Here is a 56,352-nt window from a genome sequence, read left to right as displayed (position 1 = left end):
TGTTCTCGGTCTCCTTGGCGGGGTCGAAGTACAGGGCCCCGAAGGCCGGCGCATTGCGGTTGGGCCAGTGGATCTGGTAGAGGTCGATGACCTCGGTCTGCAGGCGCTTCAGGCTGGCCTCGCAGGCGGCCACGATGTGCTCGGGCTTCAGATCCTTGGCACCGCCACGGATCCAGGCCATGTTGCGGCTGGGGCCGGCCACCTTGCTGGCCAGCACCACCTGCTGACGCGCACCGGGGCGGCGGGCAAACCACTCACCGATGATGGTCTCGGTCGCGCCGCTGGTCTCGGCGCGGGCCGGCACCGCGTACATCTCGGCGGTGTCGATGAAGTTCACACCGGCGGCCAGGGCCCGGTCCAGGATGGCATGGGCGGCGTCCTGGCCCACCTGCTCACCAAAGGTCATGGTGCCCAGGCAGACCGGACACACGGACAAATCGCTGCGACCCAGCGGCACCCGGGCCGCGGACAAGGAGGGGATGGAAGTCATGGCCCGGCAGTGTGCCCCAAGCGGCCCGACCTTGCCTTCACCGAGGAGGCCCGCGCCATCGGCAGCTGCGCCCCCAGGCTGACCGTCAGTCGGTGCGGCTCCAGGCGCAGCACCAGCACCCAGGTCAGATGGCGCACGCCCCACCAACACAGCAAGGCCCCCGCCCCCAGCAGACAGGCCCCGGCCAACCGCCAGGCAGAGTGCCCGAAGTTGAATGTTTGACACATAGTATTTGCTGTTTTACAGTAAGTTTTATGCATCCCACCGCCATTCCACCATCCCCCACCCAGGCCCGTCTGGCGGCCCGGCTGGGACGCTTGAGCCGCCTCGTCCGAGGCCTGCTGCTGGTGGGGCTGCCACTGCTGCTGCTCTCGCCGCTGTGGCTGTGGTGGCATCCGGGGGCGGTCCCGCTTGATGGCACCGATGCGCTCGGCCTGGGCAATCCCGCCCTGCCCGCCCCGGCGAGGCTGCGCCTGCTGGGTCTGGTCTACCTGGGGCTGCTGTTCGCGCTGGGCATGGCTTGGCAGCTCTGGCGCCTGTTCGGTGAGTACGGCCAGGGGCGGCTCTTTTCGGACACCGCCGTGCAGGCCCTGCGCCGCCTGGGCGGCTGGCTGCTGGCGGACTGGGCGGCCGGCCCCCTGCTCCACGCCGCCGCCAGCGTGGCCCGCACCTGGGACAACCCGCCCGGCCACCGCTTGCTCACGCTGAGCTTTGGCTCCAACGACTACCAGCAACTGCTGTTCGCGCTGCTGGTGCTGGCCCTGGCCCGCGTGATGCAGGAAGCGGCCCGGGTGGCGGCCGAGAACGAGGGCTTCGTCTGATGCCCATCGTCGTGAACCTGGACGTGATGCTGGCCAGGCGCAAGATGCGCTCGCGCGAGCTGGCCGAGCGCGTTGGCATCACCGAACAGAACATCTCGCTGCTGAAATCTGGCAAGGTGCGCGGTGTGCGCTTCGACACGCTGGCAGCAATCTGCCAGGCCCTGGACTGCCAACCCGGCGACCTGCTGGAATACCAGCCCGACGCCGAGCATGGCCCGGCCTGACTGGCGCCGGCACAGCCCCGGCTGGCTGCTGGTGGTCGCGCTGCACCTGGGCCTGTGGGGGCTGTGGCAGCAGGCCTTGCGCCCCGGGGCGGCCAAGCTGCAGCCCACCCGGCCCGAACCCGCGCCAGTGTGGCTGCTGTGGCCGGCCGCACCGGCCCCCATGGCCGCCGTCCCCGCAATCGCCCCCGGCAAGCCGCCGCAGCCCCGGGCCACCGCCCCCAGGCGCCCCGTGGCAACGCAGGGCATCCAGGCCCCTCGACCAGCGCCCGCCACCGCCGGCACCCTCCATGCAGAGGCGGCCGCCCGGTCAGAGCCCGTGGCATCCAGCCCCCCCAGCCCGATGACCGCGGCCTCCGCAGCGGTCCCGCGGGGCTCGCTGCTGGACAGCGAGGCCACGCGCCAGGCCCTCCGGGACATCGCCCGCCAGCCGCTGCTCTCGGAGCGCGCAGCCTCCGCCACCGGCCAGACGCCGCACACCGCGGCTCAGCGGGTGGAGCAGGCCGTGTCGAAGTCCGCCAAGAGTGATTGCCTGCGCGACCCGGCCGTCTCGAAGATCGGGCCGCTGCCGCTGGGAGGGCTGCTGGCCCTGCCCGGCCTGGCCGTACGCGCCCTGAGCGGGGATTGCCCACGCTGAGCGGGGTGGGCGGCGGGCACCGCCCCTGCCCAAACCGGGCGCGCTCCCGTACAGTGCGGCCTTGGCCTCCGCCGCCCTGCCGCCATGCCCCCTTCCCACGGCCCTTCTGGACGACCTCGACAGCCCCCGCCCGCACGCCGCCGTCATGGATGTGCGGCTGGTCAAGGGGCTGCTGGGCCTGGGCCTGGCGGCACTCGCCAGCGTCGCGCTGGTCGAGACCCTGACCCGGACGATCGCGCCCTGGGACCAGCGACTCTATCCGCTGGTGGCCGCCGTGCTGCTGCTGTGCCTGGCCCTGCTGCACCACCGGCCACAGTGGGCCCCGCGCATCTACCTGGCGCTGGCGCTCGTCCTCAATGCCTATCTGGTCACGGCCATCCTCCTGGCGCTGTTCAACCCGCTCATGCCCCGCTCGCCCCTGGCGCTGGTCTCCTCCACGTTCTGGATGCCACTGGGCTACGTGCTGGCCTTCCTGTTCCTGGAACGGCGGGCGGCCCTCGGGCTGGTCGGCATCACCTTCACCGCGATCTTCCTGCCCAGTGGCATTGCGCTGAGCCAGGGCGCCCTCGCGCCCTGGGGCGCCGAGGTCCGGGCCGTGCTGATCAACATGGCGCTGGCCCACTTCACCTTCATCGTGGCGCTGCTGGCCATCGGCCGCCTGCGCTACCGCTACCAGATGGCGCGCGAACGCATGGTGGCCATGCAGGTGCTGGCCAGCACCGACCCGCTGACCGGCCTGCCGAACCGGCGGGCCATGCTGGAACAGCTGGACAACCTGCTGGCCCTGGCCCAGCGCGGCCGACAGGTGCTGTCGGTGCTGCTGCTGGACATCGACCATTTCAAGCAGGTCAACGACAACCATGGCCATGAGGTCGGCGACCAGGTGCTCAGCCAGCTGGGCCAGGTGCTGTCCAGCCAGGTCCGGGCCTGTGACCTGGTGGGCCGCTGGGGCGGGGAGGAGTTCCTGCTGCTGGCGCCGGCCACCCTCCTGGAGGAGGCCCGCGAACTGGCCGAGCGCATCCGCCAGGCCGTGGCCACCACCGCCTTCCCGCATGGGAGGGTGCTCACCGTCAGCCTGGGCGTGACCCAGTACCGGCCGGATGACCACCGCGAAGCCCTGTTGCGCCGGGCCGACCAGGCCCTCTACCGGGCCAAGGCTGCGGGCCGCAACCAGAGCTGCTGCGCCGCGGCCGACTGAGCCGCGGCAGCGGTCACGGTTCGTCGGCGAAGGCCGCCAGCACATCTCCACTGACGCGGCAGATGCGCCAGTCGGGCAGCACCGTGGCGCCCATGCGCTGGTAGAAGCCGATTGCGTTGGCGTTCCAGTCCAGCACCGTCCACTCGAAGCGTCCGCAGCCGCGCTCCACTGCCAGCCGGCCCAGCCGGCGCAGCAAGGCCTTGCCCAGACCCAGCCGACGCCAGGCGGGCTGCACATAGAGGTCTTCCAGGTACAGGCCGGGCTGGCAGAGGAACGTAGAGAAATTGGTGAAGAAGAGTGCGAAAGCCACCACCTGGCCCTGCACCTCGGCCACCAGGCATTCGGCCGCCGGACGCGCCCCGAACAACTGCGGCAGCAGTTTCTCAGGCGTGATCTGCAGCAGATGGGTCAGATGCTCGAATTCGGCCAGTTCGGTGATCAGGCCGACGATGGCCGGCACGTCGCGCGGTTCGGCCACGCGCAGCTTGTAACTTTCGGACATGGACCCATTCTGTCCGATTTGGGGGGATGCCAGCCGGCGGCGCCCGCCCTACAGTGCATGCATGACGCCCGCCGACCCTCGCGCCGCCGCCGCGCCCCCGCCTCCCGCGCCCCTCTACCAACCCCAGCGCCCGCCCCGCAGCCAGTGGGTGCCGGTGCGCGGGTTCGAATACCACGTCCGCAGCTGGGGCGACCCCAGCCTGGTCACCCCCCAGCGGCCGCCGCTGGTGCTGGCCCATGGCTTCATGGACATCGGGGCCTCGTTCCAGTTCCTGGTGGACGCCCTGGCCGCGCAGGAGGGCGAGCGCCGCTACATCCTGGCGATGGATTGGCGCGGCTTCGGCCTCACCCGCGGGCCGGCCACGGACAATTTCTGGTTCCCCGACTACCTGGGTGATCTGGACGCCCTGCTGAGCCTGGCGCCCCTGGGCCTGGACCCGAAGTCCCCGGTGGACCTGCTGGGCCACAGCATGGGGGGCAACGTGGCCATGACCTATGCGGGCGTGCAACCGGCGCGGGTGCGGCGCCTGGTCAACATCGAGGGCTACGGTCTGCCGCGTGGCCAGGCCGAGGAAGCCCCCAGCCGGCTGGCGCGCTGGCTCAACCACCTGCGCCACCCCCACGGCCTGCGGCCTTACGCCGATGCCAAGGGGGTGCAGACCCGGCTGCAGGAGAACAACCCACGCCTGTCCGACGCCCGCGCGGGCTGGCTGGCCCGCCAATGGGCCGCCCCGGGCGAGGACGGCCTCTGGCACATCCTGGCCCACCCGGCGCACAAGAACATCAACCCGCTGATCTATCGGGTCGAGGAGGTGCTGGCCTGCTGGGCCCGCATCACCGCGCCGGTGCTGTGGGTGGAGGGGGCCGATTCCGAGACCAGCCACTGGTGGGGCGACCGCTTCCCGCGCGCCGAGTTCGAGGCCCGGCTGGCCGCCGTGGGCAGCCTGGAGCGCCACACGCTGGCCCAGGCCGGGCACATGCTGCACCACGACCAGCCCGACGTGCTGGCGCGCCACCTGCGGGCCTTCCTGGACCTGCCCTGAGCCAGTGCCCGCGGTGGCTCAGTCCGCCCGCGGGTAGCGCAGCCGCTGCACGAACTCGCGCACCTCGGCCGGCGGGGCGGGCGTGAGCCAGCTCACGAGGATGATCACCGCAAAGCCCACCGGCACCCCGAAGGCTCCGGCCGAGATCGGCTCGATGCCCCACCAGAGCCGCACCGGGGTGGTGATGCCCAACCCCCCCCGCAGCCAGGGATGGGTGGTGGCCATGTACCAGAACGTCACCCCCAGTCCGGCCAGCATGCCGGCCACCGCCCCCCAGCGGTTGGCTCGCTGCCAGAACACCCCCAGCACCAGCGCCGGGAAGAAGGCCGAGGCCGCCAGTGAAAACGCCGCCGACACCAGGAACAGGATGTTGGCCGGCTTCTGCGAGGCGACCCAGGCGGCGCCCAGCGCCACCAGCAGCAGCAGCAGCTTGGAGAGCATCACCCGGCGCGAGCTGATGGCCCGCGGTGACACCATGCGGAAATAGAAGTCGTGCGAGAGCGCGTTGGAGATGGTCAGCAGCAGGCCATCGGCGGTGGAGAGCGCGGCCGCCAGCCCGCCGGCGGCCACCAGGCCGGTGATGACGTAGGGCAGTCCGGCAATCTCCGGCATGGCCAGCACCAGGATGTCGCTGCCGATCCGCAGCTCCCCCAGCTGCAGCACGCCGTCATGGTTCACATCGCTGACCGACAGCAGGCTGGGGTCCACCCGGTTCCAGGTGGCGATCCATTCCGGCAGCGCCTCGAAGCGCTGGCCCACCAGGTGGTTGAAGATCTCGTACTTGACCAGCACCGCCAGGGCCGGCGCCGTCATGTAGAGCAGCACGATGAACAGCAGCGACCAGCCCACCGAGGCCCGCGCCTCGCGCACGGACGGGGTGGTGTAGTAGCGCATCAGGATGTGTGGCAGCCCGGCCGTGCCGACCATCAGGCAGAACACCAGGGCCAGGAAATTGCGGCGCGAGGTGTCGTAGCGGCCCCGTTCCTCGGCCGTGCCGTCGGGACGACCGTCGAACTGCTGGTCATGGTCGGGCATGCCCGCCAGCGGCCGGGCCCGGGCCAGCAGATCATCGCGCGCCTGGCGCCAGGCCGCGACCGCCACCTCGGCCGAGGCAGGCAGCCGGGCCAGGGTGCGCTCGGCGGCCTGGATCTCGTACAGCGGCGCGTTCTCGCGCTTGAGGGCCTCCACCTGTTGCCAGGCCGCGTCGCGGTCGGCCTGCAGGGCGGCCTCCGGGTGGGCCATTTTCTCGTCCAGCCCACGGGCCTGGTCGCGCAGCAGCCGGATCACCTCCTGCTCGCGCGGATCGGCCTTCAGGCGGATCTCGGCCTGGCCCACGGCCTGCAGCTGCTGCCCGTAGACCCACTGTGGCAGCGGCACCCCCGTCTGGTTGGCGCTCAGCCACATCACCGGCACCAGGTAGGCCACGATCAGCACGATGTACTGGGCCACCTGGGTCCAGGTGATGGCCCGCATGCCGCCCAGGAACGAACAGACCAGCACGCCGCCCAGGCCGAGGAAGATGCCGATCTCGAACGAGGCGATGCTGGTCAGCCGGGTGGTGATCAGGCCCACGCCGTACAACTGGGCCACCACGTAGACGAACGAACAGAGGATGGTGGCCACCAGCCCGATCAGCCGCGGCAGCTGGCCCTCGTAGCGCGCCCCCAGGAAGTCCGGGATGGTGAACTGGCCGAACTTGCGCAGGTACGGCGCCAGCAGCAGCGCCACCAGCACAAAGCCGCCGGTCCAGCCCATCACGAAGGCCAGACCGCCATAGCCGCTCAGGTACAGCGTGCCCGCCAGGCCGATGAACGACGCCGCGCTCAGCCAGTCGGCCCCCGTGGCCATGCCGTTGTAGAAGGCGGGCACGCGCCGGCCGGCCACGTAGTACTCGGCCGGGTCCGTCGTGCGGGCCAGCACACCGATGATCGCGTAGATCACCAACGGCGCCGCCAGGAAGATGAAGCCGATGTACTGGCGCGGCAGGCCCCAGCGCTCCAGCACCCCCATGCCGAACAGGAAACCCAGGAAACAGAGGGTGTAGCCCAGGTACAGCCAGTGCAGGCGGTGGCGCCAGGCGAGGGCCACCAGCGGGCGGGTCGGCAGGCGGTGGCGCATCGATCGCACGTCCGGCTCAGACCCCGTCGCCCAGGTCCAGGCGCCGGTCCAGCCGGTGCATGACCCAGGCGTACAGCACCACCAGCACCAGGTCGAGCAGCATCGCCCCCTGGGCCGCCCACCAGAAGCTGAAGGGCGAACCGCCCAGGGACAGGTCCAGGCTGCGGGCCCAGTACGGCATCCCGAAGCTCGACAGGATCCAGCAGGCCAGCAACCCGGCCGTCCAGCGACGCACGCCCCGCCAGTGCGCACGCTGGCGGGCCACCAAATCCGATGGCGACGGGTGCGCCGCCCCCGACGGGACTGCCTGAACCTCCCTGCCTGTCACTTGCTGCTGCCTGTCACATCCTGCCCGCTGAAGGCGCCCGGCGGGGCGCATGGCGCCGATTGTGGCGGCAAGCCGCACCGCCGCACAGCCGGGCCGGCCCGGATTCCCCCCAAGCACCGCCCCCCGGCAGCGCGGCACCCCGGCCCGTCTTGAGCGAAAATCACCCGTTTGAACACCAGGCAACAAGGACACACACCATGGACGTCGAACGCATCAATGCCATTGGCACCTCGCTGGCCGATCTGACCCAGCGCACGCTCGACCTACGGGGGTATCTTTGACTACGACCGCAAAGCACTGCGGCTGAACGAGGTCAACGCCACCCTCGAGAACCCGGACATCTGGAACGACCCCAAGCGGGCGCAGGAGCTGGGCAAGGAAAAGAAGCAGCTCGACGAAGTCGTCGGCACCATCGACCACCTGACCACGAACCTCTCGGACAACACCGAGCTGTTCGAAATGTCCAAGGAGGAAGGTGACGAGGCCGGGCTGGAGGCCATCGAGGCCGACGCGGGCAAGCTGCGCGAGATCGTCGAGCGGCTGGAATTCCGCCGCATGTTCAGCAACCCCGCGGACCCGAGCAACTGCTTCATCGACATCCAGGCAGGTGCCGGCGGCACCGAGGCCTGTGACTGGGCCGGCATGCTGCTGCGCCAGTACCTGAAGTACTGCGAACGCAAGGGCTTCAAGGCCACGCTGGAAGACGAAACCCCCGGCGACGTGGCCGGCATCAAGAGCGCCACCATCAAGGTGGAGGGCGAATACGCCTTCGGCCACCTGCGCACCGAGACCGGCGTGCACCGCCTGGTGCGCAAGAGCCCGTTCGACTCGGCCGGCGGCCGCCACACCTCGTTTGCCTCGCTGTTCGTCTACCCCGAGGTCGATGACTCGATCGAGATCGACATCAACCCCGCCGACGTGCGCACCGACACCTTCCGTGCCAGCGGCGCGGGCGGTCAGCACATCAACAAGACCGACTCGGCCGTGCGCCTGACGCACATCCCGACCGGCATCGTGGTGCAGTGCCAGGACGGCCGTTCGCAGCACAGCAACCGCGACGTGGCCTGGAAGCGCCTGCGCTCGCGCCTGTACGACCACGAGATGCGCAAGCGCATGGAAGAACAGCAGAAGCTGGAAGACACCAAGACCGACGTCGGCTGGGGCCACCAGATCCGCTCCTACGTGCTGGACCAGAGCCGCATCAAGGACCTGCGCACCAACGTCGAGACCTCCAACACCCAGAAGGTGCTGGACGGCGACCTCGATGCCTTCATCGCCGCCAGCCTGAAGCAAGGCCTCTGAGCCCCCCTCCATCTACCCAAGGACATCCACCATCATGCGTGAAGGCACCACCCCCCTGGTGCGCCGGGAAGACTACCTCGCCCCGGCCTACTGGATCCGCACCGCGGACCTGACCTTCGACCTGGACGCGGCCAAGACCATCGTCTCCAGCAAGCTCGCCATCGAGCGCAACAGCGCCCTGCCCGTGCAGCCGCTGCGCCTGCACGGCGAGGACCTGAACCTGCTGCGCGTGCTGGTGGATGGCCAGAGCGTCTCGTTCCGCCATGAAGACGGCCAGTTGGTCATCGACGCCCCGGCGGCCGATGCCTTCACGCTGGAGATCCGCAACACCATCGCCCCGGAGAAGAACACCCAGCTGAGCGGCCTCTACGCCTCCGGCTCGGGCCTGTTCACCCAGTGCGAGGCCGAGGGCTTCCGCCGCATCACCTACTTCCTGGACCGGCCGGACGTGATGGCGGTCTACACCGTCACGCTGCGCGGCGACAAGAAGAAGCACCCGGTGCTGCTCTCGAACGGCAACCTGGTGGAGCAAGGCACGCTGGACGGTGGCAAGCACTTCGCCAAGTGGCACGACCCCTTCCCCAAGCCCAGCTACCTGTTCGCCATCGTCGCGGCCGACCTGGTGGCGCGCGAGCAATGGGTGCGCAGCCGCTCGGGCAAGGAGCATCTTCTGCAGGTCTACGTCACCCGCGGTGACCTGGACAAGACCGAGCATGCGATGAACTCGCTGATCGCGTCGATCATCTGGGACGAGGCCCGCTTCAAGCTGGCCCTGGACCTGGAACGCTTCATGATCGTCGCGGTGCCCGACTTCAACATGGGCGCGATGGAGAACAAGGGCCTGAACCTGTTCAACACCAAGTACGTGCTGGCCAGCCCCGCCACCGCCACCGACACCGACTTCGACGGCATCGAGAGCGTGGTCGGCCACGAGTACTTCCACAACTGGACCGGCGACCGCGTCACCTGCCGCGACTGGTTCCAGCTGAGCCTGAAGGAAGGCCTGACCGTCTTCCGCGACCAGGAATTCAGCATGGACATGGCCGGCAGCGCCTCGGCCCGCGCGGTGCGCCGCATCGGCGACGTGCGCACGCTGCGCGAGCGCCAGTTCCCCGAGGATGCGGGCCCGATGGCCCACCCGGTGCGCCCGGACGCCTACCAGGCCATCGACAACTTCTACACTGCCACCGTCTACGAAAAGGGCGCCGAGGTGGTGCGGATGATGCACACGCTGGTGGGCCGCAAAGGCTTTGCCGCCGGCATGTCGCTGTACTTCGAGCGCCATGACGGCCACGCCGTGACCTGCGACGACTTCGCCCAGGCCATCGCCGACGCCAACCCCGCCAGCGCCCTGGCCCAGCACCTGGATGTCTTCAAGCGCTGGTATGCCCAGGCCGGCACGCCGCGCCTGAGCGCCCGCGGTGAGTGGAACGCCGAAGCGGCCACCTACACCCTGACGCTGCGCCAGCAGCTGCCCGACACCCCGGGCCAGAGCGGCAAGCAGCCGCAGCTGATCCCGGTGGCGCTGGGCCTGCTGACCCGCGCGGGTCAGGCCCTGCCGCTGCAACTGGCCGGCGAAGATGCGCCCCAGGGCACCGAGCGCGTGCTGGTGCTGACCGAGGCCGAGCAGCGCTTCACCTTCACCGGCATTCAGGCCGAGGTCGTGCCCTCGCTGCTGCGCAACTTCTCGGCCCCGGTGCTGCTGGACGACGGCCTCACCGACGCCGATCTGCTGGTGCTGCTGGCCCACGACCCGGACGCCTTCAACCGCTGGGAAGCCGGCCAGCGCCTGGCGCTCAGCCGCATCATCGCCGGCCTGGGCCACCAGGACGCGGTGGTGCTGGACGCCGCCTTCATCGACGCCATGCGCGCCGTGCTGCGCGACCCCGCGTTGGACCCGGCCTTCAAGGAACTGGCGCTGTCCCTGCCCTCGGAGATCTACGTGGCCGAGCAGGTCACCGACGTGGACCCGCAGCGCCTGCATGCGGTCCGCGAAGCGATGATCGACCAGCTGGCCTCCGCGCTGAGCGCCGACTGGGCCTGGGCCTGGGAAGCCCACCAGGTGGCCGAAGGCTACCGCCCCGACGCCGAGCAGAGCGGCCGCCGCGCCCTGGCCAACCACGCGCTGGCCATGCTGGTGCGCGAGGCCGTGGCCACGCAAGACATGACCTGGCCGGGCAAGGCCTACCAGCGCTTCAAGGATGCCGGCAACATGACCGACCGCCTGGGCGCGCTGGAAGCCCTGGTGGGCGCCCACGCCGAGCTGGCCCAGCCGGCGCTGGCGCGCTTCCACGCGCTGTTCAAGCACGAACCGCTGGTGCTGGACAAGTGGTTCATGCTGCAGGCCCGCGCGCCGGAGAAGAACGGCCAGACCTTCGCCCAGGTGAAGGCCCTGCTCAAGCACCCGGACTTCACGCTGGCCAACCCGAACCGCGCCCGCGCGCTGCTGTTCGCGCTGTCCAACTCGAACCCGGCCGCCTTCCACCGCACCGATGCCGCCGGCTACGTGCTGTGGGCCGACAAGGTCATCGAGCTGGACACGGCCAACCCGCAGCTGGCCTCGCGCTTCGCCCGGTCGCTGGACCGCTGGCGCAATCTGGCCGAGCCCTACCGCAGCGCGGCGCGCGAAGCCATCGCCCGCGTGGCCGCCAAAACCGATCTTTCCAGCGACACGCGCGAAATCATCGAGCGTGCGCTGGCGGACTGAACCGATCCCAGGAGGAATCTGATGAACAAGCGTGTCAGTCTCACGCAGTACCTGGTCGAGCAGCAGCGGCTGCACGGCCACATCCCGGGCCAGCTGCGCCTGCTGATCGAGGTGGTGGCCCGCGCCTGCAAGCGCATCGCCATCGCGGTCAACAAGGGCGCGCTGGGCGAGGTGATGGGCACCGCCGGCACCGAGAACGTGCAGGGCGAGGTGCAGAAGAAGCTCGACATCATCTCCAACGAAGTGCTGATCGAAGCCAACGAATGGGGCGGCCACCTGGCGGCCATGGCGTCCGAGGAAATGGACACCATCCACACCGTGCCCAACCGCTACCCGGCCGGTGAATACCTGCTGCTGTTCGATCCGCTGGACGGCTCGTCCAACATCGAGGTCAACGTCTCGATCGGCACCATCTTCTCGGTGCTGAAGAAGCCCAACGACGACCCCGACGCCATCGAGCCCGTCAGCGAAGCCGACTTCCTGCAGCCGGGCCACCAGCAGGTGGCCGCGGGCTACTGCCTGTACGGCCCGCAGTCGATGCTGGTGCTGACGGTGGGCGACGGCGTGGCGATGTTCACGCTGGACCGCGAAACCGGCTCCTGGGTGCTGACCGCCGAGAACGTGCAGATCCCGGCCGACACCAAGGAATTCGCGATCAACATGTCCAACATGCGCCACTGGGATGCCCCGGTCAAGCGCTACATCGACGAATGTCTGGCCGGCAAGGAAGGCCCGCGCGGCAAGGACTTCAACATGCGCTGGGTCGCCTCGATGGTGACCGACGTGCACCGCATCCTGACCCGTGGCGGCATCTTCATGTACCCCTGGGACAAGCGCGAACCAGAGAAGCCGGGCAAGCTGCGCCTGCTCTATGAAGCCAATCCGATGAGCTTCCTGGTCGAACAGGCCGGTGGCGCCGCCACCAATGGCTACCAGCGCATCCTGGACGTGCAGCCCGAGAAGCTGCACCAGCGCGTCAGCGTGGTCCTGGGCTCGAAGAACGAGGTCGAGCAGGTCACCCGCTACCACCTGGAAGCCAAGCAGGGCTGAGCCCCTGCCCCCGGCCGGCCGCCGCTCAGGCGCCGGCCAGTTGCTCGCGCACCAGCTCGCAGAGGCAGTGACCGAGGAACAGCTCGGCCTCCTCGCGCCGTGCGCGGGCCGCCTCCGGCAGGCACAGCGCCAGGTGGCATTCCTCGGCCAGTTCCTCGGACGCCGGCCCCAGCACGGCCACCACCATCATCGCGGTGTCGGCGGCCGCCCGCACCGTGTCAAGCAGCGCCGCCGGCGGCGCGCCGGCCGACAGCAGCACCAGCGCATCCCCCGGCCGCCCCAGGGCCTGCACCTGCCGCGCCAGGCGGCTGGTGTCCTCCCCGGACAAGGCCAGCGCCGCCAACGGGCGGCCATCGCCTTGCGCCAGCCCGCTCATCAAGGCCGCCAGCCGGTGCGCCGTGGCTTCCGAGCCGCCCTGCCCACACCACAGCAGCTTGCCCCCCGCCCCCAGGCAGTTGGCCAGACGGGCCGCCGCCTGCTCCAGCGGGGCCTGCAGCCCCAGCAGGGCGTCAAAGACCTGCCGCTGGGCCTGCCAGGCCCGCAGAAAGCCGCTCACCGGTGCGGCGGGCGCCGGTGCGGCAGAGGCAACGGGGACGACAAACTGCAGCGGTTCGGTCAGCAGAGCCATGGCCAGATCCTGGTCGAAGGGCAGCGCCCACCGGAACATCCAGCGGACTTATTTCACGTTCTGTGATGGTGGCATGCCCCTGCCCTGCCCAAGCGGCGGAACAAGCGGCGCTGAACCGCCCAGTTCCGGTCCTCAGGGCTTGACGCTGCGGTGGCGCCCGGCCTCTCCGTCAGTGCCGTCACCAGCCCCGCGCACCAGCGGCGCAAAGCGCGGTGCCGGGGCCGCGTCCAGCCGCCCGGCGGCATCCCGTCGATACACGCCACGGGCCCGCAGGTGCGGATGCGCGGCGGCCTCGTCCAGCGACAGCACCGGGGCAAAGCAGACGTCCGTGCCCTCCAGCAGCGCCACCCAGTGCGCACGGGGCTGGCGGGCGAACAGGCGGTGAAACGAGCCTTCAGCGCTGGCCAGGCCGTGGTGTCGTGCTGGGCGGCGACGTCCACATCGTCCAGCCCCAGCGTGCGCAGCAGCAGCGCATAGAACTGCGGCTCCAGGGCCCCCAGCGTGATCCAGCCACCATCGGCACAGCGGTAGCTGTCGTAGAACGGCGAGTCGTGGAACGGGCTGGGCCCCGGCCCGTCCAGCTGCCCGTTGCCACGGATCCAGTGCACCAGACCGCCCAGCATGGCCACGATGTCGACGATCGCAGCGTCCACCACCCGGCCCTGCCCCGTGGCCCGCGCCGCCAGCACCGCGCTGACGATGCCAAAGGCCAGCCCCAACGCCCCCGGGGCGTCCCCCAGCAAGGTGGGCGGCAGCTGCGGCCGCTGACCCGGGGCCAGACCCAGCCCCAGCAGGCCCGTCAGCGCAACGTAGTTCAGATCATGGCCCGCCACCGGCGCCAGCGGCCCCGCCTGCCCCCAGCCGGTCATGCGCCCATAGACCAGCCGCGGGTTGCGCGCGGCACAGTCGGCCGGCCCCAGGCCCAGCCGCTCCATCACCCCGGGCCGGTTGCCTTCGATCAGGGCCTCGGCCTGGGCGATCTCCTCCAGCGCCTGGGCATGCCCCTGCGGCGTCTTCAGGTCCACTGCCAGCACCTGCTTGCCACGCCGCAGCGGCGAATCGCCGCTGCCCCCCAACTGCGCGGCCACGCCACCCCCGCCAGGCCGGGCCAGCACCCGCACCTCGGCGCCCAGGTCGGCCAGCATCCGCCCGGCCAGAGGCCCGGGGCCCAGGCCCTCGAACTCGACCACCCGCAGGCCTTGCAGCGGGCGCGACCACGACACGCCCTCGGGCATCGGCGTCTGGGTAGGGAATGCGCCAGGGCGGGCGGCATCGGTCATGAAGTGTCTCCAGGTCTGTGTGTGTTGTGCGCCATTCTCGAAGCGTCCTGCGCAGCCGCAGGTGACTTCACAGACCCGAGATTTCCCGCTATCATCGCGGGCTCGCAAGCGCTGCAGTGTCGTCACCGCAAGCTGCGACGCCGGTGTAGCTCAGTTGGTAGAGCAGCGCATTCGTAATGCGAAGGTCGAGGGTTCGACTCCTTTCACCGGCACCAATCTTTTCCAGGGCCCGCCATGTGCGGGCCCTGTGCTTTTGGGGCCCGAGGGATCGCCTCAGGCCCAGCTCGCAGACAGCGTCTCGGCCTGCTTCAGCACGGTTTCCGTGGCCTCTTCCTGCCGGTCCGGCGGGTATTTGTAGCGCTTGAGCAGCACCCGCACCTTCACCCGCAGGGCGGCGCGCACGCTGTCGCGCACGGCCCAGTCCACGGTCACCGACGCGCGCAACTGCTGGGTCAGTTCCACGGCGATCTTCTTGAGGGTGTCGTCCCCCAGTTCCCGCACCGCCGCTTCGTTGGCCGCCAGCGCGTCGTAGAAGGCCACTTCGTCCGAGTTCAGGCCCAGGCGTTCGCCGCGCAGCGCGGCCTCCTGGAACTTCTTGGCCATCGCAATCAGCTCTTCGATGACCTGGGCCGTCTCGATGGCACGGGCACGGTAGCGCTGCAGGCTCAGCTGCAGCAGCTCCGAGAACTTGGCCTGCTGCACCACATTGGTCTTGAAGCGCGACTGGATGTCGTCCTTGAGCAGGCGCTCCAGCAGCTCCACCGCCAGGTTGCGCTCCTTCATGTGGCGCACGTCTTCCAGGAACTCGTCGGACAGGATGCCGATGTCCGGGCGGTTCAGCCCCGCGGCCTTGAAGATGTCGATGACCTCGGCGCTGACCACGGCCTTGCTCATGATCTGGCGCAGCGCGTGTTCCTTCTGCTCGTCGCTGAGCCTTTTGCCGGAACTGCCGAACTTGCTCAGCGCCGCCTTCACAGCCTGGAGAAAGGCCAGCTCGTCCCGGTGCTTCAGAGCCTCGTCCAGGGTGCAGCACAGGGCAAAGGCCTTGCTGGCCGACAGCACCGTGTCGGCAAAGCGCTTCTTGCCGTCGTCCAAGCCCAGGATGTGGTCCATGACGGGCGCCAGCAACTGAAACCCACGGGTTCTGAACTCGGCGTAGTCGAAGCCGTGCAGCATGTCGTGCAGCACGTCCATCTTCTCCTGCAGCACGGCCAGAGCGTCCTCGGCGGCGATGGTGGGTTTGCCCCGGCCCTTGGCCTGGGTGTAGTCCTTCAGCGCGGCCTTCAGTTCGTTGGCGATGCCAATGTAGTCCACCACCAAGCCGCCGGGCTTGTCCTTGAACACCCGGTTCACCCGCGCGATGGCCTGCATCAGGTTGTGGCCCTTCATCGGCTTGTCCACGTACAGGGTGTGCATGCACGGGGCATCAAAGCCGGTCAGCCACATGTCGCGCACGATGACCAACTTAAACGGGTCGGCCGGGTCCTTGTAGCGGCGCTCCAGGCGCTTCTTGGTGTCCTTGCTGTAGATGTGGGGCTTGAGCAGCGCCTTGTCCGAGGCCGAGCCGGTCATGATGATCTTGACCACGCCCTTCTCCGGGTCCGGGTCGTGCCAGCCGGGACGCAGCGCGACGATGGCGTCGTACAGGTGAACGCAGATCTCCCGGCTCATGGCCACCACCATGGCCTTGCCGTCCAGGCTGGCCAGACGGTTCTCGAAGTGCTCCACCAGGTCGGCCGCCACTTTCTGGATGCGCGGCGGTGCGCCCACCAGCTTTTCCAGCGCGGCCCAACGGCGCAGTTGGGCCGCCTTGGCAGTGTCGTCCTCTTCGTCCTCGGTCAGTTCCTCCACCTCGTCGTCCAGCAACGGGGCCTCGACCTCCTGCAGCTCCAGGCGGGCCAGGCGGCTCTCGTAGTAGATGGGCACGGTGGCGCCATCCTTCACCGCCTGCTCGACGTCGTAGATGTGGACGTAGTCGCCGAACACCGCGCGGGTGTCCCGGTCTTCCAGCGACACCGGCGTGCCGGTGAAGGCCACGAAGGTGGCGTTGGGCAGGCCATCGCGCAGATGCTGCGCGTAGCCGTAGCGCACGTTGCGCACGCCCTTGTACTCCGCCGCCGGTTCGGCGGCTTGCAGCAGCAAGGGTTCGTTGGCCGCTGCCTCCTGCCGGGCGGCCTGCATCTGCTTGTGCAGCTTGGGCATGCTGGCCTGGAAGCCGTACTGGCTGCGGTGGGCCTCGTCGCAGATGACGACGATGTTGTGCCGATCGGAAAGCACCGGAAAGCTGTCCTCGTCCTCGCCCGGCGTGAACTTCTGGATGGTGGTGAAGATGATGCCGCCCGAGGGACGGTGGGCCAGCAATTCGCGCAGCTTGGGCCGGGTGTCGGCCTGCACCGGGGTTTCGCGCAGCAGCTCGGTGGCCCCCGCGAACACGCCGAACAGCTGGTTGTCCAGGTCGTTGCGGTCGGTCACCACCACCAGGGTCGGGTTGCCCATCTGCGGATGCTGCATCAGCTTGGCTGCGAGGCAGGTCATCTCGATGCTCTTGCCGGCGCCCTGCGTGTGCCACACCACCCCGCCCTTGCCGCGCCGTGCGGCCTCGGCCTTCGGGCTGGACGCGACGAGCACACTCTCCACCACCGCGCGCACCGCATGGAACTGGTGGTAACCGGCCACCTTCTTGACCAGCCGGCCTTCGTCCTCGAAGAGGATGAAGTGCCGCAGGTAGTCCAGCAGCAGTTCGCGCGGGAACAGGCCGTGCACCAGCGTCTCCAGCTCGCGCATGCCGCCCAGCGGGTCCACCGTCACCCCGTCGATGGTGCGCCAGGCCATGAAGCGCTCCCGGTCGGCCGTCAGCGAGCCCACCCGCGCCTCGATGCCATCGCTGATCACCAGCAGCTCGTTGGCGATGAACAAATCGGGCACATCCTCCTTGTAGGCTTGCAGCTGGTTGAAGGCCGCCCACAGGTCGGCGTTCTCGTCGCCGGGGTTCTTCAGCTCCAGCACCACCACCGGCAAGCCGTTCAGGAACAGCACCACATCCGGCCGGCGCGTCTGCTTGGGGCCCTGGATGCTGAACTGGTTGACCGCCAGCCAGTCGTTGCCTGCCGGCTTGCTCCAGTCCACCAGCTTCACCCGGTCGCCGCGGGTCTCGCCGTCTTTCTGGTACTGCACCGGCACCCCTTCCACCAGCCAGCGGTGCATGGCCCGGTTGGCCTGCACCTGGCCCGGCAGGTTGGAGCTTTGCACCATGCGCGCGGCCTCGTCCTGCGCGCCGGCCGGAATGTGCGGGTTCAGCCGCCGAATGGCATCACGCAGCCGGTGCTTGAGCAGCACCTCGCGGTAGCTGTCGCGCTCGGTGCCTGGGGTCTTGGCGTCCGGGGGCGAGATGTCCGGGCCGTGGGCCACCTCCCAGCCCAGGGCCGCCAGCCATTCCAGCATGGCGTTCTCAACGTCGGCTTCGGTCATGCGCCCGGCTCCTGGGGCCCGGCCACCAGGATGCGGTGCAGGGCCTCGTTGATGTAGTAGTTGCCGCGTCCGATCTTCAGCTTGCGGACGAAGCCGGCTGCCGCCAATGTGTCCAGGTACTTGGTGGCCGTCACCCGGGAGACGCCCAGATCGCGCTGCAGGAACTCGATCTTGGTGTACGGGTGCATGAACAGGTTGTTGATCAGGTCCTGGCTGTAGAAGCGATGGTCGGCGCGGATGCGGTGCTTGTAATCCAGCAGCACCTCGCGGATGGCGGCGATGGTGCGCATCGTCTGCCGTGCGGTGGCCTCCACCCCCTCCAGCATGTAAAGCACCCAGTCCTCCCAGTGGTCCTGGTCGCGCACCCTCTGCAGCAGCTCGTAGTAGCGCGCCTTGGTGCGCACGATGTGCTGGCTCAGGTACAGCACCGGAATGTCCAGCAGGCCCTCCTTCACCAGGTAAAGCACGTTGACGATGCGGCCCGTGCGGCCATTGCCGTCGTAGAAGGGGTGGATGCTCTCGAACTGATGGTGGATCAAGGCCATCTTGATCAGCGGGTCCGCCGCAAACAGGCCGGGATCGTTGATGAACCGCTCCAGATCGCCCATCAGCCGCTCGATCTCGGCGGGCTCCTGCGGTGGTGTGTAGACGGTGCGACCGCCCCCATCCTTCAAGGCGGTGCCGGGCAACTTGCGCAGCCCGGCCTGGTTGCGCTCCAGCTCGCGCTGGATGCTGATGATGTGGTTCACCGTCAGCAGCCCCTGGGCCTGCACCAGATCGAAACCCACGCGCAGCGCCTGCCGGTAGCGCAGCACCTCCTTGGCGGCCAGCGTGATGGCGGCCTCCGAGTTGGACTCCTCACGGAACAGGTCATCGTGCGTGGTGACGATGTTCTCAATCTCGGAGCTGTCCTTAGCCTCCTGCAGGCCCAGCGTGTTGATCAGGATGCCCTGGTTCGGAATGGTGGCCGCCATGCCCTTGAGCTCGGCCAGTTGCCGGCTGGCACTGGCCAGCCGCTTCAGGATGGCCGGCGTGTCAAAGCGCTCGGGGCGGAGTTGGTCCAGCGGTGCAAGGCTTGGCATGGCGATCATTGTTCGATGAAGTGAATAGAAACTGCAAATTTCTATGCACGTTCGGGTGAACATGCCAAGAAAACGGCCGCTTCCTGCACATGAACGGCCGACCGGGGCTTGTCGTCAGGCCAGCGCCCTGATGCGCGGCCGGAAGACCGCCGACATGCCCTGCGCCGCCGCCTCCAGCCAGGCGAAATAGGCCGGCCACTGGGCCTCGTCTTCCAGCGGCGAATCCGGCCTGTACTGGATGATGCGGCAGGCATGGCCGTCGGGCAGCTCCAGCCAGTCCAGGGTCGCGTTCAGCTCGGCCTGGATGGCGGCCTTCTGCTCCTCCAGCTGCTTGAACATGGCCTTGGAGTTGTCGTGGTCGATGTAGACCTCCATGCCCACCCGCTTCTCGCGCGAGTTCACAGTGGCGGCCAGGTGCACGCCGGCGCGGCCCAGCGCAAGATTGGTCCAGTGCTGGGGCAGCGGCTTTTGCGTGCGCAGCGTCGAGCCCTTGGCCTGCAGCCAGGCCTGCCAACCGGTCCAGAAGGCCAGCTGCCGCTGCTTGGTGGGCGTCATGGTGGCGGCGGCCTTGGCGTTCTGCTGGCCGGTCTTGGCCCAGTCATTGGGCTTGACCACCACGTTGAAGCTGGGCGCCATGGGCGAATCGCCGATGCGCCAGAGTTCGATCTCCACCGCGAAGAAGTCCAGCTCGTCGGTGGTGTGCTGGTTCAGGAACTCCAGCGCCGCCACATGCTCGGTGCGGAAGGACTCGGCCAGCCAGATGACCCTGCGCGCGCCCACGCCCGCGGCGTAGGTGAGGATCTGGCCCAGGTGGGCGTGGTTGGTCTTCTCCAGCTGGTTCTCGATGATGACCTTGCCGCCGTTGTCGGAGCACAGGATGTCCACCTTGAAGTCGCCCACCGGGTGCTCGGTGCCCACCAGCTCCAGCTCGTCCAGGCCCAAGGTTTCGGCCAGCAGGGTCAGGTTGTCGGCCTGCGCCAGCCAGGGCGTGAACTCACCGGCCTCATGGGCCCAGGCCTTGCGCAGCGAAATGCGCTCCAGTTTGCCGAGGGGGGCTTTGCTCATGCCAGGGCGTCCTCCAGTGGGGCTTGCTCGGGCAGGCGGAGCTTGCCGGAGATGAGGCGAGGGAGAAGGGTGTCTCGAAGACCGGCGAGCAATTGCGCTGACTCGATGTTTGCGTGGATGCGCTCAAACATTGGCTTCACTGCTGCATCGAATGCCGAAGCAACCGTATGCGGCGGAAGAGTCACGTCGAATCCCCCCACGTCGTGCCAACTTGTTCGCGGCATCCGCGCGCCGTTGGAAAGCTGGGTCGTGTACGAAATGAGCGCATCACTAGATGCATGCATGGCCAAAAAGCCCAGCCATCCGGGTGATCTTGGCCGCAGCACAAGAATGTCCGTAGAACACACTCCTCTGACGGGAGCGAGTCCAACCTTGTGAAAGTACGGCCTGAGCTTGCCGAACAGCACATCGTTTCGCTCGAACCAAAACTTCCCGCTTCCGAGGCCTTCAGCGGTACCCGCATCGCCGAGTGCGATGCTCTTGCGCGGCATGTGTTCTAGGCCGATGTAAGGCGTCTCAGGTGGCATCTGGCCTGGCTTGGCCTGAGCTCTCGGGTTAGAGCAAATCACCTCGAGCTTCCCTGGACTCCACCCCTTCGGAATCAACCCCAGCGCCGATTCCTCGAACTCCGCCGGAAACAGCGCTGCCGTGGCCGCATCCATGCCCTCGGGCTCGCGGCCTTCGGCTTTGGCATGCACCGGGTCGAAGTCGATGAACCAGCTCTTGAACAGGGCTTGGGCGATGGATTCGAGGGTGGCGTTGGTTTGGCGCAGGAGGTCGATTCGCTGGTCTATGGCCAACAGCGGAGCTAGAACCGAGTCTTGGACAGCTAGCGGCGGAACCGGCAAGCGGAGCAGCTTTGCCGAGGCCACATTGAAGTGCTGCTGAACTGCGCCGACCGTATGCGCCGATACGTGCGAGGCCGCCATTGCGTTCACCCAGTAAGACAGGAACGCAGGTCGCAACTGCTGCGCGCAACGGACGATGACGACGTCAGAACAGTTTGCTTCAGGAAGTGTCTCTGGGATGACGGCGCATGTTCCCGGCTTTCCCGTTCGCACGATGACCACATCGCCCGGACGCAGCGCGGATTTCCGCAACCTGTCATGGAAATCACGCGATATGTACTTCACATCGCTGGTGTCGATTTGCAGCGGCCGCACGTTCAACGACCTTAAGAATGGCACTCCCTCGTCTACGTATTGGTCGGCCATCGTGCCGACAAACCCAACCGTAATCTCCCGAGCGACTTCAGAGAGTGGTCGCAGCATCCATTCAGACTGCATACCCCAGCTCCCCCAGCTTCTCCCGAATCACCGTATCCAACTCCGCGCCCTTCGCCATCTGCTCCGCCAGTTGCGCCGTCAGCCGCTCCATCTTCGCGTTGAAGGCCTCGTCGTCATCGTCGGCCGCCTCGGCACCCACATAGCGTCCCGGCGTCAGCACATGGCCGTGCTCGGCAATCTCGGCCAGGGTCACGGCGCGGCAGAAGCCGGGCACGTCGGCATAGGGCTCGTCCGCCCCCGCTTCGCCGCTCACTTCACCATCTTCGCGCCAGCGGTGCACGGTGCTGGCAATGCGCTCCACGTCCTCGTCGTCGAACACGCGGTTCACGCGCGTCTCCAGCCGTCCCAGCTTGCGGGCGTCGATGAACAGCACCTCGCCGCGCCGGTCGCGGCCGTTCTGGCGCTTGTCCTTGGCCAGGAACCACAGGCAAGCCGGAATCTGCGTGTTGAAGAAGAGCTGCGGCGGCAGGGCCACCATCACCTCCACCACGTCGGCCTCCACCATGGCGCGGCGGATGTCGCCCTCGCTGTTCTGGTGGGACGACATGCTGCCGTTGGCCAGCACCACGCCGGCCTGGCCGCGCGGGCCCAGGTGGTGCAGGATGTGCTGCAGCCAGGCGTAGTTGGCATTGCCCGTGGGCGGGGTGCCATACACCCAGCGGCGGTCATCCATCAAGCGGTCGCCGCCCCAGTCGCTGATGTTGAAGGGCGGGTTGGCCAGCACGTAGTCGGCGCGCAGGTCGGGGTGCTGGTCGCGGTGGAAGGTGTCGGCCGGCTCCCTGCCCAGGTTGAAGTCCATGCCGCGGATGGCCAGGTTCATGGCCACCAGGCGCCAGGTGGTGGGGTTGGCTTCCTGGCCGTAGATGGAGATATCGCCGAACCGGCCGCCATGGCTTTCGATGAACTTCTCGCTCTGCACGAACATGCCACCGCTGCCACAGCAGGGGTCATAGACCTTGCCCTTGTGCGGGGCCAGCACCTCCACCAGCACCTTGACCACGCTGGCGGGCGTGTAGAACTGGCCGCCCTTCTTGCCCTCGGCATTGGCGAACTGGCCGAGGAAGTATTCGTACACCTCGCCCAGCAGGTCCTTGGCGGCGTGGCCGTCGGTGTCGGCAAAGCCGATGGTGGAGATGAGGTCGATCAGCTCGCCCAGCTTGCCGGGCTCCAACTGGGCGCGGCCGAAGCGCTTGTCCAGAATGTCCTTGAGGCGCGGGTTGTCCGCCTCGATGGCGTCCAGCGCCAGGTCGATGCGGGTGCCGATGTCGGGTTGCTTGGCATTGGCGCGGATGGTCTCCCAACGGGCCGGGCCCGGCACCCAGAAGACGTTGGCCATGGTGTAGAAGTCGCGCTCCTCGGCGGCCAGGACGCGCTCGTCGGCGTCGGGCAGGTAGAGCTCGTGGGCTTCGTCCTCGAAAGCGGCGTAGAGCTCTTGCTGCCGCTGGTCGAAGGCGTCGGAGATGTACTTGAGGAAGATGAGCCCGAGCACGATGTGCTTGTACTCGGCCGCGTCCATGCTGGAACGCAGCTTGTCGGCCGCGGCCCAGAGGGTCTTCTTGAGGTCTTGGTTCATTCGGGAAACGAGGTTCTATGAGACCCGGCGGGCCGGCGCCGAGCCGCCACATTCTTCATCTCATTGTGGCAAGCCAACAGCGCATTGCGCGCCCTGGGCAGGCATCCAACAAGCATTGGACGTTGGCCATGGCAATGCTGTGCACACGACCTGCCTCCCGTGGCGGTGTTTTGCTTGTGAGTGTGCGGGTGATTCTGCACCGCCCAAAGCGACAATGGTCCCAAAGGATCTGCCGGGCCCGATGCTGTCGCCCGGCCCACCGCCATGCGCACTGCTCTCTTCGTCGACTTCGACAACGTCTTCTCAGGCCTGATGCGCCTGGGGCCCGCCTATGCCGAGGCCTTTGCCCGCAACCCGTCCCGCTGGCTGGCCTGGCTGATCGACAGCGTGCCCCTGCCCCCTGGATCGGACAGCGAGACGTCCCGGCGCGTGCTCGTCCGCCGCTGCTACCTGAACCCGGAGCCCTACAAGCGCTTCCGAATCGGCTTCAGCCGCGCCGGCTTCGAGATCGTGGATTGCCCGCCCATGACCACGGCCGGCAAGACCAGCACCGACATCCACATGGTGCTGGACATCGTCGACGTGTTGCAGGCCAACACCCATTACGACGAGTTCGTCGTGTTCTCGGCGGACGCCGACTTCACCCCGGTGCTGCGCAAGCTGCGCCGGGAAGACCGCCGGACCACCATCTTTGCCGCCGGGGCCACCTCGGCCTCCTACGATGCCTCGGCCGACCTGATCCTGGACCCGGAAGACTTCATCCGCGACGGGCTGGGCTTCCATGACGACGAGGCCCCGGTGGGGACCACCGACACCGAGGGCCTGATGACCCAGGCCGAGGCCGTGGTGTGGCGCATGGTCGATCAGGCCGATCAACCGGTGCCGCTCCCCGCCCTGACCAAGGCCCTGGCGCTGCAGGTGCCGGAGCTGCCCCTGACCCACTGGGCCGGCAAGGGCACCTTCCTGGCGCTGCTCAAGAGCCTGCCCATCGCGCCGCTGCGCATCGACCGGGAGATGAATGCGCTGCTGGATCCACGGCGGCTGACGCCGCAGGAGCCCCAGGATCTGGAGCCGCAGCCCCCGGCCCCGGCCCATCTGCCGGCGGCCGCGCTGCTGGCTCAGGTGGAGAGCCTGATCGCCCAGGAAGTGGCGCGCTCCAGCCGCCCCATCCCGGTGGTGCGGCTGGCCCAGCTGGCCCGGGCGGGCATCCCCGGCCTGGGCCATGACTGGGCGGGCATGGGGTCCTGGAAGCGGCTGCTGGATTCGATCCACCCGCCGGGCGTGAAGATCATCTGGGAGCAGCTGGCCGGCTACGCCCTGGACCCGGAACGCCACGCCCTGGACGACATTCCGGGCAAGACCGCCCCCTCACCACTGGCCGCCGTGGTGGAGCCCCTGCTGGAAGCCGCCAACCTGCCCATCCTGGATGCCGATCGCTACCGCGCCACGCTGGAAGCCCTGTCGGAAACGCTGGACGCATCGGCCGACTTTCAGCTGGCCGACGTCACCAAGGGCATGCGCGACGGCACCCAGGCCCGGGGCAAGGCCGTCAGCCGGGTCCACTGCAACACCCTGCTGCGCACGCTGCTCTTCAACGGCTTCCAGCCGGGTTCGGATTCGCACCGCTTCGAGGACCTGGTGACGACGACCTGCGGCGTCATCGCCGCCGCTGCGGCACGCGAAGGGCTCAAGATCGGTGACAGCGAGCGTCAGGCCCTGCTGGCCTGGATGACGGCCAACCCGCTCTGATCAACGCCCACCGGCCAGCCCTGGCGGGATGTCATCCCCTGGGCTGGCGAGGGTTCGGGCTGACCCGGATCGGCAAGCCGCGCGCGCCTGCCTAGCATGGCGCACATGGTCGACTGCAACGCCACCTCCTCCGCCGCGGCACGGCACCGTGTCACCACGCACGGCCCTGCCGACGCTGCACGCACGCTGCTGCTGGTCCATGGCTTCGGCACCGACCAGAGCGTCTGGGACGGCCTGCTGCCGTTGCTCGCCCCCCGCGACCGGGTGATCACCTACGACCAGGCGGGCTGCGGCAACTGCGATCCCGCCCTCTTCGTCCAGCACCATTACCTCAACCTGCATGGTTTCGCCCAGGATCTGGCCGCCCTGGCACGGGCCCTGGGCCTGCGTGACGCGGTGCTGGTGGGGCATTCCTTTGGCGCCATGGTGGGGGTGCTGGCCACGCTGGAGGTGCCCGAGTGCTTCAGCCGCCTGACCCTGATCGGGGCCTCGCCACGCTACCTGGATGATGGCGACTACCAGGGCGGGTTCAAGGAGGAGGACATCCGTCGGGTCTACCAGAGCGCCCTGGCCAACTACCGCGAGTGGGCCGATGCCTTCGCCCCGATGGCGATGGGCCAGGCAGACCGGCCCGACCTGGCCCAGCGCTTCGCCGAATCCCTGAAGAGGATCCCGCCCGAACGCGCCCTCACCATCCTGTGCGCCATCCTGCAGTCGGACCACCGGCAGGCGCTGCCCCGGCTCCAGCATCCGGTGCAGCTGCTGCAAACCAGCCGTGACAGCTTCGTCCCCCAACCGGTGGCCGAGTACATGGCCCGCACCCTGCCGCAGGCCACACTGCGGATGCTGGATGCCGATGGGCATCTGCCCCATGTCACGGCCCCGCAGCAGGTGGCGGCGGCCCTGCACGGCTTCCTGCACTGAGGCCGAGACGGCTCGCTGACGACGGGCGGGGGAGCGGTGTGACAAGGCGCAGGCCGGGGCGCTCGGCACTCGGCTTACCATCGGTCCCATGACGCCGCCGTCCCTGGGATCCACCCCATCGCTCGACCAGCTGTTCGAGCAGCTGCCAGACGCTGTCTATCTGCTGGACCCGGCAACCTCCCAGGTGTTGTGGTGCAACCGGCTCGCCTGGGAAGGCCTGGGGCTCACGCCGCAAGAGGTGCTGCACCACAGCGTGCTGAGCCTGCAGATGGATGTGACCGGCCTCCCCCAGTGGAGCGAGATCGCCGAGGTGATCCGCACGTCCCGGCGCTACACCTTCGTGGGGCGGCATCGTCACGCGCTGGGGCATGAGGTGCCGGTGGAGGTGAGCACCAGTGCCTTCCACTGGGCCGGCCAGGAGTATTTTCTGTCGGCGGCGCGGGACATCTCCCGCCGCGTGGCGCTCGAAGGCGACCTCAACACACGCGAAAAACAGCTCTGGTTCGCGCTCAACGAAGCCTCCGACGGGCTGTGGGACTGGAACGTCCTGACCAGCGAAGTCTTCTTCAGCCCGCAGCTCAAGCGCATCCTGGGCTATGGCCCGGATGAGATGCACCCGACGCTGGACACCTGGACCGACAACGTGCACCCGGAGGATGCGCCGAGGGTGCTGGCCCGGCTGCGCGAGCACCTGGAAGGCCGGCGCCAGCGCTATGAGGCCGAGTACCGGCTGCGCTGCCGCAACGGCAACTACCGGTGGGTGGAAGACCGGGGCCGGGTCTGCGAGCGTGACACCCATGGCCAACCCACCCGGGTGGTGGGCATGGTGCAGGACGTGAGCGCCCGTCACGAGGCCCAGGAAGAACTGCGCCGGCACCGCGAACACCTGGAAGAACTGGTGCAGGAACGCACCTCGGCCCTGTCCGACGCCAAGGCGGCCGCCGAGGCGGCCAACCGCGCCAAGAGCCGCTTCCTGGCCAACATGAGCCATGAGCTGCGCACCCCGCTGGCCGGCGTGATCGGGTTGAGCAGCCTGGCTCTGGAAGAGACGCGCGAACCACGGCTGCTCGACCGCCTGAGCAAGATCGAGCAGGCCTCGCAGCACCTCCTTTCACTGATCAACGACATCCTGGACCTGTCGAAGATCGAGGCGGAGCGCATGGTGCTTGCAGCGGAGCCCCTGACGCTGGGCAGCGTGCTGGACAGCGTCAGCCATCTCTCGGCCCACCGCGCCCAGGCCAAGGGGCTGACACTGCAGGTGGCCCTGGCGCCAGACCTGGCCCAGCGCCCGCTCATCGGCGATGCCCTGCGCCTCAAGCAGATCCTGCTCAACCTGGTGGACAACGCCATCAAGTTCACCGACCAGGGGAGCGTGCGGGTCAGCCTGCAGGAAGCCACGCCGGTCGATCCAGCGCTCCTGTCCTTGAGGGGCGACGTGACGGACAGCGGCATGGGCATCGCGCCAGAGGTCTGCCCGCGCCTGTTCCAGCCCTTCGAGCAGGCCGACAGCTCCACCACCCGCCGCCACGGGGGCACCGGCCTGGGACTCGCCATCTCGCGTCAGCTGGTGCGCATGATGGGCGGCGACATGGGTCTGGAAAGCGCACCGGGCCATGGCACGCGGGTCTGGTTCACCCTGCAGTTGCCGCTGGCCACCCGGCCGACACCCCACCCACCGCAGACCCGCGCCCCCGGCGCGGAACTGCTCGCGCTGCGGCAGCAGCATGCCGGGGCCCGGGTGCTGCTGGTGGAAGACGATCCGGTGAGCGCGGAGGTCTGCGCTGCCTTGCTGCGCCAGGCCGGCCTGGTGCCGTCCCTGGCGCTCGACGGACAAGACGCCATCGAGCAGGCGGCCCACACCCCCGTCGATCTGGTGCTGATGGACATGCAGATGCCCCGCATGGGCGGGCTGGAGGCCACCCGGCACCTTCGCGCGATGGCGGGGGGCCTGCGCCTGCCCATCATCGCGCTGACCGCCAACGCCTTTGAGGACGACCAGCAACGCTGTCTGGCCGCGGGCATGGACGACTACCTCACCAAGCCGGTCGACGCCACCCGGCTGTACGCCGTGCTGCTGACTCAGCTGCAACGCACCCTGGCCTGACCCGGGCCGCGCGGCAGGCACCCGTCAGCCACACAGGTCGACCACTTCGGCCAGCCCCTCCCGCGCCATTTCCATCTGGGTCTTGATGCAGACGAGCACATCGTTGGAGGCGGGCGGAAAGACCTCCAGATCGTGGCTGATCGTGTCGATCCAGCACTTCAGGGTGCGGCAGGCCGACTGCTTGTCCAAACCCGCCGCCAACAAGGCCTCCACGGGATAGCCGTCCAGCGCCGCCTGCAAGGAATCCGGCAGGCTGTGCAGCGATTCTGGGACCGGGTTCATCACGACATCCTCCTGGGTTCAGTGGAGCATGCCCCGGGGGGAGCGTGCCTGTTGCAGGTCAATTTCTGCGGTCGCCTTCCGCTCTGGATCGGCCGGCCGCCCAGACCCGGACAAAACGGCCCGCACACGGGCCCAGATCATCGAGGCCGCGCTGGCCGAAGGACGACGCTTTCCCTTCCTGGTGCACATCCGCCACCGGGCCCGGCAGGGCTCATAAAATGACGGGTTGGTCACTTTCACTGGGCCGACGTCTGCCGACCCACCCCATGTTGTCCTGGACCCCCTTTGCCCGCGTGTGCTTTGCCATGTGTGTCGGTGTGATGGGCACGGCGCTGGCCAGCCCGCTCTACCCGCTCTACCAGGACCGCTGGCAGCTGCAGGCCGGGGACATCACCCACATCTTCACGGTCTACATGGGCGGGGTGCTGGTCAGCCTGCTGTTCCTGGCGCGGTTGACTCACCGCGTGGGCTACCTGCCGGTGCTGCGCGGGGCGCTGGTGCTGGTCACCGCCGGCGTGCTGCTGTCCGCCGTGGCCTGGAACCCCGCCTCGTTCGTGCTCAGCCGCCTGGCCATCGGCCTGGCCTCGGGGCTGATCACCACCTCGGCCTCGATCGGCCTGTCCCAGCTGGGCCAGCCCGGTGACGGCCGCCGCACCGCCGCCCTCACCACCTTCGCGATGACGCTGGGCTTCGGCCTGGGGCCGCTGGTGGGCGGCGTGATCGCCCAGTGGCTGCCGGCCCCGCTGCACAGCGCCTACCTGCCGTCACTGCTGCTGGGGGGGCTGGCCTGGCTGGCCCTGCGGCCACTGGCGGCCCCGCAGGCCACCAGTGCGGCCCTGCCGCCGATGCGGGCGGCCGACTGGCTGCCCCGGGTGATGCTGCCGGCCCCGGCCGTGCGCCGCTACTTCTGGATCGGGGGCTTGAGCGCCTTCACCGCCTTTGGCATGTTCAGCCTGTACGCCTCGCTGGCCCCCAGCTTCATGCGCGAGCTGCTGCCCTGGCACGGCCCGGCCATCAGCGGGCTGTCCATCGCGATGATCCTGTTCCTGTCCTCGGCCTTCCAGCTGATGGCGCGGCGCCTGAGCACCAAGGCCTGCGCGGTGGGCGGCCTGGCCACGCTGGCCCTGTGCAATCTGCTGCTGATCCTGACGGCCCGCACCGGCGCGCTGAGCCTGTTCGTGCTGAGCGTGCTGGTGACCTCCTTCGGCCACGGGCTGGCCAACGTCACCGGCATGTCGGTGGTCAACAAGGTGGCCAACACCGACACCCGCCCGGGCCTGCTGTCGTCTTACCTGATCGTCGGCTACCTGGGCACCATCCTGCCGATCCTGGCGATGGGCGCGCTCTCCGACCGGCTGGGGTTGAGCCAGGCGCTGGTGATCTTCTGCACGGCGATGGCGCTGCTGTCCGCCGTGCTGGCCGCGGCCGCGCAACGCCTGCCCCCGCTGCCCCTGCCCCGCAGCGCCTGAGCGCGCCGGGGGGGCGTGGCCTCAGCGGCTGCCGCCCTTGCGGGGGACCGGCGGCGTGCCGCCCTCGCCCAGCATCCGCTCCAGCCACAGCAGCCCATCCACCTGGGCCACAAAGCGCTCGAAGTAGGCCGGCGAGAGCTGGCGCATCTGCTGCAGCGCCTTGTGCACCAGGTGCTGGGAGTTGAGCGGCCCGGCGTTCTGCGGCAGCGCCGCACGCGACTGCGCCAGCCGCTGCTCGGCGTTCAGGCGCTTCCAGGCATGGCGGAAATGGCGCACCGACTTCAGCTCACCCGGCGGCGGCACCGTCCCCGCGGCATCGGGCGGGCGGGCCGCCGCGGCGCCCGCGTCGGCGCGCGGGGTGGCGGCCCCGGGAGGCGACCCCGCGCTGTCGGCCAGGCGGGCCAGCAAGGCCTGCAGGGGGTGCGCCGCGTCACGCGGCGTCACGGTGGGCGCCGGCACGGCCGTGGCGGCCTGCAGCGCCTGCACGCCCTGCTGCAGCCGCTGCTCCAGCAGCTGCCGGGCGCGGCCGGACCGGGTGGCCAGGCGCCGGGCCAGGGCCTGCAGATAAGCCCAGCGCACAGGGTCGACACGGTCCGCCCCGGCGGCCTGCAGCGCGGCCAGCCAGATGTGCGGGTCGGCGCTGCGGTCCGGCTCAGCCATGGGCGGGGGCGGAAGCGGGTGCACCGCTGCGTGCCGGGCGGGGCATTGGGGCCATCTCGACCCGGCGGTTGCGGGCCCGCCCCTCGGCGTCGGCATTGGACGCCACCGGCTGCTGCGAGCCGAAGGCCGCCGCGAAGACGTTGCCGGCCGGCACGCCCTCCTCGATCAGTGCGCGCGTGACGGTCAGGGCCCGCTGGGCGGAGAGCTCCCAGTTGTCGGCAAAGGGGCGCTCGGCCGGGGTCTTGGCCGCCGCCTTGCCGCCGCCGCTACGCACGGTGCGGTCGTCGGTGAAGCCGCTGACCATCAGCACCTCGTCGCGCGCCTTCAGGTAGGCGCCCAGCGGCGCGGCCAGACTTTTGAGCAGCTGGCGGCCCTCGGGCTGCAGGTCCGCCGAGTTGAAGGCGAACAGCACGCTGCCACGGATGCCGATGCGGCCGTGGTCCAGCGTCACCCGCCCGGCCGCCAGCGGGCCGGCCAGCGCCTGTTCCAGGGCCTGGCGGCGCTGGGCTTCCAGCTGCCGCTGCTGCACCTCGCGGTCCAGCCGGCTGCTGAGCTCGAACTGGGCGGCCAGCACGCACAGCAGGATCAGCACCAGCGCGCCCACCAGGCCGGACATCAGGTCGGCGAACACCGGCCAGACCGGCGCAGTGGCCTCCAGATCGGCCTCGGCCACGTCGCCGTGCTGGGCTTCGCCCATCATGCGGTGGCCCCTCCTTCAACCCGTTCGGCCGGCGCCCCGTGCTGGCTGGCGATGCGCTGCAGGTCGTCCAGGATCTGCTTTTGCGACAGGATGCTGAGGTCGATCACCTCGCGCGCCTGGGCCACGTAATAGGCCAGTTGCTCGTCGCTGCGGGCCAGCGACTGGCCCAGCGCGGTCTCGATGCGTTCCAGCTGCGTGCCCAACTGCTGGCTGGACTGGCTGAACAGCTGCACCGCCTGGCCAAAGGCCTCGCCCAGACTGGCCACTTCGACGGCGCCATCGGTGAGCTGCGCGGCCACCTCGCCCAGCGGCTGGGCCTGGGCGGCCAGGGTCTCACTGAAACGGGTGACGGCGGCCTCCAGTGTCTGGGCCGACGACGCCACCAGCGCGTCGATCGCGCCGCGCTGCTCGGTGGCGGCCTGGGTCACCGCGCCCAGCAGGGTGTCCAACGTGGCCAGCAGGCGGGCCCGCTCGTCAAGCTGTGCGTTGTCGCGCGCCATGCTGGCCGACAGCTGCTGGCGCAGTTCGGCCATGACCTCGGCGGCAGCACGCGGGGCCTGGGCCGCGGTGTCCACCAGGCGGCTGACTTCGCTGACGGTGCTCTGGACATGCGCCTCGGCCTGGGCGGTGATCTGCTGGGCGGTGCGGGCCAGGGTCTCGCAGATCTGCTGCTGCTGGGCCAGGGCCTGCGCGCCGGCCTCGCCCCAGTGCTGCCGCAGCTGGGCGGACACGCCCTCCAGCGCCTGGGTGATGGCCGCCAGCCGCGCGGCGTCGCGCTCGCCGGCCGCCGCCTCCAGCGCCGCCTGGGCCTGGCTGATGCCCGCCACCAGCGTGGCGGCGTGCTGCTCGAAGCGGGCCGAGGCCGTTTCCAGCGCCTGGCCCACCCGCTGCTGCTGCGTCAGGGCTTCGCGGCCGGCCTCGGCCCAGGTCGCCTGCAGGCGTTCGGTCAGGCCCTGCAGGCCGCTGCGCATCTCGGCCAGGTGGGCGGCGTCGCGGGCGGTGGTCTCGGCCTGCTGCGCGGCCTGGGCCTGGGCCAGGCGCGCCACCAGCGCAGCGGCCTGCTGCTCGAAACGCTGGGCCGCGGCCTGCTGGGCCTCGCGGGCCTGGTCCATCTGGGCCTGCCACTGGGCCAGCTGCCCGGCCTGGCTGTGCTGCTGCTGTTCGGCCAAGGCACTCACCAGCCCGGCGGCGCGCTGTTCGAACTGGGTGCTGAAACCGTGCAGCGCCTGCTCCAGGGCCTCGGCCTGGACCTGCTGGGCCCGGGTCTGCGCGGCCAGCGCGGTCTGCCAGCCTTCGGCCACGCGGGCCTGGCTGGCCTCGAAGCCCTGGCCCAGTTGGACCAGCTGCTGCTGCACGCTGCCGGCCAGCGCCTGCTGCAGGGCCTGGGCCTGCTGGGCGATGCCGCCCAGCGTGCGCTCCACCACCGGGGCCAGCGTGGCGCTGGTGGCGCGGGCGCTCTCCTGCAGCGCGCGGTCCAGGCTCTGCTGCAAGGACCGGTCCACCGAACTGGCCAGGCCGCTGTAGGCCGCCTCGGCCCGGCTGTGGAACTCGGCCTGCCCGGCCAGCAGTCGGTCCTGCGTGTCTTGCGAGCGGCGGTCCAGCCCCTCCACCAGGGCCTGCAGCCGGTCCACCAGCGCTGGCATCAGCGCCGTCTGCTGCTGCAGCAGGCGCAGGGATTCTTCTCGCTGCGCCACGGCCGAGAAGCCGCGCAGCGGCTGGGCGATGGCCGCGTCGAGCTGTTGCACTGCCGCCAGGCGCTCACGCCGCGCCAGGGCCGACAGCAGGCCCAGCGCCGCCGAGCCGGCCACGCCGGCGATCGACGTGCCAAAGGCCAGGCCCAGGCCCTTCACCGGCGTGACCAGCGCATCGCGCACGGCGGTCAGGTCGGTGGAGAGTTCCAGCATGGCACCGGTGCCCCGCAGGGTCAGCACCATGCCCAGGAAGGTGCCCAGCATGCCCAGCAGCACCAGCAGGCCCGACAGATAAGGCGCCAGCGCCGGCCCGGGCAGGGGCGCCGACAGCCCCTCCACCCGGCGCCGCACCGCGTTGCGCAGGCCCGCCGGCAGGCCCTCCAGCCAGGCGGCCAGCGTGGCCGGCGGCTCGGTCAGCGCGGCCACGCTCTGGCTCAGCAGCACGGTCTCGCGGGCGAAGCGACGCAGCTCCAGCGCCCCGGTGCCATACAGCGCGGCGATCAGCACGGTGACGGCCAGGGCCAGCGGGTTGACGCCCACATAGCCGGCCCCCACCCAGACGATGCCCGCCAGACCGGCGAGGAAGACAAACAGTTGCAGCGATCGGTTCATCGGTTTGTTCAAGTCAGGAGGTGGTGGCCTGGCGCAAGGCGTCCAGCAGGCCCTCCACGGGTTGCAGGCGGAAGGCCAGCTCGGCTTCCAGCAGGGGCTGGAGCTCGCGCTGGAACCGCGGGTTCAGGTCGTCGGCCGCCTCGGCCTGCAGGCGCTCGTAGCGCTGCGCCAGCAGACTGGGCACCTGGGCCAGCAGGCTGCGCGCCTGCGCGCCCACCACGTCTTCCATCACCACATCCAGCGTGGCGAGATGGGCCAGCGCCGGCGAGGCGGCCGCCACCGCGTCCCGCACCCGCTGGCGCAGCGACCCGATGGCGTTGTCCATGGCCTTCTGCGCCGCCAGGTAGCGCTGCCGGTGGAGTGCGAAGCCCTCATCCTCGGCTCCTTCGGCCGCCAGCCGGGCCTGAACCCGCGGCGAGACCGCCACCCGGGCCGCGCCGCCCGTGCGCCGCGGCCCGGCGGGCTCGCCGCGCAGATGGGCCAGCAGCTGCTGCCGCACCCGGGCCAGCTCGCGCTCCTCGGTGGCCAGGCGTTCGGCCGGGCTCCACAGCCCCGGCGGCACCGGCGCGGCCGGCCCGCCCAGGGCCGAAGACAGCGCGATCGCATCCGTCCAGTCGAACCAGGCGCTCAGCCGCTCGCCAAAGGCCGCCCGCGCCTGTGCCGCCGGCACGGCCCCGCCCCAGGCCGCCAGCAGGCGGATGAAGGCGGAGCCGCCCAGCAGCCCCGCAGCGGCAGCCGGCGGCACAGGCGAAGAGGGGGCGGCGGCACGCGCCGAAGAGGAAGCCACGGATGCGCAGGGAAAAAGGCTGGATTTTACGGGGCGGGCTACCATCCGCCGCTTCGCTGCCCACCGCCTTGCGACATGCCCACGCCGACCGCCCCGACCGACGCCCTCGCCCCGACCGTCCGGCCCTCGGCGCCGCCCTGGATCTTCATGGTGCTGATCGTGCCCTTCGGGCTGGTGGGCGGCTTTCTGGGCGTGGCCCTGGCCTATGAACTGAAGCAGGCCGGCGTCTCGGCCGCCGCCATCGCCGGGCTGATAGCGCTGAGCTATGTGCCCAACACCTGGAAGTTCTTCTGGGCCCCACTGGTGGACCTGAGCTGGACCCGGCGCCACTGGTACCTGGCCTCGACGCTGGTGACCGCGCTGGGCATGGTGGGCATGGCCTGGTTCTCGCGCGACGCACTGCACTGGGGCGCGCTGACCGTGGTGATGCTGATCACCAACGTCACCAGCACCGTCTCCGGCATGGCGGTGGACAGCCTGATGGCCCACAGCACCGCCGACGAGGAGAAGGGCCGGGCCGCGGGCTGGTTTCAGGCCGGCAACCTGGGCGGCGGCGCGCTGGGCGGTGGCCTGGCCCTGTGGCTGGTGCAGGACTGGCAGGTCTCGGTGCTGGCCTCCGGCTGGCTGATGGCCGCGCTGTGCGGCCTGAGCTGCCTGCCCCTGCTGCTGCTGGCCGAGCCGGCCAAGACCCCGCACGATGCGCGCGCCAGCCACGCCAGCGGGCTGGCCCGGCTCAAGGGCGTGGCCTGGGGCCTGTGGGGCGACCTGTGGTCGGTGGTCTCCTCGCGCGCCGGGGGGCTGGCCCTGCTGGTCTGTTTCCTGCCGATCGGCAGCGGCGCGGCCTCCAACCTGTGGTCAGTGATGGCCGGCGACTGGCAGGCCAGCGCCAACACGGTGGCCCTGGTCAACGGCGGACTGGGCGGCGTGGCCTCGGCGGCAGGCTGCCTGATCGGCGGCTGGGTGTGCGACCGGCTGGAGCGCAAATGGGCCTACTGCCTGTTTGGCGCGCTGCAGGTGCTGCTGGCGGTGGCCATGGCCGAAGCGCCGCACACCGAGGCCAGCTTCGTGGTGCTCAGCAGCGCCTACAACTTCGCGGTGGGCATGGCCTACGCCGGCTTCTCGGCCCTGGTGCTGGAGGTGATCGGCCGCGGCGCGGCGGCCACCAAGTACAACCTGATGGCCTCGCTGTCGAACATCCCGATCGGCTACGTGACCTGGATCGACGGCCTCAGCTACGAACGCTGGGGCGCCCGGGCGATGCTGAATCTGGAAGCGCTGATCGGGGTCTTGGGCCTGCTGTGCTTCGCGCTGGCCGCGCATGTCGTACGCTCGCGGTCCCGCCGCCAGGGGCCGCCACTGACGGCCCCCTGACCCGAGATTCCCTCCCCCCACGGATGAACCGATGCTGTTGATTGTTCTGGTGGCCGGCCTGTGGGCCGGACTGCAAAACGCCCTGGCGGGCGGTGGCTCCTTCGTCACCCTGCCCGCCCTGATCCTGACCGGCATGTCGCCGCTGGCGGCCAACATCACGTCCACCGTGGCGCTGTTTCCGGGCCAGGTGTCGTCGGGTTGGGCCGGCCGTCGGCTGGTCAGTGGCGTGGGCACCCTGCCCTTCAAGGCACTGTTCATCCTCAGCCTGGCGGGCGGCGCGCTGGGCGCCCTGCTGCTGCTGAACACGCCCTCGTCGGTGTTCGCCCGCCTGGTGCCCTGGCTGGTGCTGTTCGCCACCGCGGTGTTCGCCTGGGGCAGCTTCCTGCGCAAGCCGGGCCAGAACGCGGCCCACCTGGGCCCGGTCAGCGCCGGGGTCGTGCAGTTCCTGATCGCCATCTACGGCGGCTACTTCGGCGGGGGCATCGGCTTTCTGATGCTGGCAGCGCTGACCATGGCCGGCATGGCCACCCGCCATGCGGGCGCCACCAAGAACGTGCTGGCCGGGGTCATGAACGCCTCGGCCGTGGCCTTCTTCGTGCTTTCGCCCGAGGTGCACTGGGTTCCGGCGCTGGTGCTGGGCAGCGGCGCGCTGGTGGGCGGCCTGGCCGGGGCCTGGGCGCTGCACCGGGTCAACGAGCGCCTGCTGCGCATGGCCATCGTCGCCCTGGGCGTGGCGCTGACGATCGGCCTGTTCCTGCGGCCAATCTGATCGGCCGATCTGGGTGGCCGTCAGCCGACCTGGGCCAGCTCGGCCGGCGCCGGCGACACGCTGACGAAGACCCCGGCCCGGCCGGACCGCTTGGCGCCGTAGCAGGCGGTGTCGGCCTCGTGCAGCCAGGCACGGCCGTGGCCCATGCGATCCTCCCAGGAGGCCAGGCCGATGCTGGCACTGACCTGCAGCACATGGTCCCGCCAGGGCAGGCGCACCTCCAGCACCGCCGCCAGCAGCTTGTGGGCCAGGCGTTGCGCCCATTCGGGCGGGCAGCCATCCAGCAGCACCGCGAATTCGTCGCCACCCAGGCGGCCCACCGCGTCGCTCTGGCGCACCCCGTTCTGCAGGACGCGGGACACCGCCTGCAGCATCGCATCCCCGGCCTGGTGGCCCTCGGTGTCGTTGATGGGCTTGAAATGGTCCAGGTCGATGACCAGCAGGGCGGCCGCACGGCGCGGCTGGGCGTCCACAAAACGGTCCAGCCGGGCCAGGAAGGCCGCGCGGTTGAGCAGGCCGGTCAGCGCGTCGTGGCTGGCCGACCATTCCAGTTCATGGCGGGACTGCACCTGCTGCGTGATGTCGCTGAGCGTCAGCACCACGCCGGCTTCCAACTGGTCCATGCGCACCGGCCGGGCATGCAACTGCCCCCAGAACACGCTGCCCTGCCGCCGCAGGAAGCGGTGTTCGCCCACGTAGGGTTGGCCGGACTGGAAAGCCCTCTTCACCGCGATGCTCAGCGGTCCCTGCTCATCCGCATCGGCCAGCAGCACACCCAGCGGCAGCTGGCGCAGCTCCTGGTCGGTGTAGCCCAGCAGCCGGGCCAGCTCGGCGTTGAACAGCGTCAGCCGATCGCGCCGCACCAGGCCCAGGCCCAGCGGCGCGGCCGCCATCACGCCTTCCAACTGCTCGAACAGCTGGCGGTTCTCGCCATCCTTGCGGGCCAGGGCCTGGGCCACCTCGCGCAGCGTGGTGCTCAGGGCGCCGATCTCGCCACGCGCCCGCGGCCAGCCCGAGGCCGGACGCTGCCCGCCATCGAGCATGCCCATCACCCGCCGCTCCAGCCGGGCCAGGGGGCTCAGCTGCCAGCCCAGGTAGAGCATCAGCGCCAGCGCCAGGCCCAGGGCGACCCCGAAGGCCCAGCGCAGCGAACGGGTGCGCAAGGCGTCCAGCGGCGCCAGCATGGCCACACGCGAGTAGGCCCGCCAGACCATCCAGTCCGGCCCCGGAATGCCCGCCCCGACCAGCAACTGGTCCCCATCGGCCCACACCAGGCCCATTGGCTCGACCGGGCTACCCGCCTCACGCCAATGGGCCAGGGCCCGAGCCAGGTTCTGGTCGCGCAGCGCGGCCGGCATCCCGCGCGTGGGCTCCCCCTGCACCAGGGGCTGCCCCTGGGCATCGGTGACAGCCAGCAGGGTCGAACTGGCCCCCTCGCCGAAATCGGGGCCGACGTCGCCGACATCCCGCAGCAGCCCCTCGTTGAGGGTCAAGGGCAGCACGCCCCCCAGCACCGCACGCACCTGCCCCGCCCGCTCGATGGGCTGCACCAGCACCACATGGCTGAGCTGGCCTTCACTGGCGTGGAACCACCACATCGTCGGCCGCCGTTGACGCACGGCGGCCTGGAAACCGGCCTGCTTGCCCAGGGAATCCAGCAAACGGTCGGGCTCCGCCGCGCCAGCGCTCTTGCCGATCAGCGCCCCTTGCGGATCGGCCAGGAAGACGCGCTTGAACAGCACATGCAGCCCCGGCCGGCGCCCTGGCGAGACATCCCATTGCTGCAGCTCGGCCACGGTGCTGGCCGCCGCCGCCAGGGCCCGCTGGCGGTCCACCAGCTGCCGGGACAGCAGCCCCGCACTGCGGGCCGCCTCCTGCAGCACCATCTGGTGCGCCCGCTCCTCGGTGTCGCGCTCGGCATCCTGCACCAGCAGCCAGGTGGTGCAGCCGGTGGCCACCACCACCGCCAGCAAGGCCCCCAGCGTCAGCCGCAGCAGCAGCGAGCCGCGCCAGCGCGAAGGCATCCACCCGCGCCACCAGGGCACGGATGAAGCGGACGGGGAGGCAGCGGCGGACGTCATCGAATTCATCAGTAAAATTACCGATGACGTTGTATCGCGCTTTCAGGCCAAAACTTTAGGGCTCCCGCACCAAGCTCCCCCCGCCCGTGTCGAAATCGGCATCCAGCGCCGGCATTCGCACCGCACCATCGGCCTCCCAGTCGACATGGGTGATGCCGGGTTCCTCGGCCTCCAGCCGACGGCGCTCGATCTCTTCGGGAGTCAGCAGGCCCAGGCTGGCCTGCCAGGCGCTGGCCTGCTCGTCAGCGGCTTTGCGCCGTCGGGCCTCGTCCAGCGCCTGGCCGATGTGCTGCCGCAGGGCCTCGGGGTCCCAGGGCTTGGTGAGATAGCGGAACACCCCGGCCTCGTTGACCGCCCGTTGGGCCGTGGCGAAGTCGGCCGTGCCGGTCAGCAGGAGCCGCACGGCCAGGGGTTGCCAGCGGGCCACCTCGCGCAGCAGCGCCAGGCCGTCCAGCCCGGGCATGTGCAAGTCCGCCACCACCACGTCGTGGGCGTGGGCCCGGGCCAGCGCCAGGGCCTCGGCCCCACCGACGGCCAGGTCGAAGTCCAGGTCGGGCTGCAGGCCGCGCAGGTTGCGCTGCAAGGCCTTCAGCTGGGCCGGTTCGTCATCCACCAGCAGCAGGCGTGCCATGGTTGTCTCCTGGGTTGGTTGGCCCGGGCGCGGCTCAGACGGCCAGGGCCCGGCAGGTTTCTTCAACGCCCCGCTCCACCTGGGCCAGCAGGGCCAGGGCCTCGTCCTCCGGCAGCGACAGCGCCTGCCACAGGGCGGGGTCCAGCGTGGGCACCGCCTCGTCGGGATCGTCGGCCAAGTCCAGGGCATGGGCCAGGGCATCGGCCAGCTGGATCAGCCCGGCCAGGCGGCAGACCATGTCGTCCGCGCTGTCGGCCGGGGCGTGGTGGTGCAGCACGGCCCGGGACACCGCGGGCGGAAAGCGCCAGTGGGTGGCCAGCTCGGCACCGATGCGGGCATGGTCCAGCCCCAGGGCGGCCTGCTCGGCCTGCAGATCCGGCACATCGGCGCTGCGGGCCAGGGCCAGGGCCTGGGCACCGGCCTGCGGGAAGTGCGCGGCCAGCACCAGCTTGCCGATGTCGTGCAGCAGCCCGGCCACGAAGGCCTCGTCCGCGTCCAGCGCCAACCGGGGGGCCAACAGCCGCGCCGCCAGCGCCGTGGCCATGCCGTGGCGCCAGGCGCTGCGGTAGGAAAAGCCGATGCAGCGCGAGGTGTCCAGCCGGCTGCCCAGCGACACGGCCAGCAGCACACCGGAGACCGCCCGCAGGCCCAGCAGCGTGACCGCATCGCCAATGCGCGCCACCCGGCCGGGCATCCCATAGAAGGCCGAATTGGCCACCCGCAGCGTGCGGGCCGCCAGCGCGGGGTCCTGCTCGATCAGGTGCACGCAACGGTCGACCGAGATGTCGTCGCGCTCCAGCGCCTGCATCACCTCGCGCACGGCCTGCGGCAGGGCCGGCAGCGCTTCGACACAGGACTGGATCTGCGCCAGCGTCAGCGGGGTCTCAGGCATGGCCGGCCTCCTCCTCCGCCATGGTCTGCCCGCGGTAGCGGCGCAGCAGCGGCTGCAAGGGATGGATGCGCCCTTCGCGCAGGGTGCGCCGGAACAGATGGTCCAGACGCGTGGGGGCCGGCGTGGCGGACACGGGCGGGACCGGCGGGACGGGCCACTCGACAGGCCGATTCATGGTGAATCTCCAGGACAGGAAGCAGAAGAAACGGGCAGGCAGACCAGCACCTCGCCGCGGTTGGCCCCGGTCGGTTCGGCCAGGCAATGGCGCCACACCTGGCAGGGTTGGCCGTGGACGTCCCCCTGCACCACGGCGCCCACCCCCCGCAGGGCGGCCACGCCGGGCCGGGCCGGCAGGCCCAGCGCCAGGTCCCCGGGCGGGAACAGCTGGTGGGCCCGGCCGTTGGCATAGACCAGCAAGTCCTCCGGATCCAGCCCGAGCACCGCCACCGGCAGGCTGTCGAGGATCTCGCGCACGCCGCCCACGCTGGCCTGCAGCAGCAGGGCCTGCTCCCGCTGGCGTTCCAGCGCGGTGCTGAGCTGGGCGTTGACGCGCGCCAGCGCGCTGTTGGCGGTGGCCAGCTCATCGGTCAGACGCCGGTTTTCGTCGGCCATGCCCTTGCGCTGGAAGGCCTCGGCCACATGGGCGCGCAGGCGGTCGTCCTCCCAGGGCTTGGTGAGGAACTTGTAGACCGAGCCTTCGTTGACCGCGTCGATGATGGACTGCAGGTCGGTGAAGCCCGAGAGGGTCATGCGCACCGTGTCGGGATAGAGCGCGGCCGCCCGGTGCAGAAACTCCACCCCGGTCATGCCCGGCATGCGCTGGTCGCTCAGGATCACATCGACCGGATGTTCGGCCAGGCACTGCAGCGCCTGCGTGGCGTCGGTGGCGGTGAGGATCTCGTAGCCGTCGCGGCGCAGCAGCCGCTTGAGCGCGGCGAGGATGTTCTCCTCGTCGTCCACCAGCAGCAGGGTGCGGCGGTTGTCACGCCGGGTGGTGTGCTGGTGGTCCAGCCGCCAGCCCGCGCGCAGGCGCTCGGCCAGCACCTCGGCGGGCAGCGGGGTGCTGAACCAGAAGCCCTGGATCTGGTCGCAGCCCATGCCCACCAGCAGGCTGAGCTGCCCTTCGCTCTCCACCCCTTCGGCCAGCACCTTCAGGTGCAGGCCATGGGCCATCAGGATGATGGCGCGGATCAGGCTGGCGCTCTCGGGCACCAGCGTCATGTCGCTGACAAAAGAGCGGTCGAGCTTGACCACGTCGATCGGCAGGCTGCGCAAGGCGCTCAGGCTGGAGTAGCCGGTGCCGAAGTCGTCGAGCGAGACCTCCACCCCCAGGGCCCGCAGCTCGCGCAGGGTCTCGCCCGCCCGGACCGGGTCGTCCATCACCCCGCTCTCGGTCAGCTCGATGCCCAGGGCCCGCGGGTCCATGTCCGTGTCCAGCAGCACCTGCTGCACCTGGGCGGCCAGATCGCCCTGCCCCAGCTGGTAGGGCGAGACATTGACCGCCACCCGCGGCACCGGCACGCCGCTGCGGTGCCAGGCGCCCCACTGGCGGCAGGCGGTGCGCAACACCCACTGCCCCAGCGCATGGATCAGCCCGGCCCGCTCAGCCACGCCGATGAACTCGGCCGGGGGAACTTCGCCCCAGGGGGTGCCGTGCCAGCGCAGCAAGGCCTCCACGCCGACCAGCTCGCCCGAGGACAGCGAGACCTGCGGCTGGTAGTGCAGGCTCAACCCGTCCTGCTCGATGGCGTGGCGCAGCGCGGCGGCCAGCTGCATCTCGCGCAGGGCCTGGGCGTGGGCCTCTGGCTTGGCAAAGGCCACGCCGGCGGTCTCGTCGGCCAGCGCACAGGCTTTCTCGGCCGCCTCCAGCAGACTCACTGCGTCCTGGCCATCGCCCGGATACAGGGCCAGGCCGATGCGGCAGCGGGGCAGCAGTTCCGTGGCCCCGATCTGCACCGGTGCCTGCAGGGCGCCCAGCAGGGCGCGGGCCCGCTCATGGGCCTGCTCGCCGCTCAAGGTGGCTCCGGTACCGGTCATCAGCGCCAGCTCCAGGCCGCTGACCCGGGCCACCACCTCATGGTCGCGCGCCAGCTGGTTCAGGCGCGAGGCCACCGCCAGCAGCAGGTTCTCGGCCGCCGCATGGCCCAGCGTGCCGCGCAGCTCCTGGACTTGGGGCAACTCGACGACCATCAGCGCGTAGTGCACCCGGTCCCAGTGGGCAATCTGGCTGCGCGAAGCCACCTGGTTCAGGAAGTGCGCCCGGTTGGCCAGACCGGTCAGCGCGTCGAACTGGGCCAGGGTCTGGACCCGCTGTTCGGCCTCGTGCTGGCGGGTGATGTCCCGCACCAGACCGATGCCCTGCAGGCCCGAGGCCGGCCCGCTGACCGGCTGCAACACCCCCCGGTGCACCAGCTGCAGCAGCTGGCCGGCCGGCCCCAGCGCGCGGTGCTGCAACTCGAACGGCGTGCCCGGCGTGGCCGCCTGCCAGGCCTGCGCCACGCGGGCGCGGTCCTCCGGGGCCACCCAGGCCAGGGCGCCGTCCCCCGTGAGGTGGGTCGCCGCGCGTTCACCGGTCAGCTCGCGCAGGCCTTGCGAGGACCGCAGCACCCCTTCGGGCCAGCTGAGCACATAGGAGCCGGCATGCGACAGCTGTTCGCTGCGGGCCAGCAGGTCGGCCTGCCATTCGGCCTGCCGCAGGGCCTCGCGGGTCTCGCTGATGTCGAACAGCGTGATCAGGTCCGCCACGCGGCCGTCGACCCTCACCCGTTGGCCGTACAGGCGCAGGTCCAGCCGGACGCCGTCGCGCCGCAGGCCCTGCAGATCCCAAAAGTGGCCAGGCTCCCCGGCCAGCCGCCGCTGCAACTGTTCGGCCAGGCGTGCCCGGTCCTCGGGGGCCACGGCGCTCAGCAGCGTCAGGCCACTCAAGGGCTCCGCCTCGCCCCAGCCCAGCAGGCGGCGCGCCGCCGGGTTGGCATAGAGCAGGCGCTCATGGTCCGCCAGCAGCAGGGCCACCTTGGTGCGGGCCAGCAGTTGTTCGGCCCAGCGTTCCACTCCGCCGTCCTGGCGGGGCTGCAGCAGGGCCGAGGCGTCGACCAGCATGCTCATGCCGCGGCCTCCTGGGCGGGAGCCGGGGCCACGCTCGTCCAGGGCAGGTCCGGCGGAATGCCGACCACGCCCTCCTCCCCCGGGCCAGCCACCGGCACCCAGACCCGGAACGCGCTGCCCAGCCCCGGCACCGAATGCACGCGGATCACCCCGCCATGCTTCTGCACGATGGAGAAGGACAGCGACAAGCCCAGCCCGGTGCCACTGCCCACCGGCTTGGTGGTGAAGAAGGGCTCGAAGATGCGGCGCTGCACCTCGGGGCTCATGCCACAGCCGGTGTCGGCGACTTCGATCCAGACCCAGCCCTCGCGATGCCCGCTGGAGAGCGTGATCACACCCCGGCCCTGGATGGCGTGGGCGGCGTTGACGATCAGGTTCATGAAGACCTGGTTGAGCTGCGCCGCCAGGCAGCGCACCAGCGGCAGCGGCGTCAGGGCCTTGCGCACCTCGGCCTTGTACTTGACCTCGTGCATCACGACGTTGAGGGTGGATTCCAGCCCGGCGTTGAGGTCCGCCTCCTGCCACTCGGACTGGTCCAGGCGGGAGAAGTCCTTGAGGTCCTGCACGATCTTCTTGACCCGGGCCAGGCCATCCTCGCTCTCGGTCATCAAGGCGGGCAGGTCCTCGCGCAGGTAGTCGATCTCGGCCGCCTCGCGGGCCTGGGCCACCTGCTCCTGCCCGGCATCGCCCGCCAGGGTGGCGGCCTGCTCGTAGGCGGTGATCAGCCCCAGCAGCTGACCCACATAGCCCTTCAGCGTGTGCAGGTTGGAGCTGACGAAGCCGATCGGGTTGTTGATCTCGTGCGCCACGCCCGCCGCCAGCTGGCCGATGGAGGCCATCTTGTCGGACTGCAGCAGCTGGTTCTGCGCATCCTCGAGCTTGCGCAGGGTGGCCTTGAGCTGGTCGTAGTTCTCGCGCAGCTCGTCCTGCGCACGGCGCACCTCGGTGTGGTCCTCCAGCAGCCACCAGGCGCCACTGTCGGGCTGCTCTGTGTCGGCCGGGTAGGCGATCAGCTGCACCCACAGCGGGCGACCATCGCAATGGCGCAGCCACATCTCGTGGTGCCAGGACTGGCCGCGCTGCAACACCGGCCGGGCCTGGGCCGTGACCCATTCGGCCTCCTCGGGCGTGCGGAACAGCGCGCTGGTGTCGGCCGGCAGCGCATGGCCCTCGTCCCAGCCGAACAGCTGGGCCAGCTTGTGGTTGTGGCGGACGATCTGGCCACCGCAGGTGCGGGCCACGCCGATGGGGGCATTCTCCATGAAGGCCTCCAGCTGCCGCAGCGTGCCGCGCAGCTCGGCGGAGCGTTCCTGCACCCGCTGTTCCAGCTCGTTGCGGTGGCGGCGCAGTTCCTCCTCGGCCAGCCGGCGCTGCGTCACGTCCTGCAGCGTCTCGATGGCGCCGATGATGCGGCCGCTGGCATCGCGCAGCGGCACCGCGGTGAAGTACAGCCAGCGGCCCCCGCTCCCCAGCAGGGGGTAGAAGTCCTCCACCTCCCAGGCGCCCTCGCCGGCATCGGCCGCGGGCTGGCCGCGGCCCCGGTAGGCCTCGCGCAGCGCGTCCTCGGAAGCGCCGTCCACGATCAGGTCGGCCAGCACCGGGCGCTCGGCCGGGAAGAAGGCCCGCCAGGCGCCGGTGCGGCCACGCATCTCGCTCGCGCTGAGGCCGGTCAGGCGCTCGCAGGCCCGGTTCCAGTGCGTCACCCGGTGGTCGACCCCGACCACGAAAGTGGCCACCGGCCCGCCTTCGATGATCTGGTGCAGCATCTGGCTGAGCTGCTGCAGGCTGTCCTGAACGAACTGCATGTCGCTCAGGTCCTGGCAGGTCACCACCACCGCGTCCCCCTCGGGGAGGCTCAGCCGGCGCGAAGTCCACTCCACCGCGCGGCGCACGCCCTGGCGGGAGCAGAGCGTCAGCGTCAGTGCGGGGAGCTCGGCCGCGTCCGGCGCCAGGCAGGCCAGGGCCTGGGTCCGCAGCAGCTCGCGCTCCGTGTCGGCCACCAGGCTGGTGAGTGCCAGTTGCTGGGCCTCGGCCTGCGTGCAGCCCAGCAGGCGCAACATGGCCGGGTTGGCGTGCAACAGGCGCTCACCCTGGTGCAGCAGCACCGGAACGCCGATCGCGTCGAACCCCGCCCGTTCGGCCGCCGGCAGTCCGGCGCACGTTGCGCTGTCTTCAGGCATGGAACGCTCCTTCGTCGCGGGGGGACCGAGCCGGGGCCAGCCGCGGCGCCAGCCCGGGGGCCGCCAGCGGGGTGCGCCGCACGTGCAGCGTGAGCTTCACGCCCTCGCCGGTCACGAACTCGCGGATCTGCCGGATCACCCGCTCCTCGAACACATAGCCGGCCGCCAGCAGCAGCGCCCCCTTGGCGGAGAGCAGATCCCGCGCGAGCACCATGCCCGGGCGCAACTGGGTGGCCTCGATCAGGTCGTCATCGCGCGCTTCGGGATCGGGCTCGGCCAGGGCCGCCTCCAGCGCGGCGACCACCCGGCCGTCGTAGTGGCTGCCAATGCCGCCGTGGAGGATCTGCAGCGCGTGCGGCGGCGAATGCGGCCGCTCCGACAGCGCGCCGTGGATCAGGTCGTCATAGTCGCTGGCCACCGCGACGATGCGCGCCCCGAGGACGATGGCCTCGCCCTCCAGGCCATCGGGAAAGCCCTTGCCGTCCACCCGCTCGTGGTGCTGGCGCACGATGCGCCCGACCCCGTGCAACCGGGCCAAGGGCATCAGCGCCGCCTCGCCATCCTTGGGGTGGTGCCGGTAGCGCACCATCTCGTCCGGACTGAACAGCGACAGCGGCTTGCCCAGCATCCGGTCGGGGAAGCCGATGGTGCCGATGTCGTGCAGCAACGCACCCAGGTAGACCTCCTGCAGCGCCCGGTCATCCAGCTGCAGGTGGGGCCCCATGCGCCGCACCAGCGAGGCCACCCGCCGCGCATGGCCGGCCACGCCGCCCTCACGCATCTCCAGCAGGCCCGAGAACACGGTGACGGCCACCAGAAAGTTCTCGTTGAGCTCCTCGTAGGCCTTCTCGAGCATGTCATTGATCTGCTCGATCTCGGCGGTGCGGGCCTGGACGCGCTGCTCCAGCGTCTGGTTGAGCTGGGACAGCGCCTGGTTCTGCGCCTGGACCTGTCCCAGCAGCTGCTGGTTCTCCTGCTCCAGCGCACGCCGCTGCAAGGCCTCCTGCACGGTCAGCAGCAGGTCGGGGTCGTGCCAGGGCTTGGCGATGTAGCGGTGGATCTCGCCGGTGTTGATGGCCGCGATCGTGGCGCCGATGTCGGCGTAGCCGGTCAGCAGCAGCCGCATCGCCTGCGGATGGCGCTGGCGCACCTCGGCCAGGAACTGCGCGCCATCCATGCCCGGCATGCGCATGTCCGACAGCACCAGGTCCACCGGCTGCTCGGCCAGGATCTGCAGCCCTTCCGCCCCGCTGCCAGCCAGCAGCACGGTGTAGCCCTGCGGGCGGAACAGGCGGCGCAGCGCGTTGAGCACGCCGGACTCGTCGTCAACCAACAGCAGCGTTGCGCCACCGGACGGGGCGCGAGACTCCAGAGAGAAGGTGGGGACGGCGCTCGTCATGGCAGGGGCTGCGAAGCGTGGAAGGATCGGATGAGGCCGAATGGCCGTCATCCTTTCCTGACACTTCGTCCCCGGCCGGTCAGGGGTGAATCCGGGAAAACCCGGGTCAGGCGGTGGGCGCGGGCCCCAAGGTGCGCACCAGGTAGCGCAGCGCGGCGCTGTAGCCCTCGGTGCCCAGGCCGGCAATCACGCCCTCGGCGATGCCGGAGATGAAGGAGTGGTGGCGGAATTCCTCGCGCCGGTGGATGTTGCTGATGTGCACCTCCACCACCGGCAGCGCCACACCGGAGAGCGCATCGCGCAGCGACACGCTGGTGTGCGTCAGACCGCCCGGGTTGATGACGATGCCGCGCGTGCCATCCAGCCGGGCGGCATGGACGCGGTCGATCAGCGCGCCCTCGTGGTTGCTCTGGAAGCACTGCAGGCCCACGCCCAGCGCCTGGGCCTCGGCGGCCAGCCGCTGCTCGACATCCGCCAGCGTCTGCGCCCCGTAGATGTGGGGTTCACGGGTGCCCAGCAGGTTCAGGTTCGGGCCATTGAGGACGAGGATGGACATGGGTGGCGGCGTGCAAGGGTCAGGGACAGGCGGTGATTGTCGCCCGCCCGACGACGCTCAGCGAGCGATCCGCGAGCCGCCGCCAGTTTCGATCACACCCGAGCCTGAATCTGGCTAAAAATCATTCCAATCTTTTATTTGTGATCACATTTTTGCGGTTGCTGCTAGCATGCCGCCTTCGCGACTCCGGACCGGCCCATGGTGTCCTTGCTCGACAGCTTCCTCGCCCAGCACCGCATCCACGAGGTGGAGTGCGTGATCCCCGACATGACCGGCATCGCCCGCGGCAAGATCCTGCCGCGCGACCTGTTCCAGGCCGCCGGCGAGATGCGCCTGCCCAAGAGCGTGCTGCTCAACACCGTCAACGGCCAGCAGCCGGACAACGGCCCCTTCGTCGGCGACACCGACCCGGACATGGTCTGCGTGCCCGACGCCGCCACCGTGCGCCTGGTGCCCTGGGCGGCCGAACCGGTGGCGGTGGTCATCCACGACTGCCAGGAATGGGACGGCTCGCCGGTGGCGCTGTCGCCGCGCGGCGTGCTGCGCCGGGTGCTCAAGCTGTACGCCGACCGTGGCTGGAAGCCCATCGTCGCGCCGGAGATGGAGTTCTACCTGGTGGCCCGCCAGCAGAACCCGCACGAGCCGCTGCAGCCGCCGCTGGGCCGCACCGGCAAGCCCGAGGCCGGACGGCAGAGCTACTCGATCGACGCGGTCAACGACTTCGACCCCTTCTTCATGGAGCTCTCCAACTTCTGCGAGCTGCACCAGCTGGGCGTCGAGACCCTGATCCACGAGGCCGGCCCGGGCCAGATGGAGATCAACTTCAGCCACGGCGAACCGCTGGAGCTGGCCGATCGGGTCTTCCTGTTCAAACGCACGGTGCGCGAGACGGCGCTGCGCCACGGCATCTTCGCCACCTTCATGGCCAAGCCGATGGAGGCCGAGCCCGGCAGCGCGATGCACATCCACCAGAGCATCCACGACGACCAGGAACGCAACATCTTCAGCCAGCCCGACGGCAGCGCCAGCCCGCTGTTCGCCCACTACATCGCGGGGCTGCAGACCTACATCCCGCAGCTGATGCCCATGTTCGCGCCCTATGTGAACTCGTACCGGCGGCTGGCGCCCTTCATGTCGGCGCCCATCAACGTGCGCTGGGGCTACGACAACCGCACCTGCGGCATCCGGGTGCCCAAGTCCGGCCCGGCCGCGCGCCGGGTGGAGAACCGCGTGCCCGGCGTGGACGTGAACCCCTACCTGGCCATGGCCGCCACCCTGGCCTGCGGCTACCTGGGCATGGTGCAGCGGCTGACGCCCTCCGAGCCCACCCGCGACAGCGCCTGGAATGTGGCGCACGAACTGCCCCGCCACCTGGAGGATGCGATCGAGCGCATGCGCGCCTGCACCCCCATGCGCGAGGTGCTGGGCGACAGCTTCGTCGACGCCTTCTGCGCCGTGAAGGAGCTGGAGTACGCCACCTACAACCGGGTGATCAGCTCCTGGGAGCGCGAGCACCTGCTGCTGCTGGTCTGAGGCCCGAGACACCCTGACGCCCACCGACATGAACACTGCCCCGACCCTGCGCGCCGGCCTGGACCCAGCCCGCCTGTCCACCCTGCAGCAGCGCGAGCGCGCCGCCTACGCCGCCGCCCGCCCGCGCAGCCAGGCCCTGGCGCAGCGCGCCGCCCGGCACCTGATGTTCGGCGTGCCGCTGCACTGGATGAACGACTGGTCCACCCCCTTTCCCCTGCATGTGGCCAGCGCCCAGGGCGCGCGGCTGCAGGACGTGGACGGCCACGCCTACGCCGACTTCTGCCTGGGCGACACCGGCGCCATGTTCGGCCACAGCCCGGCGCCGGTGGCCGCCGCGTTGGCGCGCCAGGCAGCCCAGGGCATCACCGCCATGCTGCCCGGCGAGGACGCGGTCTGGGTGGGTGAGGAACTGGCCCGGCGCTTCGGCCTGCCCATCTGGCAGTTCGCGCTCAGCGCCTCGGATGCCAACCGCTTCGCCATCCGCTGGGCCCGGGCGCTGACCGGCCGCGAGCAGGTGCTGATCTTCAACGGCTGCTACCACGGCACCGTGGATGACGTGTTCGTCGACCTGGTGGACGGCCAGCCCCGCACCCGCGACAGCCTGCTGGGCCAGGTGGTGGACATCACCCGCACCACCCGCAGCGTCGAGTTCAACGACCTGGCCGCGCTGGAGGCCGCACTGGCCGACGGCCAGGTGGCCTGTCTGCTGGCCGAGCCGGCCATGACCAACATCGGCATGGTGCTGCCCGAGCCCGGCTTCTGGGAGGCGGCCCAGGCCCTGTGCCGGCGCCACGGCACGCTGCTGCTGATCGACGAGACCCACACCATCAGCACCGGCCCCGGCGGCTACACCCGGGCCCACGGCCTGCAGCCGGACCTGCTGGTGCTGGGCAAGCCGGTGGCCGGTGGCGTGCCCTGCGCGGTCTACGGCTTCTCGGCCGAGGCGGCCCGCCGCGCCGAGCAGGCCAAGCGCAACGCCCCGCCCGGCCACAGCGGCATCGGCACCACGCTGACGGCCAATCTGCTGGCCCTGGCCGCGATGCGCGCCAACCTGGCCGAGGTGATGACCGAGGCCGCCTACGCCCGCATGGCCACGCTGGCCGAGCGCCTGGCCGACGGCCTGCGCAAGGTCATCGCCCGCCATGGCCTGCCCTGGTGCGTGACCCAGGTGGGCGCCCGCACCGAGTTCCAGTTCACGCCCACGCCGCCGCGCAACGGCAGCCAGGCCGATGCCATCCTCGACCCGGCGCTGGAGCAGATCGTCCACCTGTACCTGCTCAACCGCGGCCTGCTGATCACGCCCTTCCACAACATGATGCTGGTCTGCCCCGACACCGCCGCGGCGGATGTGGACCGCCTGGTGGACACCTTCGACGCCTTCGTCGGCGAGACCCGGCCGGGCTGAGCCCTACACTGCGCGTCCCCGCCCTGCCCCGCTGCCATGCCCACCGCCGCCGACAACGACACCCCCGCCCCGCCGGTGGCCGCCACCCACCAGGACGCGATCTACGCCACGCTGCGGCAGTGGGTGACCGTGGGCCGCTTCCTGCCCGGCGAGCGGCTGAAGATCCGCACCGTGGCGGCCGACATGGGCGTGGGCCAGATGCCCGTGCGGGCGGCGCTGCAGCGTCTGGCCGCCGAGGGGGCGCTGGTCAACGTGCCGAACGCCGGCGTGACGGTGCCCAAGCTCTCGGTGCCGGAGTTCGACGACCTGCTGCAGATGCGCATGCTGCTGGAAGGCGAGGCTGCCGAGCGCGGCGCGCTGCGCCTGGACGCCGAGGGACAGGCCCGGCTGCAGGCGCTGAGCCAGCGCATGGCCCAGGCCCTGGCCCGCGGCGACGGCGATGACTACCTGGCCGCCAACGAGGACTTTCATGTGCTGCTGTACAAGGCCGCCGGCTCACCCACACTGTTCGGCCTGATCGACACGCTGTGGCTCAAGGCCGGCCCCATCTCCAACCGGCTGTTCGACACGCCCGAGGCGGGCGCGGTGCTGAACGACGCGCACGAGGCGCTGGTGAAGGCCCTGGCACGCGGCGACAGCGCCGGGGCGCGCCGGGCGGTGGAGCAGGACATCTTCGTGGCCGGGCAGTTCCTGCGCCGCAGCCTGCGGGCTTCGGACAAGGGGCGAGGCTAGACTGGGCCTCATCCCTTCTCGCCCTTTCTGCTGTCCATGTCCCAGAGCGCCCCGGCCCACGACTACCCGACCGTCCTCGCCCAGATCCACACCGAGATCCAGCCCCTGCTGGGCCAGGGCCAGGTGGCCGACTACATCCCCGAACTGGCCAAGGTGCGGGGGGACCAGTTCGGCATGGCGGTGGTGACGCTGGACGGCGCGGTCAGCACCTGCGGCGATGCCCGCCTGCCCTTCTCGATCCAGTCGGTCTCCAAGCTGTTCGCGCTGACGCTGGCCTACCAGTGTGTGGGCGACGCGCTGTGGCGGCGGGTGGGCCGCGAGCCTTCGGGCAACCCCTTCAACTCGCTGGTGCAGCTGGAATCCGAGCAGGGCAAGCCGCGCAACCCCTTCATCAACGCCGGCGCACTGGTGGTCACCGACGTGCTGTGCACCCGTTTCGTCAACCCGGAGATCGCGCTGCTGGAGTTTGTGCGCCGGCTCTCGGGCAATGCCGGCCTGCAGTACGACGACCGGGTGGCCCGCAGCGAGATGGCCACCGCCGAGCGCAACCGCGCCATGGGCCACTTCATGCGCAGCTTCGGCAACCTGGTGAACCCGGTGGACGAGGTGATCGCGGCCTATTGCCGGCACTGCGCCATCCGCATGGACGCGGTGGACCTGGCGCGGGCCGTGGCCTTCCTGGCGCACGGCGGGGTGAACCCCTGGAACGGCGAGCAGGTGGTCAGCGCCAGCACCGCCAAGCGGCTCTCGGCGTTGATGCTGACCTGCGGCACCTACGACGCCGCGGGGGACTTCGCCTTCCGCGTGGGCATTCCGGCCAAGAGCGGCGTGGGCGGCGGCATCGTGGGCCACATCCCGGGCCAGCTGGGGGTGTGCGTCTGGTCGCCCGAGCTGGAGCCCTCTGGCAACTCGCTGGCCGGCAGCTACGCGCTGGAGCGCTTCACCACCCTGACGGGGCAGTCGCTGTTCTGACCCGGGGGGCCAGGCGGGTTCAGCGCTCGATGCGCGCCCAGGCCGAGTGGTTGTGGATGGACTCGAAGTTCTCGACATCCACCCGGTAGTGGCCGATGCGGGCATCGGCATTCAGGCGCAGCGCCACGTCACGCACCAGGTCCTCGACGAACTTGGGGTTCTCGTAGGCGCGCTCGGTCACCCACTTTTCATCGGCCCGCTTGAGCATGGGCCAGATCTCGCTGGAGGCCGATTCCTCGGCAAAGCGCACCAGCTCCTGCCACTCGATGGCACCGGCCACCGGGTCCTTCAGCTCGACGCGGATGGTCACCAGCGAACGCTGGTTGTGCGCGCCGTAATCGGAGATCTCCTTCGAGCAGGGGCACAGGCTCTTGACCGGCACGCCCACCTCGGCCCAGATGGCCGTGCGGCCGGCCTGGCGCTCGGCGATGAAGGCACCGGCGTAGTCCAGCAGGCTCTGCACACCCGACACCGGGGCCTTCTTGCGGATGAAGAAGGAAAAGCGGGCCTCGATGCGGCCGTCGCTGGCCCCCAGCTTGTCCAGCATCACGTCGAGCTGGCGGGCCAGGCCGGCGGCGTCCAGCGGCTCGTGCTGAGCGTCCAGCCAGGCGACGAAGCGCGACATGTGGGTGCCCTTCTTGTCGGCCGGCAGCGCCACGTCCAGATTCCACAGCGCCGCGGTGGACTGCACCGCCCCCGCCACCCGCAGGTTCAGCGGGTAGCGAACGTCCTTCACGCCCACGCGCTGGATCGCGAGATGGCGCTCATCGCGCTCGCTCTGGGTGTCGGGAATGTGCAGGGCGTCGGTCAGGGTATTCATGGGAACGGCAGGGGATTCAGGCTGCCAATGTGACAGCGAACCGGCATCCCTGCAGACGCAGGGTTGATGCCGGCCACCCTGGATTGTGCTATGAGCCGAAGGAACTCAGGCCGCAGCGGGTTTCACCAGCGCCAGCGGGGCGCCGAAACGGCGGCGCACGGCGGCTTCGATGCCGGCGGCATCCAGCCCGCACAGGGCCAGCAGCTTGCCATGGTCGCCATGCTCGATGAACTCGTCGGGCAGGCCCAGCTGCAGCACCGGCACGGTGACGCCGGCCTCGGCCAGCGCCTCCATCACCGCGCTGCCGGCGCCGCCGGCGATGCAGCCCTCTTCCACCGTCACCAGGCCCTCGTGACGGCGGGCCAGGTCCAGCACCAGCGCCTTGTCCAGCGGCTTGGCAAAGCGCATGTTGGCCACGGTGGCGTCCAGCGTCTCGGCCGCCTTCAGCGCCGGGTAGAGCAGCGTGCCGAAGGCCAGGATGGCCACGCCGCGGCCTTCGCGGCGCACCTCGCCCTTGCCCCAGGGCAGTTCATCCAGTTCCGCAACGGGCACCGTGCCCACCCCCGCGCCACGTGGGTAGCGCACGGCCACCGGGTGGTTCTGGCGGAAGGCCGTGGTCAGTGCGCGCCGGCACTCGGCCTCGTCGGCCGGCGTCAGCACGCTCATGTTCGGGATGCAGCGCAGGAAGGCGATGTCGTAGGCCCCGGCGTGGGTGGCGCCATCGGCCCCCACCAGGCCGGCCCGGTCCAGCGCGAACACCACCGGCAGGTTCTGCAGCGCCACGTCGTGGATCAGTTGGTCGTAGCCACGCTGCAAAAAGGTGCTGTAGATGGCCACGACGGGCTTGAGCCCCTCGCAGGCCAGGCCACCGGCAAAGGTGACCGCATGCTGCTCGGCGATGCCCACATCGTGGTAACGGGTGGGGAACCGGCGCTCGAACTCGACCATGCCCGAGCCTTCGCGCATCGCGGGCGTGATGCCCACCAGGCGCTCGTCGGCGGCAGCCATGTCGCACAGCCATTGGCCGAAGACCTGGGTGAAGGTCAGGGCCGCGGGGGTGACCGGCTTGACCAGGCCGACGGCCGGGTCGAACTTGCCCGGGCCGTGGTACTTGATCGGGTCTTCCTCGGCCGGGCTGTAGCCGCAGCCCTTCTTGGTCACCACGTGCAGGAACTGCGGACCCTTGGCCTCGCGCAGGTTCTCCAGCGTCGGGATCAGCGCGTCCAGGTCATGGCCGTCGATCGGGCCAACGTAGTTGAAGCCGAATTCCTCGAAGATCGTGCCCTCGGGCACCACCATGGCCTTGGTGTGCTCCTCGAAGCGCTTGGCCAGACCGTAGAGCGGCGTGTTCTTCAGCACCGTCTTGGCGCCCTGCCGGGCTGCGGCGTAGAAACGGCCGCTCATCAGCCGGGCCAGGTAGCGGTTGAGCGCCCCTACCGGCGGCGAGATCGACATGTCGTTGTCGTTCAGGATCACCAGCATGTCGGGCAGGCCGGCCGAGCCCTGGAAGCCGCCGTGGTTCAAGGCCTCGAAGGCCATGCCCCCGGTCAGGGCGCCGTCGCCGATGATGGCGACCGCCTTGCGGTCCTCGCCCTTGAGCCGGGCCGCATGGGCCATGCCCAGCGCGGCGGAGATCGACGTGGACGAGTGTCCGGTGCCGAAGGTGTCGTACTCGCTCTCGCTGCGGCGCGGGAAGCCGCTGATGCCGCCCAGCTGCTTGAGCGAGGCCATGGCCTCGCGGCGGCCGGTCAGGATCTTGTGCGGATAGGCCTGGTGGCCCACGTCCCAGACCAGGCGGTCATAGGGCGTGTGGAACACGTAGTGCAGCGCAATCGTCAGCTCCACCGTCCCCAGGTTGGACGACAGATGGCCCCCGGTGCTGCTGACCGAGCGCAGCAGGAAGTGGCGCAGTTCATCGGCCAGCTGCTTGAGCTGGGGCCGGGACAGCTTGCGCAGGTCGTCGGGGCTCTGGACCTGGTCCAGCACAGAGGTTTTGCTCATCAGGGGATGCTCCGAAACCGGCACGAGGGTGCGTTCCATGGTGACCGGGATCAGCTTTGACGGTCCACGACCAGCCCCGCCAGCCAGCCCAGCCGCTCGCCCGGCAGGCCGGAGCGCTGCAACGCGGCCAGGGCCTGCGCATGCAGGTCCATCGCGTAGGTGCGCGCGGCGTCCAGCCCCAGCACGGAGACATAGGTGGGCTTGTTGGCGTCCTCGTCCTTGCCGGCGGTCTTGCCCAGCACGGCCGATTCCTGCGTGCAGTCCAGGATGTCGTCCATGACCTGGAAGGCCAGGCCGATGGCCGCACCGAAGTCGCTCAGGGCCTGCCAGACCGGCTCGGCCGGCCGACCGCAGGCCGCGCCCATCAGCACGCTGCATTGCAGCAGCGCACCGGTTTTGCGACGGTGCATGTCGCGCAGCACGGCTTCGGACAGCGGCTTGCCCACGCTGGCCAGGTCGATGGCCTGGCCACCGGCCATGCCCTTGTGGCCGGCGGCGCGGGCCAGCAGACGCACCAGGCAGGCCTGCAGCGCCGGATCCACCCCTTCGTCCGGGGTCAGCACCTCGAAGGCCAGGGCCTGCATCGCGTCGCCCGCCAGCATGGCCTGGGCCTCGCCGAACTGCACATGGACGGTGGGCTTGCCGCGGCGCAGCATGTCGTTGTCCATGCAGGGCATGTCGTCATGCACCAGCGAATAGGCGTGGATCAGCTCCACCGCCACCGCCGAACGCAAGGCGGCCTCGCAGTCGCCATGGACGGCCTCGCAAGCGGCCATCACGAGCAAGGGACGCAGGCGTTTGCCACCTTCCAGCACGGCATAGCGCATGGCCTCACCCAGGCCCGCGGGGGCATCGGCCGGCACGAAACGCTCCAGCGCCCGCTCGACGGACGCCAGGGTCTCGCGGACCCAACTCTCCGGTTCTTTCACAGTCATTCCGTTGTCCAGGGCTTGAGCTGCCCTTCCTCCAGGACCTTGATTTGATCCTCCACCGCCTGCAGCCGTTCACGACAAAACGTCAACAACTGGCTGCCGCGCTGATAGCTTTCCAGCAACCGGTCCAGCGGCAACTGGCCGCCTTCCATCGCCTGCAGCAGGCGGTCCAGTTCGGCCAACGCTTCTTCATAGCTGGCAGGGTCGGCGGCCTTGGTGGCGGTACGGGAAGATGACATGGACGCAGTGGAAATTCGGTCATGAATTGTAGTCAGGGCGGGCCCACCCCAGGAAAACGAGCAGCAACCAAACAGAAACACGGCGGCAAACAAGGTGCAATTCGTCGGCCGCATTGATCACCATCAATGACTGCCGCGGCACGTCCTCACCCAAATTTGTTAGAATGAAATTTGCCCTCACCCTGACCGGTGGGGGCTTTTTCATTCCCACCCGCGGGGCCACCGGGTGGGGGGTTTGAAGACATGTTTTTTGGAGATCCTGGGGATCATGTCGAACCTGAGCATCACGCTGGAAGCTCTGGAGCGCGCGCGCTCTCAACTCTCTGTCAGCACCTATTTCGACGAGGACCTGTTCCGCCGCGAGCAGGAACTCATTTTTCAGCACGGACCGCGCTACCTGGCGCATGAACTGTCCGTTCCGCACGTGGGCGATTACTACGCCCTGCCGCAGGAAGGCGAAGGTCGCGCGCTGGTTCGCACCAGCAAAGGCGTCGAACTCGTCTCCAACGTCTGCCGCCACCGCCAGGCCATCATGCTGCGCGGGCGCGGCAACACGCAGGCCAACATCGTCTGCCCGCTGCACCGCTGGACCTACGACCTCGGCGGCCGGCTGGTGGGTGCGCCGCACTTCGACCACGACCCCTGCCTGCACCTGAACAACTACAAGGTGCGGACCTGGAACGGCATGGTGTTCGAGGACAACGGCCGCGACATCGCCGCCGACCTGGGCAACCTGGGGCCGCGCGCCGACCTGGACTTCTCCGGCTACGTGCTCGACCACGTCGAGATGCACGAGTGCGACTACAACTGGAAGACCTTCATCGAGGTCTACCTGGAGGACTACCACGTCGGCCCCTTCCACCCCGGCCTGGGCCAGTTCGTCACCTGTGACGACCTGCGCTGGGAGTTCGGCAAGCACCACTCGGTGCAGACGGTGGGCGTGTTCGATGGCCTGAGC

At 69.9% G+C, this 56,352-nt stretch carries 47 protein-coding genes, 1 tRNA gene and 1 pseudogene (2 of these 49 running past the window's edge); 20 read left to right on the top strand and 29 right to left on the bottom strand.

Annotated features, from left to right (window positions below; genetic code table 11):
• Positions 1–490: the 5' end (the start) of an aldo/keto reductase gene (locus KGA65_RS00715; RefSeq protein WP_225861221.1), read on the bottom strand. It extends 596 nt beyond the left edge of the window; 490 of the gene's 1,086 nt are visible here — the first part of the coding sequence; the start codon lies at positions 488–490; its stop codon lies beyond the left edge, outside the window.
• Positions 487–627: a hypothetical protein gene (locus tag KGA65_RS00710; protein WP_225861220.1), complete on the bottom strand. Its 141-nt coding sequence runs from the start codon at positions 625–627 to the stop codon at positions 487–489. The genes KGA65_RS00715 and KGA65_RS00710 overlap by 4 nt, the downstream gene beginning before the upstream one ends.
• Positions 628–744: 117 nt before the next feature.
• Between KGA65_RS00710 and KGA65_RS00705 the strand changes: the two genes are divergently transcribed.
• From KGA65_RS00705 to KGA65_RS00690, 4 genes are all read left to right on the top strand, one after another.
• Positions 745–1,311, top strand: a complete 567-nt coding sequence (locus tag KGA65_RS00705; RefSeq protein ID WP_225861219.1) for a DUF2975 domain-containing protein — start codon at positions 745–747, stop codon at positions 1,309–1,311.
• Positions 1,311–1,535, top strand: coding sequence for a helix-turn-helix domain-containing protein (locus KGA65_RS00700; protein ID WP_225861218.1), 225 nt, complete (start codon positions 1,311–1,313; stop codon positions 1,533–1,535). Before KGA65_RS00705 ends, KGA65_RS00700 begins: the two co-directional genes overlap by 1 nt.
• Positions 1,522–2,169: a hypothetical protein gene (locus KGA65_RS00695; RefSeq protein WP_225861217.1), complete on the top strand. Its 648-nt coding sequence runs from the start codon at positions 1,522–1,524 to the stop codon at positions 2,167–2,169. Before KGA65_RS00700 ends, KGA65_RS00695 begins: the two co-directional genes overlap by 14 nt.
• 145 nt (positions 2,170–2,314) lie before the next feature.
• On the top strand, positions 2,315–3,367 hold the full coding sequence (locus KGA65_RS00690) for a GGDEF domain-containing protein (protein ID WP_225861216.1): 1,053 nt from the start codon (positions 2,315–2,317) through the stop codon (positions 3,365–3,367).
• 13 nt (positions 3,368–3,380) lie between these two features.
• Here KGA65_RS00690 and KGA65_RS00685 read toward each other — a convergent pair whose 3' ends face one another.
• Positions 3,381–3,869 carry a GNAT family N-acetyltransferase gene (locus tag KGA65_RS00685; protein WP_225861215.1) on the bottom strand — a complete coding sequence of 163 codons (489 nt, stop codon included), beginning with the start codon at positions 3,867–3,869 and terminating at the stop codon, positions 3,381–3,383.
• A 61-nt stretch (positions 3,870–3,930) separates the two neighbouring features.
• On the opposite strand from KGA65_RS00685, the gene KGA65_RS00680 reads away from it, so the two are divergent.
• A complete protein-coding gene (locus KGA65_RS00680; RefSeq protein ID WP_225861214.1) occupies positions 3,931–4,911 on the top strand; it encodes an alpha/beta fold hydrolase in 981 nt (326 codons plus the stop codon).
• 18 nt (positions 4,912–4,929) lie between these two features.
• On the opposite strand, the gene KGA65_RS00675 is transcribed toward KGA65_RS00680, so the two are convergent.
• Together KGA65_RS00675 and KGA65_RS00670 are read right to left on the bottom strand one after the other, a co-directional pair.
• The gene (locus tag KGA65_RS00675; protein WP_225861213.1) at positions 4,930–7,029 is read right to left on the bottom strand and encodes a sodium:solute symporter family protein; all 2,100 of its coding nucleotides are present in this window, start codon (positions 7,027–7,029) and stop codon (positions 4,930–4,932) included.
• A gap of 16 nt (positions 7,030–7,045) precedes the next feature.
• A complete protein-coding gene (locus tag KGA65_RS00670) occupies positions 7,046–7,294 on the bottom strand; it encodes a DUF4212 domain-containing protein (protein WP_225861212.1) in 249 nt (82 codons plus the stop codon).
• A 260-nt stretch (positions 7,295–7,554) separates the two neighbouring features.
• Here KGA65_RS00670 and prfB point away from each other — a divergent pair.
• From prfB to KGA65_RS00655, 3 genes are all read left to right on the top strand, one after another.
• Positions 7,555–8,659, top strand: a protein-coding gene (prfB, locus tag KGA65_RS00665; protein ID WP_225861211.1) for a peptide chain release factor 2 whose coding sequence is annotated in 2 segments (ribosomal slippage) — positions 7,555–7,635 and positions 7,637–8,659 — 1,104 coding nt in all. Because the reading frame shifts where the segments join, the coding sequence is not laid out codon by codon here.
• A gap of 34 nt (positions 8,660–8,693) precedes the next feature.
• Entirely contained in the window at positions 8,694–11,366 is a 2,673-nt protein-coding gene (gene pepN / locus KGA65_RS00660; protein WP_225861210.1) for an aminopeptidase N, read from the top strand.
• Between the two features lie 21 nt (positions 11,367–11,387).
• On the top strand, positions 11,388–12,416 hold the full coding sequence (locus KGA65_RS00655) for a class 1 fructose-bisphosphatase (protein WP_225861209.1): 1,029 nt from the start codon (positions 11,388–11,390) through the stop codon (positions 12,414–12,416).
• Positions 12,417–12,441: 25 nt separating this feature from the next.
• On the opposite strand, the gene KGA65_RS00650 is transcribed toward KGA65_RS00655, so the two are convergent.
• Together KGA65_RS00650 and KGA65_RS00645 are read right to left on the bottom strand one after the other, a co-directional pair.
• Positions 12,442–13,044 (bottom strand): SIS domain-containing protein, encoded by a 603-nt coding sequence (locus tag KGA65_RS00650; protein ID WP_225861208.1) that lies wholly within the window; start codon positions 13,042–13,044, stop codon positions 12,442–12,444.
• 132 nt (positions 13,045–13,176) lie between these two features.
• A pseudogene (locus KGA65_RS00645) lies at positions 13,177–14,189 on the bottom strand (CaiB/BaiF CoA transferase family protein).
• A 274-nt stretch (positions 14,190–14,463) separates the two neighbouring features.
• Here KGA65_RS00645 and KGA65_RS00640 point away from each other — a divergent pair.
• A tRNA-Thr gene (locus KGA65_RS00640) sits at positions 14,464–14,539 on the top strand.
• 58 nt (positions 14,540–14,597) lie between these two features.
• Here KGA65_RS00640 and KGA65_RS00635 read toward each other — a convergent pair.
• The 5 genes from KGA65_RS00635 to KGA65_RS00615 all read right to left on the bottom strand — a co-directional run bounded on the left by KGA65_RS00635 (position 14,598) and on the right by KGA65_RS00615 (position 22,798).
• Entirely contained in the window at positions 14,598–17,792 is a 3,195-nt protein-coding gene (locus KGA65_RS00635) for a type I restriction endonuclease subunit R (RefSeq protein WP_225861207.1), read from the bottom strand.
• Positions 17,789–18,874 (bottom strand): Fic family protein, encoded by a 1,086-nt coding sequence (locus KGA65_RS00630; protein ID WP_225861206.1) that lies wholly within the window; start codon positions 18,872–18,874, stop codon positions 17,789–17,791. The genes KGA65_RS00635 and KGA65_RS00630 overlap by 4 nt, the downstream gene beginning before the upstream one ends.
• Before the next feature lie 114 nt (positions 18,875–18,988).
• Positions 18,989–19,939: a DUF4268 domain-containing protein gene (locus tag KGA65_RS00625; RefSeq protein ID WP_225861205.1), complete on the bottom strand. Its 951-nt coding sequence runs from the start codon at positions 19,937–19,939 to the stop codon at positions 18,989–18,991.
• On the bottom strand, positions 19,936–21,225 hold the full coding sequence (locus tag KGA65_RS00620; protein WP_445666949.1) for a restriction endonuclease subunit S: 1,290 nt from the start codon (positions 21,223–21,225) through the stop codon (positions 19,936–19,938). The genes KGA65_RS00625 and KGA65_RS00620 overlap by 4 nt, the downstream gene beginning before the upstream one ends.
• The gene (locus tag KGA65_RS00615; protein ID WP_225861203.1) at positions 21,215–22,798 is read right to left on the bottom strand and encodes a class I SAM-dependent DNA methyltransferase; all 1,584 of its coding nucleotides are present in this window, start codon (positions 22,796–22,798) and stop codon (positions 21,215–21,217) included. The genes KGA65_RS00620 and KGA65_RS00615 overlap by 11 nt, the downstream gene beginning before the upstream one ends.
• A 264-nt stretch (positions 22,799–23,062) precedes the next feature.
• Here KGA65_RS00615 and KGA65_RS00610 point away from each other — a divergent pair, with 264 nt between their 5' ends.
• The 3 genes from KGA65_RS00610 to KGA65_RS00600 all read left to right on the top strand — a co-directional run bounded on the left by KGA65_RS00610 (position 23,063) and on the right by KGA65_RS00600 (position 27,575).
• Positions 23,063–24,547 carry an NYN domain-containing protein gene (locus KGA65_RS00610; RefSeq protein WP_225861202.1) on the top strand — a complete coding sequence of 495 codons (1,485 nt, stop codon included), beginning with the start codon at positions 23,063–23,065 and terminating at the stop codon, positions 24,545–24,547.
• A gap of 96 nt (positions 24,548–24,643) precedes the next feature.
• Positions 24,644–25,471, top strand: a complete 828-nt coding sequence (locus tag KGA65_RS00605) for an alpha/beta fold hydrolase (protein WP_225861201.1) — start codon at positions 24,644–24,646, stop codon at positions 25,469–25,471.
• Between the two features lie 88 nt (positions 25,472–25,559).
• Positions 25,560–27,575 carry a PAS domain-containing protein gene (locus KGA65_RS00600; protein ID WP_225861200.1) on the top strand — a complete coding sequence of 672 codons (2,016 nt, stop codon included), beginning with the start codon at positions 25,560–25,562 and terminating at the stop codon, positions 27,573–27,575.
• Positions 27,576–27,599: 24 nt separating this feature from the next.
• Here the strand turns inward: KGA65_RS00600 and KGA65_RS00595 are convergent, their stop codons facing one another.
• Positions 27,600–27,857 carry a hypothetical protein gene (locus KGA65_RS00595; protein WP_225861199.1) on the bottom strand — a complete coding sequence of 86 codons (258 nt, stop codon included), beginning with the start codon at positions 27,855–27,857 and terminating at the stop codon, positions 27,600–27,602.
• Between the two features lie 266 nt (positions 27,858–28,123).
• On the opposite strand from KGA65_RS00595, the gene KGA65_RS00590 reads away from it, so the two are divergent.
• Positions 28,124–29,326 (top strand): MFS transporter, encoded by a 1,203-nt coding sequence (locus KGA65_RS00590; RefSeq protein ID WP_225861198.1) that lies wholly within the window; start codon positions 28,124–28,126, stop codon positions 29,324–29,326.
• Between the two features lie 21 nt (positions 29,327–29,347).
• On the opposite strand, the gene KGA65_RS00585 is transcribed toward KGA65_RS00590, so the two are convergent.
• From KGA65_RS00585 to KGA65_RS00570, 4 genes are read right to left on the bottom strand one after another with little or no spacing between them, the layout of a single operon-like run.
• Positions 29,348–29,986 (bottom strand): DUF2894 domain-containing protein, encoded by a 639-nt coding sequence (locus KGA65_RS00585; protein ID WP_225861197.1) that lies wholly within the window; start codon positions 29,984–29,986, stop codon positions 29,348–29,350.
• Entirely contained in the window at positions 29,979–30,683 is a 705-nt protein-coding gene (locus KGA65_RS00580; RefSeq protein WP_375142592.1) for an OmpA family protein, read from the bottom strand. Before KGA65_RS00580 ends, KGA65_RS00585 begins: the two co-directional genes overlap by 8 nt.
• The gene (locus KGA65_RS00575; protein ID WP_225861195.1) at positions 30,683–32,989 is read right to left on the bottom strand and encodes a DUF802 domain-containing protein; all 2,307 of its coding nucleotides are present in this window, start codon (positions 32,987–32,989) and stop codon (positions 30,683–30,685) included. The genes KGA65_RS00580 and KGA65_RS00575 overlap by 1 nt, the downstream gene beginning before the upstream one ends.
• 13 nt (positions 32,990–33,002) lie before the next feature.
• Positions 33,003–33,776, bottom strand: coding sequence for a DUF3348 family protein (locus KGA65_RS00570; RefSeq protein ID WP_225861194.1), 774 nt, complete (start codon positions 33,774–33,776; stop codon positions 33,003–33,005).
• A 75-nt stretch (positions 33,777–33,851) separates the two neighbouring features.
• Between KGA65_RS00570 and KGA65_RS00565 the strand changes: the two genes are divergently transcribed.
• Together KGA65_RS00565 and KGA65_RS00560 are read left to right on the top strand one after the other, a co-directional pair.
• The gene (locus KGA65_RS00565; RefSeq protein WP_225861193.1) at positions 33,852–35,147 is read left to right on the top strand and encodes an MFS transporter; all 1,296 of its coding nucleotides are present in this window, start codon (positions 33,852–33,854) and stop codon (positions 35,145–35,147) included.
• A gap of 31 nt (positions 35,148–35,178) precedes the next feature.
• Complete coding sequence (locus KGA65_RS00560) at positions 35,179–35,916, top strand: sulfite exporter TauE/SafE family protein (RefSeq protein WP_225861192.1); 738 nt, start codon at positions 35,179–35,181, stop codon at positions 35,914–35,916.
• Between the two features lie 20 nt (positions 35,917–35,936).
• Here KGA65_RS00560 and KGA65_RS00555 read toward each other — a convergent pair whose 3' ends face one another.
• From KGA65_RS00555 to aroQ, 8 genes are all read right to left on the bottom strand, one after another.
• On the bottom strand, positions 35,937–37,940 hold the full coding sequence (locus KGA65_RS00555; RefSeq protein WP_225861191.1) for a GGDEF domain-containing protein: 2,004 nt from the start codon (positions 37,938–37,940) through the stop codon (positions 35,937–35,939).
• Between the two features lie 112 nt (positions 37,941–38,052).
• Positions 38,053–38,628 (bottom strand): response regulator, encoded by a 576-nt coding sequence (locus KGA65_RS00550; protein WP_225861190.1) that lies wholly within the window; start codon positions 38,626–38,628, stop codon positions 38,053–38,055.
• Between the two features lie 34 nt (positions 38,629–38,662).
• Positions 38,663–39,520 (bottom strand): HDOD domain-containing protein, encoded by an 858-nt coding sequence (locus KGA65_RS00545; protein WP_225861189.1) that lies wholly within the window; start codon positions 39,518–39,520, stop codon positions 38,663–38,665.
• Positions 39,513–39,695, bottom strand: coding sequence for a hypothetical protein (locus tag KGA65_RS00540; RefSeq protein WP_225861188.1), 183 nt, complete (start codon positions 39,693–39,695; stop codon positions 39,513–39,515). The genes KGA65_RS00545 and KGA65_RS00540 overlap by 8 nt, the downstream gene beginning before the upstream one ends.
• The gene (locus KGA65_RS00535) at positions 39,692–42,625 is read right to left on the bottom strand and encodes an EAL domain-containing protein (protein ID WP_225861187.1); all 2,934 of its coding nucleotides are present in this window, start codon (positions 42,623–42,625) and stop codon (positions 39,692–39,694) included. Before KGA65_RS00535 ends, KGA65_RS00540 begins: the two co-directional genes overlap by 4 nt.
• The gene (locus KGA65_RS00530; RefSeq protein WP_225861186.1) at positions 42,622–44,805 is read right to left on the bottom strand and encodes a PAS domain S-box protein; all 2,184 of its coding nucleotides are present in this window, start codon (positions 44,803–44,805) and stop codon (positions 42,622–42,624) included. Before KGA65_RS00530 ends, KGA65_RS00535 begins: the two co-directional genes overlap by 4 nt.
• Positions 44,798–46,204: a response regulator c-di-GMP phosphodiesterase, NosR family gene (nosR, locus tag KGA65_RS00525; RefSeq protein ID WP_225861185.1), complete on the bottom strand. Its 1,407-nt coding sequence runs from the start codon at positions 46,202–46,204 to the stop codon at positions 44,798–44,800. Before nosR ends, KGA65_RS00530 begins: the two co-directional genes overlap by 8 nt.
• 106 nt (positions 46,205–46,310) lie before the next feature.
• A complete protein-coding gene (gene aroQ / locus KGA65_RS00520; protein WP_225861184.1) occupies positions 46,311–46,760 on the bottom strand; it encodes a type II 3-dehydroquinate dehydratase in 450 nt (149 codons plus the stop codon).
• Positions 46,761–46,958: 198 nt separating this feature from the next.
• Between aroQ and KGA65_RS00515 the strand changes: the two genes are divergently transcribed.
• Genes KGA65_RS00515 through KGA65_RS00500 form a run of 4 tightly spaced genes read left to right on the top strand, consistent with a single transcriptional unit; the run spans position 46,959 to position 51,402 of the window.
• Entirely contained in the window at positions 46,959–48,293 is a 1,335-nt protein-coding gene (locus KGA65_RS00515) for a glutamine synthetase family protein (RefSeq protein WP_225861183.1), read from the top strand.
• Between the two features lie 28 nt (positions 48,294–48,321).
• A complete protein-coding gene (locus KGA65_RS00510; RefSeq protein WP_225861182.1) occupies positions 48,322–49,698 on the top strand; it encodes an aspartate aminotransferase family protein in 1,377 nt (458 codons plus the stop codon).
• Between the two features lie 36 nt (positions 49,699–49,734).
• Complete coding sequence (locus tag KGA65_RS00505; RefSeq protein WP_225861181.1) at positions 49,735–50,430, top strand: GntR family transcriptional regulator; 696 nt, start codon at positions 49,735–49,737, stop codon at positions 50,428–50,430.
• A gap of 36 nt (positions 50,431–50,466) precedes the next feature.
• A complete protein-coding gene (locus KGA65_RS00500) occupies positions 50,467–51,402 on the top strand; it encodes a glutaminase (protein ID WP_225861180.1) in 936 nt (311 codons plus the stop codon).
• Positions 51,403–51,421: 19 nt separating this feature from the next.
• Here KGA65_RS00500 and folE2 read toward each other — a convergent pair whose 3' ends face one another.
• The 4 genes from folE2 to xseB form a co-directional block, all read right to left on the bottom strand.
• Entirely contained in the window at positions 51,422–52,222 is an 801-nt protein-coding gene (folE2, locus tag KGA65_RS00495; protein ID WP_225861179.1) for a GTP cyclohydrolase FolE2, read from the bottom strand.
• A gap of 105 nt (positions 52,223–52,327) precedes the next feature.
• Entirely contained in the window at positions 52,328–54,223 is a 1,896-nt protein-coding gene (dxs, locus tag KGA65_RS00490; protein WP_225861178.1) for a 1-deoxy-D-xylulose-5-phosphate synthase, read from the bottom strand.
• Positions 54,224–54,273: 50 nt separating this feature from the next.
• The gene (locus KGA65_RS00485; RefSeq protein ID WP_225861177.1) at positions 54,274–55,158 is read right to left on the bottom strand and encodes a polyprenyl synthetase family protein; all 885 of its coding nucleotides are present in this window, start codon (positions 55,156–55,158) and stop codon (positions 54,274–54,276) included.
• A complete protein-coding gene (gene xseB / locus KGA65_RS00480) occupies positions 55,155–55,394 on the bottom strand; it encodes an exodeoxyribonuclease VII small subunit (RefSeq protein ID WP_225861176.1) in 240 nt (79 codons plus the stop codon). The genes KGA65_RS00485 and xseB overlap by 4 nt, the downstream gene beginning before the upstream one ends.
• Before the next feature lie 268 nt (positions 55,395–55,662).
• Here xseB and KGA65_RS00475 point away from each other — a divergent pair, with 268 nt between their 5' ends.
• Positions 55,663–56,352: the 5' portion of an aromatic ring-hydroxylating oxygenase subunit alpha gene (locus tag KGA65_RS00475; protein WP_225861175.1), read on the top strand. 432 nt of this gene lie beyond the right edge of the window; the window shows 690 of its 1,122 coding nt (coding positions 1–690); the start codon lies at positions 55,663–55,665; its stop codon lies off the right edge, out of view.

This window comes from Ideonella benzenivorans (assembly GCF_020387415.1).
Taxonomy (GTDB): domain Bacteria; phylum Pseudomonadota; class Gammaproteobacteria; order Burkholderiales; family Burkholderiaceae_C; genus Ideonella; species Ideonella benzenivorans.
Note: the sequence above shows the minus strand (reverse complement) of the source record. Positions and strands in the feature narration are given on the sequence as shown.

Bases quoted from the DNA above. Each gene is read 5' to 3' on its own strand.
- KGA65_RS00705 (WP_225861219.1), top strand. From the start codon at position 745: ATGCATCCCACCGCCATTCCACCATCCCCCACCCAGGCCCGTCTGGCG.
- KGA65_RS00700 (WP_225861218.1), top strand. From the start codon at position 1,311: ATGCCCATCGTCGTGAACCTGGACGTGATGCTGGCCAGGCGCAAGATG.
- KGA65_RS00695 (WP_225861217.1), top strand. From the start codon at position 1,522: ATGGCCCGGCCTGACTGGCGCCGGCACAGCCCCGGCTGGCTGCTGGTG.
- KGA65_RS00690 (WP_225861216.1), top strand. From the start codon at position 2,315: ATGGATGTGCGGCTGGTCAAGGGGCTGCTGGGCCTGGGCCTGGCGGCA.
- KGA65_RS00685 (WP_225861215.1), bottom strand. From the start codon at position 3,869: ATGTCCGAAAGTTACAAGCTGCGCGTGGCCGAACCGCGCGACGTGCCG.
- KGA65_RS00680 (WP_225861214.1), top strand. From the start codon at position 3,931: ATGACGCCCGCCGACCCTCGCGCCGCCGCCGCGCCCCCGCCTCCCGCG.
- KGA65_RS00675 (WP_225861213.1), bottom strand. From the start codon at position 7,029: ATGCGCCACCGCCTGCCGACCCGCCCGCTGGTGGCCCTCGCCTGGCGC.
- pepN (WP_225861210.1), top strand. From the start codon at position 8,694: ATGCGTGAAGGCACCACCCCCCTGGTGCGCCGGGAAGACTACCTCGCC.
- KGA65_RS00655 (WP_225861209.1), top strand. From the start codon at position 11,388: ATGAACAAGCGTGTCAGTCTCACGCAGTACCTGGTCGAGCAGCAGCGG.
- KGA65_RS00650 (WP_225861208.1), bottom strand. From the start codon at position 13,044: ATGGCTCTGCTGACCGAACCGCTGCAGTTTGTCGTCCCCGTTGCCTCT.
- KGA65_RS00635 (WP_225861207.1), bottom strand. From the start codon at position 17,792: ATGACCGAAGCCGACGTTGAGAACGCCATGCTGGAATGGCTGGCGGCC.
- KGA65_RS00630 (WP_225861206.1), bottom strand. From the start codon at position 18,874: ATGCCAAGCCTTGCACCGCTGGACCAACTCCGCCCCGAGCGCTTTGAC.
- KGA65_RS00625 (WP_225861205.1), bottom strand. From the start codon at position 19,939: ATGAGCAAAGCCCCCCTCGGCAAACTGGAGCGCATTTCGCTGCGCAAG.
- KGA65_RS00620 (WP_445666949.1), bottom strand. From the start codon at position 21,225: ATGCAGTCTGAATGGATGCTGCGACCACTCTCTGAAGTCGCTCGGGAG.
- KGA65_RS00615 (WP_225861203.1), bottom strand. From the start codon at position 22,798: ATGAACCAAGACCTCAAGAAGACCCTCTGGGCCGCGGCCGACAAGCTG.
- KGA65_RS00610 (WP_225861202.1), top strand. From the start codon at position 23,063: ATGCGCACTGCTCTCTTCGTCGACTTCGACAACGTCTTCTCAGGCCTG.
- KGA65_RS00605 (WP_225861201.1), top strand. From the start codon at position 24,644: ATGGCGCACATGGTCGACTGCAACGCCACCTCCTCCGCCGCGGCACGG.
- KGA65_RS00600 (WP_225861200.1), top strand. From the start codon at position 25,560: ATGACGCCGCCGTCCCTGGGATCCACCCCATCGCTCGACCAGCTGTTC.
- KGA65_RS00595 (WP_225861199.1), bottom strand. From the start codon at position 27,857: ATGAACCCGGTCCCAGAATCGCTGCACAGCCTGCCGGATTCCTTGCAG.
- KGA65_RS00590 (WP_225861198.1), top strand. From the start codon at position 28,124: ATGTTGTCCTGGACCCCCTTTGCCCGCGTGTGCTTTGCCATGTGTGTC.
- KGA65_RS00585 (WP_225861197.1), bottom strand. From the start codon at position 29,986: ATGGCTGAGCCGGACCGCAGCGCCGACCCGCACATCTGGCTGGCCGCG.
- KGA65_RS00580 (WP_375142592.1), bottom strand. From the start codon at position 30,683: ATGGGCGAAGCCCAGCACGGCGACGTGGCCGAGGCCGATCTGGAGGCC.
- KGA65_RS00575 (WP_225861195.1), bottom strand. From the start codon at position 32,989: ATGAACCGATCGCTGCAACTGTTTGTCTTCCTCGCCGGTCTGGCGGGC.
- KGA65_RS00565 (WP_225861193.1), top strand. From the start codon at position 33,852: ATGCCCACGCCGACCGCCCCGACCGACGCCCTCGCCCCGACCGTCCGG.
- KGA65_RS00560 (WP_225861192.1), top strand. From the start codon at position 35,179: ATGCTGTTGATTGTTCTGGTGGCCGGCCTGTGGGCCGGACTGCAAAAC.
- KGA65_RS00555 (WP_225861191.1), bottom strand. From the start codon at position 37,940: ATGCCTTCGCGCTGGCGCGGCTCGCTGCTGCTGCGGCTGACGCTGGGG.
- KGA65_RS00550 (WP_225861190.1), bottom strand. From the start codon at position 38,628: ATGGCACGCCTGCTGCTGGTGGATGACGAACCGGCCCAGCTGAAGGCC.
- KGA65_RS00545 (WP_225861189.1), bottom strand. From the start codon at position 39,520: ATGCCTGAGACCCCGCTGACGCTGGCGCAGATCCAGTCCTGTGTCGAA.
- KGA65_RS00540 (WP_225861188.1), bottom strand. From the start codon at position 39,695: ATGAATCGGCCTGTCGAGTGGCCCGTCCCGCCGGTCCCGCCCGTGTCC.
- KGA65_RS00535 (WP_225861187.1), bottom strand. From the start codon at position 42,625: ATGAGCATGCTGGTCGACGCCTCGGCCCTGCTGCAGCCCCGCCAGGAC.
- KGA65_RS00530 (WP_225861186.1), bottom strand. From the start codon at position 44,805: ATGCCTGAAGACAGCGCAACGTGCGCCGGACTGCCGGCGGCCGAACGG.
- nosR (WP_225861185.1), bottom strand. From the start codon at position 46,204: ATGACGAGCGCCGTCCCCACCTTCTCTCTGGAGTCTCGCGCCCCGTCC.
- aroQ (WP_225861184.1), bottom strand. From the start codon at position 46,760: ATGTCCATCCTCGTCCTCAATGGCCCGAACCTGAACCTGCTGGGCACC.
- KGA65_RS00515 (WP_225861183.1), top strand. From the start codon at position 46,959: ATGGTGTCCTTGCTCGACAGCTTCCTCGCCCAGCACCGCATCCACGAG.
- KGA65_RS00510 (WP_225861182.1), top strand. From the start codon at position 48,322: ATGAACACTGCCCCGACCCTGCGCGCCGGCCTGGACCCAGCCCGCCTG.
- KGA65_RS00505 (WP_225861181.1), top strand. From the start codon at position 49,735: ATGCCCACCGCCGCCGACAACGACACCCCCGCCCCGCCGGTGGCCGCC.
- KGA65_RS00500 (WP_225861180.1), top strand. From the start codon at position 50,467: ATGTCCCAGAGCGCCCCGGCCCACGACTACCCGACCGTCCTCGCCCAG.
- folE2 (WP_225861179.1), bottom strand. From the start codon at position 52,222: ATGAATACCCTGACCGACGCCCTGCACATTCCCGACACCCAGAGCGAG.
- dxs (WP_225861178.1), bottom strand. From the start codon at position 54,223: ATGAGCAAAACCTCTGTGCTGGACCAGGTCCAGAGCCCCGACGACCTG.
- KGA65_RS00485 (WP_225861177.1), bottom strand. From the start codon at position 55,158: ATGACTGTGAAAGAACCGGAGAGTTGGGTCCGCGAGACCCTGGCGTCC.
- xseB (WP_225861176.1), bottom strand. From the start codon at position 55,394: ATGTCATCTTCCCGTACCGCCACCAAGGCCGCCGACCCTGCCAGCTAT.